The following is a 53,405-nucleotide window of genomic DNA, read 5'->3' as shown; positions in this document are numbered from 1 at the left end:
AGTATATTATGAATAAAAAAGAGGATAAAACGTTATATATTAAACATTCCATCCTGTAATTATTATAGTATAGTTAAGAAAACTCCAACAGGGATCTTGCTTCTATAATGGTACGTGCGATAGTCTGCTATTCCAACTCCAGCCGGCAAGGCCAAAAACAAAGAGGGGCCTTCCTGCCGCTCCCTGTCATGAAGAACATGATCAGGGGATTTTTATTGCCGGACACTCAGACAGCCGAGCAGCAGCCATCTGTGCAGCGGCCGGCTGCTGAAAAGCCAGCTGTGCAGCAAGCGCAATCCGGCCAGATCTTTAAACAGAAGGAATCCAGGGCCGATGCCGATATAGTAATGAATTACACCGTCCTCCTTCCGCGAACAGAAGAAACTGTACGTGAAGTCATGATAAACGGTGCATTGTTTATGAAGAATACGGGGAACTCCGCTCTCATTGATCCTGTAATATGTATTAAAATACCGCCGCAAAAAGGAATCTCATTACAAGGCCAGATCCTCCCTCCAAAGATGGTCGAAGGGTTGGCCGTCAAAGGGACAGGGGGGGATAAAGGCTGGAAATATGTTTATGACGATTGGCGGGATAGAGTGAAAGCAAAAGGCGAATATTGGATCACTTCCATCCCTCAGCTAGAAATTTTGCCTGGGGAAACAAATGCTTTCAACGCCCTAAACTTGTCTATTAAAGAGCCCGAAGAGAACTCTTCAATACTGATACAGGCGTTTGTCTATTTTAATGAAGGAAAATACAGATTCTCATCAAGCAACAGCATATCGCTCTCTTTTTAAAACCTGCCACCGGCCAGGTTTTGTTTTTTGTCACACCTGATGTGTGTCAGCATAAGATGGCAATACCATCACAGCCCAGAAAGAAGAGGTGGCATCAATGCTTCGATCAAGCGTGTATAGAGAAGATGATTACCGAATGCTTCAGCAGAAAATCATTCACCTCAACTCCGAACTTTCCCGATATAAAGCAAAAGTAAAAGAATATCAGGATGATTATCATTACAGCCAGTTAGAACAGCTGAAAGAAGAAAACCTGCGCCTCAGGAAGGAATTGGATGAATCAGCGGAGTGTCTCGAAAAAGAAAGAAATGCTTTTGCCCGCAAGCTTGAGGAACATACCAAAAATAACCTTTCCTCCATCAGTGATTTGGAGGAATATATTATAGAACTCGAAAAGGATAGCCGAGAAAGTGACAGGCAGATAAAAGAACTGGAAGAAACGCTTATTTTCCGTGACGAGGAGACAGATAGCCTGCAGGCAGAACTGGAAAAGCTAAGAGAAACTGCCAAACATGAACAGGCAGAATTGATTGACTTAAGAAATGAGCTGGGGGAATCAAAAAAGACTCTAGAAATTAACCAAAGTGAGCACCAAATTATGTTGGCTGAACAAAATAGATTGCTTGAAGAAAATTCTCAATTAGCGAACCAGCATCACTTTACCATGAATGAGCTTCTAAAACTTCAGATGCAACTTAAAGCAGCTAAACAAGATCCCATAGCAAATTCTGAGGCTTCCTCCCCTTCATTCGAGCGCTTAACTGAAGCTTCCAATAATGCAAACAGGCTAAAAGAACTCCAAACCCAGGTATACGAATACTCTGCCTCCATATCCCTATGCCTTCAGCAGATTGCAGAGCTGGAAGAACAAATGGACCTCCTTATGGCTTTAGTCACAAAGCTGGAATCCGGAAGAGCGAGAGCCTCACAAAGCTTTAAACACCACTAGAACACGTGCATCTTCCGGATGCTTTTTTCTCATAAAAAAAGATGACTCCAGGGCCATCTTTTCGACATAATCCTTGACACAGAGCTTCATCTTGACGCTGCTTCGAGCTTTCTTATATGTTCAGCAATTTTGGGCCTGTAGATTTCCTGAAGGGCGGCTATTTCCACGCTGGATACATCTGAACGCAGTTTGCTGCCCATTTTTTCGTGGACCCGATAATGTGTTAATGGGACATCGAGAAATCCGAATTCATAATGCAGAGCGATTCTCATCCACATTTCATAATCCTGTGTATTTTGCAGCTTCTCATTAAATGCCCCTATATTTCTCATTACACTCATATGGGCCATGACGGTTGATCCATTGACTGGGCAAAATTCCTTCAAGTCCCGGTAAAAGGTAAGCTGGTCAGTATATTTTTTATTGAGTGAAGCAGCGATCAGCCTTCCCTGGCTGTCAATCTTATTGAAATTGGTAAATGAAATCATGTACCCTCTTCTTTGCATAAAAGCGAGCTGAGCTCTGACTTTTGCGGGCTGCAATTCATCATCAGAACTCAGCCAGACAAAATAATTTCCCCTTGCATGCCTGATTCCCTCATTAAGGGCTGAAGCCGTTCCTCCATTGCTTTTCCTAATATATCTGATGCCCTTCATATATGGGGCCAGCTGTTCCATATACAGGGTAGAGCCATCATCCACTACAATGATTTCAATATTGGGATAGGTTTGCCTTTGTGCACTTGCGACAGCCCTCCCGACATATTGGCAGTTGTAATACGGTATTATAATTGAAACAAGTACCTTATCAGCAGCCTGATTGATCATAAGTCCCCCTCCCCTCCTGCTATAAGCATTGCAAAATTTGATCAATCCGGTTGATATCCTGGATGTACCTTTCAATGCCAGCTACCCGGAACCGATAGTTTAATAGGCCTTGCTTATAAAGTTCATCCAGGGATAGAAAACCTTTTTCCCTTGCAGCAACCATGAGATCCAGCCATTCACTGAACGCAGACGGACCAAGAACATTATTATTCTGGCTGGCATGAAGGCGGAACAAACTGAGCGGCTCCGGAATATATACAGCCTTGCCAGCTGAAAGAAGGTTTAGCCATGCAGCCATATCATTGAGAAGTGAATATTGTTTCCCGGCAAAAACACCAAACGGCACTTTTAAATCCTCCCTCTTAAACAAAACAGTCGTCGGCTCCCCTATGATATTTAAACATCGGGAAAGGGCCATATCTGCAAAAACTTTCCCATCCATCACCCTGGTTTCCTGGAACAGCCTTTCTGTTGCATACAAAGGAGCCAGCCAATTCCCGGACTCATCAATTGTCTGTCGATAGGAGGTGACTAGCTTTATATCCTGAAACTCCTGAAAAAAGTGCATCATCTTCTCTATCTTGTTCTTATCAAAAACATCATCATCCATCAGATAATTTATATATTCCCCTGAAGCCTTGTCAAACAGCTTATGCCAATTCTTCAAAAATAAGTTTTTCTCATTTCTATAATAGCGGATATTGTCCACACTGCTGAAACAGGATGACACCATCTCCTGAACCCTGCTGTCGGAGCTGTCATCACATATAATGATTTCTATACAGGGGTATGTCTGCTTAAGGGCACTCTCAACCGCTGTCTTCAGGGTATCCGGCCGATTATAGGCAGGAATGAGAATGCTCACAAGGGGCAAAGGCATAGAAAATCTCCTTCCGGTCGCTTATAGATTTCTCGATTTAATTATTCTATTCATAAGCCTCTCCCCATGTTCGGACCTCTGCCAGTATCTGCTGAAAATCCGCCCTTCCCCAGATTTTGCAACAAGGCTGAGGGCTTGCATATAGATAATAGAAGAGTACGCCACTTTATAGAATAGGAGATAACCTATGCAGGATAACATGACCCCTTTGCTGAAGGCTTATTTTTTTGTTGCAGAAGATGTGCCTTTGGACAAAATGAGTACCCTTCAAGCAAAATTGCACGAGGATCATATCTTTACCATTATGCGCGGCAGGGAAGATACTCCTAATGACATCCACACAAAATTGCCGAGAATTTATGTTTCAATCGGCAGCGACTGGAGACAATTTCCGGGACTAATTGCCATGCCAGAACACGAAAAGAAACGCTGGCTCCATTTTAAGTCCCCAGAAGAAATCGAACCTGGCAATCTTTTTTATTGCTGGCTCTCGTCAACGGATCCGCTTCCTGAAGACAAGACCGTGCCGCCGACAAAATTCACATCTGATAAACCGCTTGTATCTGTGTTTACAGCTGCCTACAGATCAAAAGAAAAAATTCAGCGGCCATTTAGATCACTGCTGGGACAGACCTATGATAACTGGGAATGGGTTATAGTCGATGATTCAGGTGATGATGAAGAAACCTATCGGGAATATTTAAGCAAGATGGATGATCCAAGAATCCGCAGATACAGGCAGGACAGCTATAATGGCTATATTGGATCAATCAAAAGATATGCAGCAGGCCTTTGCACCGGCGAAATTCTTGTAGAGGTCGACCATGATGATGAGCTTACTCCCGACTGCCTGGAAAAAATAGTACGTGCCTTCCAGGAGAATCCGGATTGCGGCTTTGTTTATGGAGACTGTTCAGAGGTGTTTGCAGAAAATCTTCATGCCCACTGGTATGGCTGGGACTGCGGGTTTGGCTACAGCGTCTATTACCGGATTTGGCTTCCCTCGATGAACCGCTGGCAAAATATCCTGCGCCATACAACTATTAATGGCAATACGATCCGCCATCTGGTAGGGCTGCCTAACCACCCCCGCGCCTGGACAAGAGAATGCTATCATCTTGTAGGGGGGCATAGGGAAGAGCTTCTTGTAAGCGATGATTATGACCTTTTAGTCAGGACGTTCTTATCTACTAAATACGCCTCTGTTCCTGACCTGCTTTACATTCAGTACAGAAACGAAGGCGGCAATAATTCTACCTTTACAAGGAACAGACAAATACAGATTCTGGTCAGGGAGCTGAAGAACTACTATCACGAACGAATCTATGAAAAGATTAAAAATCTGGATATGCCGGAGCAAGTGCCCTACAGCAGGATCTGGGAGACCGGAACAGACGACCCTGCCAGGAAAACGGCACATATTATTCATGAAGACGATTCGAAAAGATCAATCATATTCCCAATCCCCTATTCATCAGAAAAGAAAGAACATGCACAGCTGTACCAGACATTAAATAAAGGGTTGGATAATGGATTCAGCGATATGGAAGTAATAATCATCGGAGACGTACCTCCAGACATCAATCTCTTCGCCTCCAAAGCGCCTTCCGGCAGCATCCGCTGGTGGCCGATGGAACCAGCAGATCCGATTGAGTTTTATATTGAATACGGCAAGTATTGTGCATCGTGCAAAGAAAAAATCGTATTTATCAGCTAAATTTTCCCTTTTGGTCAGCCTTGATTTAGGCTGATTTCTTTTTTTTCTTCCTGAGGAGAAATCATTACGGAAACATATTAGCCCTGAACCATATATGGAATATCGACTTCTTGGCTTTCATGCAATTCTAAAGCCTTTTTAGCTTCTAAATATTTAAGTCAAAAGGCAGCCATTTTTAAGTGGCTGCCTTTATCATCTATTAAAATTTAATTAAATTCATAAACCTATTATCAGCTATGACAGAAGTTACATTAGTAGCAACTGTGTTAATTACTCTCAATTCATATGTTGAAGTAGTAGTATTTGGGGCTGTATCAATATATGTGTTAGCTACAATAAATCTCTGAATTCCTGCAGATGTTAAAGTTCTATTCAATCCCCTAGTGACTATCAAATCACCGTCCCTATATAATCTTATTAAAGTATTTAGTGTATTATTATTGTTTGCATTTGCTTCTATTGCCAAGGTATAATCGATTTTTACATTTTGGCCAGCTGTAACAGGAGTAGAAACTGAGATAACGGGTGTTTCAGTAGGAGGAGTGACAGGTACAGCGACTGAACCAAAGATATTATTAAAAGCAAGAGCAGACCCTATACCTTGAGGTCCCTGTGGCCCTTGTTCTCCTTGCGGACCTGTAGCTCCTTGAGCTCCAGTTGCTCCTTGTGGTCCTTGTTCTCCTTGCGGTCCGGTTGCACCTTCAGATCCAGTTGCTCCTTGTGGTCCCTGTTCTCCTTGCGAGCCTGTCGCTCCTTGAGCACCGGTTGCTCCTTGAGGGCCTTGTTCTCCCTGAGGACCAGTTACACCTTGGGCACCGGTTGCTCCTTGAGGGCCTTGTTCTCCCTGAGGACCGGTTGCTCCTTGGGCACCGGTTGCTCCCTGAGGGCCTTGTCCTCCCTGCGGACCTGTCGCTCCTTGGTCACCAGTTGCTCCCTGTGGTCCTTGTTCTCCTTGCGGTCCGGTTGCACCTTCAGATCCAGTGGCGCCTTGTGGTCCCTGTTCTCCTTGCGAACCTGTCGCTCCTTGTGGCCCTTGCTCTCCTTGAGGACCAGTTACACCCTGTTCCCCTGTTGCTCCTTGAGGGCCTTGTTCTCCCTGAGGACCATTGACACCTTGAGCTCCTGTTGCTCCTTGTGGTCCTTGTTCTCCCTGAGGTCCGGTGACACCTTGAGCTCCTGTTGCTCCCTGTGGCCCTTGTTCTCCTTGCGGACCTGTCGCTCCTTGGTCACCTGTTGCTCCTTGTGGTCCTTGCTCTCCTTGAGGACCAGTTACACCCTGTTCCCCTGTTGCTCCTTGTGGTCCTTGTTCTCCCTGAGGACCAGTGACACCTTGAGCACCGGTTGCTCCTTGTGGTCCTTGCTCTCCTTGCGGACCAGTTACACCTTGGGCACCGGTTGCTCCCTGTGGCCCTTGTTCTCCCTGAGGACCTGCCGCACCTTGAGCCCCTGTCACGCCTTGTGGGCCTTGTGCACCCGCTGCACCTGTGGTCCCTTGCGGCCCTTGAGCTCCCTGGGATCCAGTCACGCCTGTAGCCCCTTGTGGCCCTTGAGCTCCCTGAGTTCCAGTTGATCCTTGGGGCCCCTGAGCTCCTTGATTAGATCCATTAGATCCTAATAGTTCATCAGAGACAAGAGCGTGTGCAGCCACCAGCTGCCCCGAAACATCTCTGCCCCAGACAGATACTTGAGTGTTTGCTTCAGCCGGTCCACTTGTATTAAAGACGAGTTCAAACGCATTTAGGTTCGCAAAATATTCCCGTGTCACTACCTGATTTGGAGCAAGGATCACTTGTTCCCGAATATAAGCAATTCTCGAACCATTAAGGCTGTATCCTTGAATTAAAACCATAGAAGAATTTGCATTATCCCTATTATCAAGCTTGATTAAAACCGTCCTGGTAAGCCTCGCTCCTGCAACCGAAGGATTAGCTATTGGACCTGTGGAAAGTACCGCCAATGTCTTCCCTCCTTTTTCCTTATTAAAAACATGAATTGCCCATTGCAATTCATGTTTCTGTTAATGGCTTAAGATTTTTATAATTTGATAAGCTTTTAAAACTGGCCCAAAATTTCATCAGATACAAGCCGCTGTGTGAAAGTGATAGCACCCGATGCTGATTTGCCCCAAAGAGAAATCTGGGTGTTGGCTTCCGCTGGCCCGCTAGTCGTAAAGACAAATTCAAATGCTTCTACATTTCCAAAGTATGTTCGGGTAGCCACCTGATTTGCTGCAAGGTTCACCACTTCTGAAACATAAAGAGTTCTTGTCCCATTTAAAATGTAGCCCTGAATAAGGACTGAAGAAGCACTCGCGGAGCTTCTGTTATCAGCAATTACAGTAATTTGTGTAACCTGCCTAACACCGCCAACTGCTGGGTTTTCAATTGGTCCTGTTGAAATGACTGACATATACCAAACCTCCTTCTATCAAAATATTTCATTAACCGTCAGATCCATGTTCGTTATCAAGACATCTTCTTTGTAATAGATGGTAAATTTTATTTAAAAACCTTCTATATACTTGACTGGCAATATATCTTATTAACGAGAAAAAAATACTCTCATTTCTTCCTCACCCCATAGTATTCATTCTTTGGTTTATGTGAAGCACTATTAGCCTATTTTCTAAAAATAAGGCAACCCTTAGAAAGATATCAAGCCGGTGCAGCTTCCAATTAAAAAGGAAGTTGCACCGGCTTTCTTAAGGCCATTCCATATCACTCTATCAGCTTTCCCTTTGCTCTTAGAACCTTCAAGAAAATCGGGAGCCACTTGAATCAGTTTTTAAAAAGGGCTTATGTAATCATAAGTATGGTAACCACCAATATCCGAAGGATCTGTCGTTTCATCTCCAAACAAAGGAGCAGCTTCACCGAAAATGCCTCAGACCAGCTTGCCGTATTCCGGAATTCTGGCTGTTTATTGCACTGAAAAGTCCCACATCGACAAGCTAAAACGAAAAGGAGTCCCAAGAAAGACTAGAAAATTACTGCTTTCCAGTTCTTAAAGATTTCTGGTGCATCTCCTATACCCATTTCATGTATTATTCTAAAAAAAGTAAGGACCGCTCTGGTGAAGTTTAAGAGGACCTTTCTCTTAATAGATGATTTAATACACAATTTATGTAAGTATCCCCCTCCATATACGCAAATGCATCAAAAAAAGTGATGTGATGAACTTTTGCAGGGAAATCATCATAATATAATATGGTGAAAAAAGAGAGTAACCAGCCTCAGCTTCAATATCTCACCCTTTTACAAGTACCTTAATCCGCAGTGCTTCTATGGGAATTTAAGCGTCAATGAATGCAAGGCTCTCTTCCCTAAAAGCACCTAACCCATTGTTTTGTTGGATACTTCATGAAAAGGTCGTACATTTAACCCTGTATCCTTGTTGGAGTGGTCAATTTAGTGGCAGCTTACCTTCTTCAGTTCTTGACGGCGACTCTTCCCTTTCACATATCCAAGAAACGGAGATGGTCCGGATCCTTATGAAAAACATTCCGTTTTTACAGCCAAATCTTGTTAAACTGGAATCATATTCACATTATTTTGGACAAATTGAAAAAACAAGAAAGTACAGCAACTACGGCCCTTTAAACACCAGGTTCGAGGACAGGGTTCTGGCAGAGTATTTTGAAGGAAATGGCGGAGCACTTACAGTGAACAATGCTACCATCGGCCTTATGCTGGCAATAAGCGGCAGCATGCGCAAAGAAGGCCGCTATGCTATCATGCCAAGCTTTACCTTCTCAGCAACGCCCCTGGCGGCCATGTGGTGCGGACTGCAGCCTTTTTTCATTGATGTTGATGAAGACAGCTGGTGCATGAATGAGTCCCTGCTTGCAGAAGCACTGGACAATCTTGGGGACGAGACAGCGGTCGTTGTCCCATATGCGACCTTTGGCACTAATTTAAATTTAGATTACTATATTCAGCTTCATGATTCTGGCATTCCTGTAGTGATTGATGCAGCTCCCTGCTTCGGCTCCCTCGGCAAAAAAGGCGCATTTTCAAGAGACTTTCCGGGAGTAAGTGTATTCAGCTTCCATGCAACCAAGTCTTTTGGAATAGGCGAAGGCGGCCTGCTGTACAGCGGGAACAAAGGCGTTATACAGGAGCTCAGGAGGGCAGGCAATTTCGGCTTTTCTGCAGAGCGGGAATCCGTCCAGCTGGGAATAAACAGCAAGCTGTCAGAATATGCAGCAGCGATAGCCCTAGCTACATTGGATGCCTATCCGGCAAAGGTGCAGGAACGGCAGGAGATTTATAAATGGTATAAGGAAGCTTTTCTGTCACTGCCGTCCCTGAATAATTGGAAGCTGCAGCACACCGAAGGCACAATTGCCCATCAATTTATGCCCGCCCTTTGTCCTGAAAATGAAAATAGTGAGCTGTATATCAAGCTGCTGGCAGCAGACGGCATTGAAGCGCGCACCTACTTTTCCCCTGCCTGCCACCAGCAGAAGCTATTTTCTCCATTCAAAAGAACTGGAATGCCGGTAACCGATAGCCTTTCGGACAGGATCCTCAGTCTCCCCCTCTGGGAGGGAATGGAAAAAGAGGATGTCCGCAGGGTTGCTGGCGTTCTTTCGAAAGGACTCAGCCAATGAAAAAGCTGATCCTTTGGGGATGTGGCGGCCATGCCCGTGAAGTGCTCCATCTGTGCGGGCAGTTAGGCATAGAGGTAGAGGGTTTTCTGGATGAAAGGCCAGAAATGAAAGGGCATTTTGTCGATGATATCGAGGTGCTTGGAACATTGAATGATATCCTGCATTTAAAAGACCAAGCAAATATTCTGTGCTCCAGTGTAGGAAATCCTGCTCTTAAGAAAAGATTCTCAGAAATGACCCGAAGGGCAGGCTTCCAATTTGCCCCGCCGCTTATACATCCTGGTGTTTATATTTCCAAAAGGAATAAAATCGGCTCCGGTTCGATTATATGTGAAGGAACCATCATGACAACCAATGTCACGATCGGTGACCATGTCATCATCAACCGGGGTGCGAACATCAGCCATGATAATAAAATAGAAGATTATGCAACCATTGGCCCCGGAGCAAATATAGCCGGAAATGTCACGATAAAGGAAGGTGCCTATATCGGCATAGGCTCCTCGATCATAGAAAAAGCGGCAATCGGATCGTGGTCCATTATTGGCGGCGGTGCCTTCGTAAAGGATGATGTACCGGAAAAGTCTTTATATGCAGGCGTGCCTGCAGTCTTTAAAAAGAGGCTGGAAGAATAGCACTCTGGGGAGGTCTGCAATATGTAAAGGATGTGAACAGCATGAAAGGCATCATACTTGCCGGCGGCCATGGCACACGTCTCTATCCGCTGACAAAAGCAGTTTCCAAACAGCTCCTTCCTGTATATGACAAACCATTAATCTATTACCCCCTTTCCGTTCTGATGCTGGCAGGAATAAAAGAAATTCTTATTATTTCGACTAAGGAGGATATCCCGCGCTTTCAAAGCCTCCTTGGAGATGGTTCAAAGCTTGGCATCAGCCTGAGCTACATCATCCAGGCGGAACCTGAAGGAATCGCTCAGGCATTTGTCATCGGCGAAAGTTTCATCGGAAAAGATTCTGTTTCTTTGATTCTCGGAGACAATATTTTTTACGGCCATAATTTTACCAGAATCCTTGAACAGGCCGTGAGCAGTAACAAAGGAGCGACGATATTCGGGTACCAGGTAAAAGACCCCGAGCGTTTTGGCGTGGTAGAGTTCGACAAAGACCAGAATGTCGTGTCACTTGAGGAGAAGCCGCTGAAGCCGAAATCACAGTATGCCATAACCGGACTGTATTTCTATGACAACCAGGTGGTCGACTTTGCAAAAAGCATTGAAAAGTCGGCCAGGGGGGAATACGAAATCACCTCGGTTAATGAGCTATATCTAAAGCAGGGTACCCTCAGGGCTGAGCTGCTTGGCCGGGGTTTCAGCTGGCTGGACACCGGCACCCATAAATCACTGATGGAGGCCTCTTCTTTTATCGAAACGATCCAGAGCAGACAGAATATCCGTATATCATGCATTGAAGAAATCGCCTACAGAAAAGGATTTATCACCGCAGACCAGCTGCTTGATCTTGCTAAGCCTTTAAAGAAGAACGACTACGGCCAATATCTTGAAAGGCTCATTAAATCTGATTCTACTCAGGAAAGGAGTTAGCCATGGAACTTCTAGTAACAGGTGCTGCGGGATTCATCGGACTTAATTTCGTCCATCTTGCCCTGAAAGATCCTTCCGTCAGCGTTACGGTCATTGACGCACTTACCTACGCCAGCCATCCGGAAGAAATGAAGAAACTTTACAGTCATCCCCGCTTCCGTTTCATTAAAGGCAATATTGCCAATGAACAGGAACTTGAAATGGCCTTTGACCGGCACTATGACAGCATCATCCACTTTGCTGCAGAATCGCATGTCGACAACAGCATCCAGAATGCCAGCCTGTTCATTGAGACCAACATAAGCGGCACCTATCAGCTTCTATTAAATATGCTTAAAGGCCGTGCGGCAAAAATGATTCATATATCTACGGATGAAGTGTACGGGACCCTTGAAGCAGGCCAGTCCGCTTTTACAGAGAATTCCCCCCTTATGCCGAACAATCCTTATTCTGCAACCAAGGCAAGCTCCGACCTCCTTGTCCGTTCATTCCGGGAAACCTACAAGCTTCCTGTCATCACCACTAGATGCAGCAATAATTACGGACCCTACCAGCATAGCGAAAAATTCATACCGACCATTGTGCGCAAAGCGCTCAATAATGAAAAAATCCCGGTATACGGGGATGGTCTGCAAATCAGGGATTGGCTTTATGTAGATGATCACTGCAGAGCCATTCGGCTGATTCTTGAAAAAGGCAGACTGGGCGAAGTCTACAATATCGGCGGAGGCAATGAAAAGACAAATATCGAGGTTGTGAAGCATATCCTGGACCTCCTCGGGAAGCCTGACAGCCTGATAGAATATGTGGAGGACCGGAAAGGCCATGACCGCAGATATGCCATTGATTCTTCCAAGCTCCAGTCTGAACTGGGATGGAAGCAGGAAGCTCCGCTTGAACAGGCACTTGAAAGAACCGTTGATTGGTATAAGAGCCGGCTGAAAGGATATGCAGGATGAAAGTTGCGATTACAGGAGCTGGCGGCCAGCTGGGAAGGGAGCTGACTTCCTCACTTGCCCGGCTTGGATGCAGCGTATTACCATTTTCACGGGACGAGTGGGATATTACAGATGCATATTCCACAGCTGAGCGGATGAAGGAAGTGGCGCCGGAAGTGCTGATCAATGCGGCAGCATTTACGGCTGTCGACCTCTGTGAAACCCAAAGAGAGGAAGCATTCCTTATCAATGCTATTGCTCCTTTTTATTTGGCGCGGGAAGCGAAAAGGCTGCAGGCCAGGTTCATTCATATCAGCACAGACTATGTTTTCTCCGGTGATCAATCCGTCCCGTGGGAAGAACAGGATCCTCCTTTCCCCCTTAATGCTTATGGAGAAAGCAAACGGGCCGGTGAAACACTGGCCATGGCTGCCAATCCGGATACCCTGATTATCAGGACTTCGTGGCTTTACGGACATGGCGGCAAGAATTTTGTCAACACCATCGCCCGGCTGCTGCAAACCGAAAGCAAACTGGAGGTCGTAAGAGACCAGATGGGCTCTCCTACCTACACAAAAGATCTGGCCGAAGCCGTTTATTTTCTTTTAGAGCAGGCTCCCGGCATTTACCATGTTTCCAACGGGGGAAGCTGCAGCTGGTTTGAGTTTGCAAAGGAAATTGCGGCATTTTTAAAAAGCGGTGCAGAAATAGAACCCGTTTCGACAGAGGCTTATGGCCTTCCTGCCCGCAGGCCGCCATATTCGGTGCTTGGCAATAAGAAATTGAATAGCTGCGGGTTTTTTATGAGGAACTGGAAGGATGCCTTGTACGACTATTTGGCAAAGGAGGCTGAAAGTGATGCAAATTGAGGGTGTCATAACGAAAAAGCTAATCAAGCATTGTGATGACCGCGGATTTTTTGCAGAAGTGGTGCGCGATGATGAAAACCTTTTGTCCCATTTCGGCCAGCTTTCCTGGTCGACCTCCTATCCAGGAGTGATCAAGGCCTTCCATTATCATGAAGAGCAGGATGACCTTTGGTTCTTTCCATCAGGCAATGCGCAGGTTGTCCTGTATGATCTGAGGGAAAACTCGAGATCATTCGGTGAAACCAATGTGTATTATATGGGTGAAAATAATCCCATGATTCTCCTGATTCCCAAAGGAGTAGCCCATGGCTACAGGGTGCTAGGCAAGAATCCTGCTACGGTCGTGTATTGTACGACAAAATCCTATAACCCTGCTGCACCAGATGAAAAAAGGATCCCGTGGGATGATCCCTCCATCGGATTTGACTGGGAGACCAGAAATAGATAGCAAAAAGAAGCTGGCCCTTTCATATAAAGGCCAGCTCTTTTTTATAGATGCTTTAACGCGATTGCTTTGTTGAACATGGAAAGAATGTTAGTAACCAAAGAATCATAGCTCCATTTTGCTTTTGCCCAATGAAGGGCACTCACACCCATCATAAGCCGTTTTTTATCATGCTGCAGGAGACTTCTGAGCTGCATAAACAGCACTTCGCTGTTTCCTGCAGGGAAGATCATGCCATTCACCTGGTGCTGGACCATCTCGGGCAAACCGGCAGCATCACTGACAATAACCGGCAGGCCGGCAAGCTGTGCTTCCATGACAGAATGGGGCTGTGTATCCTGTAGCCCAGGCAGGACGAAGATGTCTGCACTATTCAAGTAGGGCAGAACATTTTCGACTGTGCCGAAGAATCTGACAGAACCATCAATCCCAAACTTTCGGCATGCCTGTTCTAATTCTGCTCTTATACTTCCCTCGCCAAGAATCCAGCATTCCCAGTCCTGCCTCTCCCTAGAGAGTTTGCCAAGCGCTGGTATTAAAGAGTGCAGACCTTTTAAAGTGACAAGCCTGCCCGTAAATAGAATGACTTTCTTTCCCCTTTTGTTTAGTTTTCCGCTTCCTTGAATAGCCCGAATAAAGCTGTCAGTTTCCATCCCGTACGGAAACTGCATGACCTTCTCAGCAGGCACCTGTGAGCCATCAATGATTAACCTGTTCATCCATTCGGATTGTGAATGGATTAAGTCACTGGAGTTATAGCCCAGCCTTTCCAGATTATGAAAGAAATTATACACATCAGTCTGGAGAAGTTCCTGATCTGGCGCACCTGGCCGCAGGCTCTTCAGATAGTGAAAGATTTCGCCTGATAAATATCCATGGGCACTCATGACTAGCGGTACTCCTCTTGGCTTAATCCTGCTGATGACGCCTGCTGACATAGCGTCCTGCGCATAAATCACATCATAGCCATCCAGCCCGTAATGCAGTGCAGCCAGCTCCAAGAAGCCCCTGGATATTTCTGTCTGGAAAATATAACTCCCCGTATTCTGTTGTGGGTAAGCCCTTTTTACCTTTTCATATAAACCTGCTGACACCTGCTGTTCTGTCAGCTCCTCTGGCTGTCCGAGAATCCTGTAGTTCAGGGTGTCCTGATTCAGGCTTAGAATGGTAATGCTGTGCCCCATACTTTCCAGGCGTTCCTTAAGCTTTGAAACAAATGTCCAGATCCCACCCGGATACGGGAGGGGATAGAAGGAGGTAATCAAGATTTTCATGTGACAGCCCACCAGGCAGTATACTTTCTCATTCTAAACATCCTTTCTCTTTTCCGTCTATGCCCCGCCGGCCGGAAGCTAAGGCGGCGCATACCCTTCGATTCTCTGGCGTATATATAAAACAGTCTATTGTTAATTTATGTTAGGGGGCACTTACAATGACACAGCCTAAAGTGAGCATTATCATTCCTTTTTATAATGATGAATATATAGCCCAGTCCATTTCGAGTGCTGTTAATCAAACTTATCCAAACAAAGAAGTTATCGTTGTCAATGACGGTTCAGACAGGCATATTGAAAAAATAGCTCCTTTCCGTGACAGGATCATCTACCTGGAAAAGGAAAATGGCGGAACAGCGAGTGCGGTCAATTTGGGCATCCGGCATTCGACCGGGGAATATTTTTCATGGCTCAGTTCAGATGATCTTTTTGATTTGCGTAAAACAGAACTGCAGATGGCATATATGAAAAAGATAAATGCCAGTGCCTCTTATACAAACTTCCATATTATCAATAATCAATCAGTCATTATACAGCAATCTGCCGGAAAGACCATCTTTGATAAAAAGGCCTTTTATTCTTTTTTAAGAACATCCTGCCATATTAACGGCTGCACTGTGATCATGAAGTCCAGTCTGTTTAAAAAAACTGGGTTATTTAATGAAAATCTTTTGTACACCCAGGATTATGACATGTGGCTCCGCGTGCTTCATCATACAGATTTTCAATTCCTGAATGCTCCGCTGGTCCATCACAGGCATCACGAAAACATGGGCACCATAAAGCATCTTAATGAGTTATGGGCAGAATTTGCAGAAGTCAGTAAGAAATATGACACTTTTCTTTTAAGCAAACTGCATTAAGACATCCCCTTCTGTTCCTTGGAGCTCAGCCTGCCTTCATTGATTAGAATGTCACGTTGATAGTGTAATAGATCCTCAAAGGTTTGCTCTCTGCTTATTTCCGGATTCCATCCCAGCTTCTGCAGTTTTCCTGGATCCAGTGAATACCTTTCAGAATCCGGATCAGCGGATTTGCTGTCTACTTCAAAATCTGTTTTAGCACACGCTTTTAAATAGCCGGCCACATCCCCTAAAGTAAGGGAGGATCCGGATGAGACATCATATATTCCTCCCCGCTCCCCTTTTTCCAATATGAATCCATATGCCCGAACTGCATCCCGAACATCCAGGAAATCCCGGCTCGATTGCAGGCTGTTTACGTAAAGCACTTTTTCCTCAAGCCCTGACTCCATCCTGGCAATCCTGCTTGCAAATAAAGAGCAAACTCCATTTGAATTCCCAGGGCCGATCAGATTGCAGGGCTTAGCAATCATCACATCCATTTTGAAAAGAGACTCCCATGCCCGGGCCAGTGATGTCTGCATCGACTTTGTAAGGCTGTAGGGATGCGGATGATCTTCAGAGCAGCTCTGCAGCGCAGAACCTGTGACCAGCACCCTGGCTTCAGGCTTTAACCTGCGGAGTGCTTCCAGCAGATATAGTGTTGAAAGCACATTCGCTTCAAAGGAAGAAGAAGGATCCTCCCAGGATTTCCCTACATGGTTTTGGGCTGCCAAATGAAGGACATACCCGGGATCGGTTTTTTTGACAAGCTGATCCAGAGAATTTTTATCAAGCAGATTGCAGATTTCTATCTGATCTGCCTCGCTTTCCTGCAAATTTCCGCGATGCACAGAAGCTGCTGTAAAAAAACCCTTTTTCCTGAAATAAGAACAGGCATGCCTGCCTGTGAAACCTGAAGCTCCTGTAATAAGGATTCTCTTTGCGTCTTTCAATGTCTGTCCATCCAATCTTTCAGCTCAAGGATCATCTCGTCATAGCCAGGGACATGATAGTCAAAATCTGTTCTTGTGTTCACAATGGTCCTGTCCAGCACAAAACCGCTGTCCGGAACGATATCTACTCCGTCCTTATTAAATATCGCCTTGAACAATACAAGCAGATCATGCTTTGATATTTTCCTTTCGCCGCCCAGATGGCACAGGCCGCTAAGTCCAGTTTCAATCATGCCGCGCACTGCTTTGGCCAATTCCAGTGTTGTGACGCCGTTCCATAAGGCTTCCGTATACCCATTGATCCTGCCTTGCTGCTTCATGAACCATAAGAACAGCCCGATTCCGTCATCCTTCAGCTCAGGTCCGATAATGCTGGTCCTGACTGTCAGGTGCCTGCTGTCCACAATTTCCCCTAGCTGCTTGGACTGGGCATAAATCGATGTCCCATCAGGTGTATCTTCTTCCTTATAGCTGCCTATCCCGCCGGAAAACACGCAATCTGTACTGATATGGATGAGCCTTCCCCCATAGCGTTCTGCAAACCTTGCAATCTGGTGGGGCAAAAGGCCGTTCAGCTGAAAAGCGAGCTTGGGATTCTCAGCTGCCTGGCCATTCAACAGGCCGATGCAGTTGATGATGATATCAGGCCTATGCTGATCTATTACTTTTTCCAGCATGGGTGAATCCGCTGCATCCAGATAAAAGCCTTCCCTATCAGCACGGTCCCTTGTGGTAAAAAAAACCTGGTAATCAGTGTTTTCCCTAAGATAGGCAACCATCATATGGCCTGCCATGCCCCTTCCCCCAAGGATCAGTATCTTCACTGAATAAAACCGCCCTTCTTCAGGATTTCTTTGATTTCTTTCCGGCCCATGAGTCCTTTGCTGGAATTATAGGTTTCCAGCTCAGCAGGCTTACAGTCTGAATAGGCTTCTTTCAGCCCCGGAATATGGATGGGCGGCAGAATAACAAAGTATTCCTCGTCAAAAATGACCGTTGTGCTTGCTTCATACTCAGAAAGAAGGAGCTCATGGATCTTTTCACCCGGCCGTGTCCCGAGCACTTCGATCTCGATATCCTGCTTCCCGGCTTCATCTGCCAGCACATAAGCCAGGTCCAGTATTTTACAGGCAGGCATCTTCATAACAAAGATTTCACCGCCCGCACTTTCTTTTGTCGCCTTGAAAACAAGCTTGATTGCGTCCTCGAGAGTCAGAAAGAACCTTGTCATCTCCAGATCTGTAATGCCGATTTTCCCTTTTGACCGAATCTGCTTTTTGAATACATGAATGACGCTTCCGTTCGTTCCAAGCACATTCCCGCCGCGTATGCATACGAACTTTGTGTTAGTGGGAAGCGTATTGGCATGAATGATAAGCCGTTCGCCCATCGCTTTTGAGAGCCCATAGAAATTAGAAGGATTGGAGGCTTTGTCCGTTGAGATATAGATAACGCTCTCGACATTATTATGAATGGCCGCGTCAATGACATTTTGAGTGCCGTGTACATTCGTTTTCAAGGCTTCAAGTGGCTGATCCTCACAAACAGGGACATGCTTAAGCGCCGCCAGATGGAACACAAAATCCACCCCGCAGCAGGCCTCAGTCAGTTCATCCTTTTCTTTGATGTCGCCAATAATAAAATGAAGGCGGGGATTATTGTCAAACTCCTGCTTCATGGTGAATTGATTGGATTCATTCCTTGAAAAAATCCTGATTTCCTGCGGGCTTTCTTCAAGAAGCTGCCGGACAAGCTCATATCCCCATGAACCAGTGCCCCCGGTCACCAAAATGGTTTTATCCTTAAACATTTTTCATTCCTCCCAATAGAACTTTAATGACTTTATCAGATACAAAAGGCTGTTCATATCCGACCGGAAAACTCCAATTCCTGTCAGAAGCAGCCATGACCTCCACACACCTCAGGATGTCTTCAGCTTTCAGGCCTGAAACCATATTACTTCCGCATTCAATCGTTTCCGGCCGCTCCGTTGTTTTTCTAATGGTTACTGCAGGCACATGGAAAAGGCAGCATTCTTCCTGGACAGTGCCGCTGTCGGTAAGTGCACCAAAAGCATTTTTCTCCAGCTTCACGAAATCAAAGAAACCAAATGGATCATGAAATTCTACCAGGGGATGCATATCAAGTGATTCTAATTGCGACAGCTTCGACCTGGTCCGCGGATGGATGCTGCATATCATGCGGAGCTGGAATTTCTGCGCCGTAAGATTCAGTCCTTTCATGATTTCCTTAAGCCGATCTGCCCGGTCAACATTTTCAGCTCTGTGGATAGTCGCCAGGAAATAGCTTTTTGGTTCCAGTTTTAATTCCTCTAGTATCGGACTTTGATTAATTTCGCTTTTATAATGCTGAAGCACTTCATATATTGGATTTCCTGACACGATGATTCTGCTGGAAGGAATTCCTTCCCTCAGCAGGTTTTCTCTGCTTTGAGGCGTATAGGGGAGATTATAAGTAGAGATTGCATCAATCACTTTGCGGTTTTTTTCTTCAGGCACTTCAAGATCAAAGCAGCGGTTGCCTGCTTCCATATGAATGACAGGGACTCCCATCCTCTCAGCTATAATGGCTCCAAGGCCGCTGTTTGTATCCCCAAGCACAAGGACACGGTCAGGGCGCTCGGCAAGGATGAGTTTCTCAAGTCCCGAGAATATCGCTGACAGCTGTTCCCCGAGAGAATGCTGCTTATCCAGGAGAATAACATCAGGCGTTCTCACCTTCATTTCCCGAAAAAACACATCACTCAGATTGCCTGTAAAATTCTGTCCGGTATGCACAAGGATATGCCTGCTGCATAACTGATCCAGCTTGTTGATGATAAGGCTCAGCCGGATGATCTCCGGTCTTGTACCCAAGATGGTCATTACTTTCATGGTTTTATTCCACTCCCTGTCCTGCATTCCCGAAAAACACAGTTATATAGTTATTAAAATATGCTTGTATAGTTTGTTGGTTCTAGGCATCTCTATCAATTTGATTCAGGGGGCATACGCCCTCCATGACTAAGGCAATGAACATGACTGCAGAAGAAGATGCTCCTGCTAGGTTCCTGCCATGTACAATCCTGATATACTCTCATAAAATATTAAAACTCATGATTTCAAGGAGAATTGCCGATGCCCTTTTCCGCTGCTGTTCTTTGTGTATTGCTGGCCATCATGTTCTTTGTCCTTGTCAAAGAATGGCTGCCTGCTGAAATGACCGTTTTTTCAACCCTCGCCCTCTTGATTGTCAGCGGCATCCTGCCCGCCGGTGAGGCTTTATCCGGCTTTTCCAACACAAGCGTCCATACCGTAGCCCTCTTATTTATAGCAGGAGCTGCCGTCTCAAAAAGCGGGCTGATACAGGATGCTGCCGGCAGATTTCTCAGCAGGAGCAGGACTGTACCCGGAGCATTGTTTCGTATCATGGTGCCGGTAAGCACTGCCTCGGCTTTCATTAATAACACTCCATTGGTGACTCTTTTTCTTCCTTTTCTGCAAAAGTGGGCAATTGAGAACAGGATCCAGCCTTCAAAGGTGCTGATCCCACTTTCATATGCTTCCATTCTCGGAGGGACCATTACACTGATAGGCACTTCTACAAACTTATTGGTTAACGGGCTCATGATTGAGAGAGGCGGGGAAGGATTCCATTTGTTTTCTTTTTCCGTCATCGGGGTTCCTATAGCTGCAGCTGGCATTCTCTATATGATTGTCTTCGGACACCGCCTTCTTCCCGACAGGTCGCATAACATCCAATTGTTTGAAGAAGAAGAGCATCTTCATATTCATTATTATGAAGTGCTTAAAGACTCCCCTCTGGCCGGAAAAACGGTGACAGAAGCTTTACTGCGGAATCTAAACCATTTATTCCTGATTGAGATCATCCGAGGTGACACAGTTAAAACTCCAGCCGCCAATGATGAAGTGGTTCAGGCTGGGGATCTTCTGGTGTTTTCAGGAGATCCCCAAAAAGCGCTCCCTTCCGTTCATCTTCTAGGGCTTAAGCCCTGGCCGGCCGGACCCTCTTCCCACTCTGAACGGAAAGGGAGCGGATTATTTGAAGTGGGAATTCCCCCTGGTTCCTTTCTCGTCAATAAAAGAATCAAGGATATCCATTTCCGTTCAAGGTACCAGGCTGTCATTGTGGGTGTGAAAAGAAAGGGAGAACTCATCTCCAGCGGCTTTGGCAGCCTGACAGCTGCCCCGGGAGATACCTTCATCCTCCTGGCAAGGCAGGGTTTTGGCGAAATATGGGCGGGCAGCGACGATTTTTATTTTATCTCCTCCTCAGCTGCAGCTAAAAACAGCCGGAGGCAGAAGCTCTCAGTATCGCTGATCCTTGCAGGCTTTATCATATGCTCGCTTATTCAGGCTGCACCCATTTATCATCTGGCTCTCCTTGCAGCCGCGCTTATCATTGCAACAGGTACACTGTCTTTTTCAGAGGCACTGAAAGCAGTGAATTGGCGGATCATTATCTTGATGGGAAGCTCCATCGGCCTCGGAAAAGCAATTGAATCAACCGGCCTTGCATCACAGGCCGCTTCATTTCTCCTTAAATGGCAGGATGAGCTGAGCTTGCTTGGCATTATTTGCATCTATTATTTGCTTACAATGCTCATGACCGAAATCCTGAATAATTTGGCTACAGCGTCCCTGATGTTCCCGATCGGCTACACGATGGCAGAAAGCCTGCAGATAGATCCGGCTATGTTTGCCATGCTTACTGCCGTTGCCGCTTCATGCAGTTTTTTAACCCCTATCGGCTATCAGACCAATCTTCTTGTATACGGTCCCGGCGGATACAGATTTACGGATTATATGAGAGTCGGACTGCCTTTAAGCTTCATTTCAATGGCAGCCGCCATTACCATGCTTTATATTAGATGGCTTTAGAAAGGAGTGTTCCTTTGAAAGAGAAACATATTACCTGGCACTGCTCAGCCATAACCAAAAGTCTCCGGCAAAAGCAAAATGAGCATAAAAGTGCTGTCCTTTGGTTTACCGGGCTGTCAGGATCAGGAAAATCAACGATTGCAAACGCGGTCCAGGCAATGCTTTTCAAACGGGGAATCCAGGCCTATTTGCTGGATGGAGATAATCTGCGCCACGGCATCAATGGAAATTTATCGTTCAGCCAGGAAGACCGGAAGGAGAATATCAGGAGGACTGCCGAAATGGCAAAACTCTTCTCAGATGCAGGCTTTGTCGTGCTTGCATCGCTCATCTCTCCCTATAAAGCAGACAGAAAGATGGCCAGGGAACTGATGGATGAAGGGGAATTCATTGAGATTTATATTGACTGCCCTGTAGAAGAATGCGAAAAGAGGGATCCTAAAGGACTGTACAAAAAAGTCAGAAATGGCGAAATCAAAGGATTTACCGGCATCGACGATCCCTATGAAAAGCCCGAGAAGCCTGAGATCATTTTGCATACAGGAAAGCATTCTTTGGAAGAATGCGTTCAATCCGTAATGAAGTATTTAGATGATGTTTATGAACTGAAGACTTTTAAAGAGGAGTGAAAAGAATGCCCTGCAGCATACCTCACGGTGGAACACTGATCAACAAAGTCGATTTGAAGAGAAGCTGGGAGGAAATTGAAAAGGAAGCAGAATTGGATGAGGCAGCTTTATCCGACCTTGTTTTGATCGCTACTGGAGCGTATAGCCCGCTGAATGGCTTTATGACTAAAGTAGACTATTGCTCTGTTCTTGAAAAGATGAGATTGGCCGACGGTACAGTCTGGAGCCTTCCCATCACTTTAACGATTCATGAAGCAATGGCTTCCTCTCTTTCCCCAGGAGATTTTCTACGGCTTACATTTAAGGGAAGCACCTATGGTCTTATAGAGCTCAGTGAAATCTACCGGCCTGATAAACGAGAGGAAGCAATAAAAGTATTCCAGACTGATGACCGGCATCATCCGGGGGTTCAGAAGCTTTTTGAGCGAGGTGATGTCTATTTGGCCGGCCAGGTTACCCTTGTAAAATTCCCACCTGCTGATCCGGAATGGGCAGAGTACCTATTCACCCCTGCAGAATTGAGAGAAAAGATACACAGTAAAGGCTGGAACTCAACAGCCGGCTTCCAGACCCGGAACCCTGTTCACCGGGCGCACGAACACATCCAGAAAACAGCCATGGAAATGACTGATGGACTGCTGCTGCACCCCCTTGTCGGAGAAACGAAAAAAGATGATATCCCAGCAGATGTGCGGATGAAAAGCTACAAAGTCCTTCTTGACAACTATTATCCTTCAGACAGGGCTATACTCGCCGTATTTCCGGCGAGCATGAGATATGCGGGGCCGCGGGAGGCCATTTTTCATGCAATAGTCCGTAAAAACTATGGCTGCACACATTTTATTGTAGGAAGGGATCATGCCGGTGTCGGCAATTATTATGGGACTTATGATGCTCAAAATATCTTCCTGCAGTTTACCGAAGAAGAGCTGGGAATCATCATCATGCCGTTTGAACACAGCTTTTACTGCAAAACCTGCGATCAGATGGCTTCAGCCAAAACCTGTCCGCACGGCCCAGAGCATCATCTCCACCTTTCAGGGACAAAGGTGAGGGAAATGCTGAGGAAAGGTCAGCCCCTTCCTTCCAAGTTCAGCCGTCCGGAGGTTTTTGCCATACTCTCGGAGGGTATGAGGAAATGAAGCTGGCGTATATGCCTTCAGCTGCTGAAGAAGCCCCCTTCCTTTTATTTTTCAGGGGGCTTTGCTAAAATACTTTAGATACGGGCCTTTCTTTATTACATAATCCATCAGCGTTCGAAAACAATATACATATGCTCGACTGATGAAGAAGGCCTGTTATCTGTGAAAGAAGGGAGAATAAATTTTGAAGCAAAAACTCGCGGTATTCTACATATCCGTACTATTATTACTTGTACTTGTACTTGTTGGCATTTTTGCACCAAATCAGCTTGAAAGTGTGACTGCCGGACTCCAGGACTTCATCAGCAACGCTTTCGGATGGTATTATCTTATTCTGGTTACACTGCTGGTCATTGTCTGCCTCTACTTCCTGATCAGCCCGATCGGCAGGCTGAAGCTTGGAAAACCTGAGGACAAGCCTGAGTTTTCAAGGGTTACCTGGCTTGCCATGCTGTTCAGCGCAGGGATGGGTATCGGATTGGTATTCTGGGGAGCGGCCGAACCTCTTTCCCATTATGCTGTCAGCTCGCCAACCGGAGAGACCGGCACTGCGGAAGCATTGAAAGATTCTATGAGGTTTACCTACTTCCATTGGGGAATCCACGCCTGGGCTATTTATGGGATTGTCGCACTTGTACTTGCCTATTTTAACTTCAGGCATGGCGAACCCGGACTGATCAGCGCAACCCTGAAGCCTATCTTCGGCGATGCCGTTAAAGGACCGCTGGGCAAGGTCATCGATGTTATTGCTGTCCTTGCTACCGTGATTGGTGTAGCCACCACCCTTGGCTTTGGAGCTGTCCAGATAAACGGAGGCCTGTCCTTCCTTTTTGACATCCCTTCCAATTTCGTTGTGCAGCTGATCATCATATCCATCGTGACAGTGCTTTTCATGATTTCCGCCTGGTCGGGACTTGGAAAAGGCATCAAGATCCTCAGCAATGCCAACATGGGACTGGCCCTGGTCTTATTCGTTCTCATGTTTTTCATTGGCCCTACCCTGTTCATCCTGAACTTGTTCACCAATACAATCGGGACCTATCTGCAGTCTCTCCTTCAGATGAGCTTCCGGATTGCTCCATTGGATCCTGACTCACGTGAGTGGATTAATGGATGGACAATCTTTTATTGGGCCTGGTGGATTGCCTGGTCGCCTTTCGTCGGCATATTCATTGCCCGCGTCTCCAAGGGACGCAGTATTAGGGAGTTTGTGTTTGGCGTCCTTCTCGTGCCGACTGTCATCGGGTTTCTGTGGTTTTCCACATTCGGCGGCTCGGCCATGTATCTTGAGCATGTGAAGAATATTTCAATTTCAGGACTGGCAACCGAGGAAACCCTTTTCGCTGTATTCTCAAACTTTCCGCTTGGAATGGTTCTTTCCATCATTGCCATCATTCTTGTCAGTACATTTTTCATTACGTCAGCTGACTCCGGCACCTATGTCCTTGGCATGATGACAACAAACGGGTCCCATACGCCCGGCAACAGAATTAAACTTACGTGGGGCATCCTGCTTGCCGTCATTTCTCTTGTACTCCTGTACAGCGGCGGGCTGCAGGCACTTCAGAATACCATGATTGTCGCCGCTCTCCCGTTCTCTGTCATCATGGCTCTCATGACCATATCTCTTATCAAAGCATTGTATAAGGAATCAAAGGAACTGGGGATCGGTCAGATAAAAAGACGGAAGCAGTAGAAAAGCGGAAGCGGCTTGCTCAGAATTAAGGAACGCAGGCTAAAGGCGCCACGTCCTGTGGCAACGCCTGCATGACCCGCGTCCACGGGCCCAGCATAAGATACCTTGTGGGGGGCATGAAGAGACCTCTCTTTATGAAAACTAATCTTTACTATTAAAAGCAACATTCTTTACGAGATAGAGCCAAAAAAAGAGACCTTCACGGGTCTCTTTTTTTCATTCAAGTATATAAGGATGATCCAAAACGTCATAATCATCTTCCCTGCTCCCAATTTCATTGCCGTCTTTAAAAACGGATTCGAAAAACCGGGAGGCGGGTTCCGCCAGTTCTTTATAATAATCACTGAAGAGCGAAGCAGCATGGGCCCCGAGCCACTGAACCGGAAGAAGCTCCGCGGGAAGGCCCGGATCGACGAAAAGAAATTTCCTATATTCATGGACCAGCCCCGTCCTCTCTACAAAACAGTCGGCATCTGTCATAAGCCCTTTCTGGATCCTGCTTTTGGCGATAATATATTTCTCGCTGTATTCACTAATGAAGCTCTGGTATTTCCCATTGATTTCGTCCAGGTCCCAGCTTTTCGCCACAATCCTGCTGTTCTCATGGGGGCCTTCATATTCAGCGATAAAGAAATCAACATAATCTTCAATTTTATATTTATCAATCAAGTCGGAAACCTGCTTTTCCAGATTGTTTGCAGAAATCCAGCAGCTGCTGGAAAAAGAGCCGAATCCGCTCCAGACCAGCTCTTTTCTCAGTTCATCCCTGACAGATCTGATCTCTTCCGGTATCGTATACATAAGCATGCGCCATTTGCCGTCCCATTCTTCAGGCTTAAGCTTGAAGATCCGCTTTCCCGCTTCTTCTATTCTTTTCTGGCCCCGATCGGTCAAAGAATAATAGCTCTTATTGCCAGCCTTTTCGGCTTGCACCCATCCTTGCTTATTCATTCTGGAAATTGCAGCCCTCACCGACTGGTCATTATGGCCGAATTCACTTAAAAGCCTGATCAGGCTGCCTATCCAGATTTTGCTTCCGTAGTGTGAGATATAATCTCCATACAATGTAAAAATCATCGATCTTGTATTCAAAGCTCTTCATCCTTTTCTTTCCCTCTGCCATATGCTGTCCCTTGCTGTAGAGACGGATGGCCCGGCCTCTTTTGTGCAATATCTATATATTACATGAAAATTCTTATTTTTAAAACAGCTGGTTCTTATTCTTCCCACCGCTCCAGAATGGCTGCGATTCCCTGCCCGACACCAACGCACATCGCCGCCATGGCATAACGGCTGTTTCTTCTTTTCATTTCATGGACCAATGAAGTCAATATCCTTGCCCCGCTTGCACCAAGGGGATGGCCAAAGGCGATGGCCCCTCCATTCACATTAACGCGGGCAGGATCAAGGCCAAGCTGGTCAATGCAGGCAATCGACTGGGCCGCGAAAGCTTCGTTCAATTCAATAAGGTCTATCTCTTCAATTGAAATGCCGGCCCGTTCAATAGCCTTTCTAACTGCCGGCACAGGGCCGATTCCCATGATAGAAGGTTCAACACCTGCAACCGCTGAAGCTGAGTATTTGGCAAGCGGGCTAAGACCAAGATCAGCCGCTTTTTCCGCACTCATCAGCAAAAGGACAGAGGCCCCATCATTGATGCCGGATGAATTTCCTGCCGTTATCGTGCCTCCGGAAAACAGGGGCTTCAGCTGGCTCAGCTTTTCAAAGGTGGTAGTCGGGCGCGGATGCTCATCAATCGAGAAGGTTTTGGATTCACCTTTGTTTATTAATTCAACGGGGATGATTTCATCGGTCAGCCTTCCCTCCTCCTTCGCTGCCTTCGCCTTCATCTGGCTTTCAAATGAAAAAAGGTCCTGCCTTTCTCTGGTTAACCCGAATTTCTTTGCTACATTTTCAGCCGTTTCCGGCATCGACTCTGCTCCATACATTTCCATCAATGCCGGGTTTGTAAAACGCCAGCCGATCGTTGTGTCGTAAAGCAGCCTGTTCCCCCTCTGGAATTCCTTTTCCGGCTTGGCCATGACAAAGGGAGCCCTTGTCATGCTTTCTGTCCCCCCTGCAATAAATATATCTCCTTCACCGGCCAATATCGCTCTTGCTGCATAATTGACCGCATCAAGTCCTGAACCGCAGAGCCGGTTAACCGTCGTACCTGCTGTTTCGACCGGCAGCCCTGCCAGGAGGGCTGCCATCCTGGCGACATTCCGGTTATCTTCGCCAGCCTGATTGGCATTTCCCAATACAACTTCCTCAATGTCTGCGGGCAGGACCCGGGGATTCCTTGCCAGCATTCCTTTTATGGCCACAGCTGCAAGATCATCCGGCCGGACATCTTTCAGGCTTCCTTTATACCTGCCGATCGGAGTGCGAACAGCATCAATGATGACAGCTTCCCTCATCACCTCATCTCCTTTCCCCATAGTCATATACGCCGCGGCCGGACTTCCTTCCAAGACGGCCTGCTTTAACATACTGCTCCAGAAGAGGTGCAGGCCTGTATTTTTCACCAAGCTTTTCATGAAGATATGTCAAATTGTTCAGCCTTGTATCCAGGCCTACCAAATCCCCCAGTTCAAATGGCCCCATAGGATAATGAAGCCCCAATTTTATTGCTTTATCGATTTCCTCAGCAGTCCCTACCCCTTCCTGCAGCATATAGAAGGCTTCATTGCCGACGAGGGCGCTGATGCGGCTGGTAACAAACCCGGGAAATTCATTGATGATGACGGTTTCTTTGCCCATCTCTTCGGCAGTCTGGCGTATAAATCCCACAGATTCATCGCTCGTCTCAAGCCCTTTGACAATCTCTACAAGAGGCATTTTATGGACCGGGTTGAAAAAATGCATGGCCAGCACTTTGTCCGGCCTCCCGGTAAAAGAGCCGATTTCCGTCGGGCTCATTGTCGATGTATTTGAAGCAAAAATGCAGTCTTCTGAAGCATGCTGATCGATTACTTCAAATATGTTCCTCTTAATATCAAGCCTTTCAGGGACAGCTTCAATGATGAGATCGGCCTCGGCAGCATTGCTTGCCAGGCTTACTGAAAAATGCAGCTTCTCCCAAGTGTTTGAAACCTCATTTTCTGTCATCTTCCCCCTCTGCACACCTTTTTGCATGATAGATGAGATTTCTTTTTCAGCATCCTTTAGCTGGGCATCGCTGATATCAACCAAGACAGTCTGGAAACCGCTGGCTGCACTAACATAGGCAATGCCCCTGCCCATGACCCCGGAGCCGATGACCACTATCTTTTTCATCCTTATCCCCCCGTAAGTGAATTGAAAAGAAAAAGCACCCCAGAGCGAGTGCCAAAATGGTAAGCCTGTGCTACATGCCTATAAAAGCTGCCTTCCTTTTCTCGAGAAAAGCCTGAACACCTTCCTGATGGTCTCTCGTCAGCCCGGCCATCCGCTGACCTTTGGCGTCTTCTTCCAGGTAGTCATTTAGATTCAGTTCCCAGCAATCCTTAAGCTGTTTTTTAATCAATCCTGCGGCTGCAGTCGGGAGGGCGGCTGCTCTATCAGCGAACAATCTTACACCTTCCTCCCAGCTTTCGTGAGGGATAACCCTTGTCGCCAGTCCCAGCCGCAAAGCTTCTTCAGCGGTCACTTTTTCCCCCAGCAAGGCAAGCTCCAAAGCTTTTGCCTGGCCAATCAGCCTGGGCAGGAAAAACATATTGCCTGCATCAGGAATAAGGCCGACATGTATAAAAGACTGAATGAAGCTTGCTTTATCCGAGACAAGCCGGAAATCGCAGGCGAGCGCCAGGCTCATCCCGGCCCCTGCGGCAACACCATTTACTGCTGCAATGACAGGCTTTTCACAATGATACAGCTCCATGACCATCGGGTTGTACCTTTTCCGCAGAATTTCCCCATGATCTGTGTTTTCGCTGACACTGCCCAGATCCTCCCCTGAACAGAAAGCCCTGCCTTCACCGGTTATGACAATTGCTCTTATCCTGGGGTCAGACCCCGCCTCCCGCAAAGCCTGCCCGATTTCACTGTTGAGATCTGCCGTAAAAGCGTTCAGCTTTTCCGGCCTGTTGAGCCTGATCCAGGCAATCTTACCTTCAGCTTCATAAATGATAGTCTGATACATGGGACGCGCCCCCTTATTCTTCTGTTTCTTCGCCGATCATCAGGGTGATGATATCGCCTGCAAATGACATGGCATCTTTTCCGGAGGCTTTTCCTTCGTCCGTTTTCATGGCAGCTTTGAGTGCTTCATGACTGTCATAAAACATTTCGCACATAAGGTAATACTTGCCTTCTCCACCCATGGGACTGCCGGTGATTCTGGTAACCTTCATTTCCCTAAGCCCTGGTATCTTGGCTGTAAGTGGCGCATGCGTCTTAAAATAATGCTCATCGAAGGCTTCCTTATTTTCGGGGTGTTTGTAAAGCGCGATCAGTTTTACCATTTTCTATCATCCTTTCAATCTATAAGTTTATTATTGCCTATAAAAGGCTGGATACCGGCTTCATGGCTTCAAAAGGATTCCTGCATGCACGGCAGTACAGCAGGCTCCTGCAGGCAGTCGGCCCGAATATATTTTCAAGGGAGGTGTAAGGAGAGCCGCAGTAAGGGCAATCCACCTTCCACACTCCGGTTTCTTCCACTCTTTCCGGGGCCGGCGCGATGCCGAATTCTTTCAGATGCGTTCTGCCCTTTTCAGAAATCCTGTCAGAAGTCCAGGGAGGATCATAGATGAAACGCACTTCAGCAGACTGTTCGAGATCCAAATACCTTAGTTGTTCTTCAACGCTGCTTTGAATCATTTCAAGGGCTGGGCAGCCCAGAAAGGTAGGCAGGAGTTCAATCAATATTCTTTCTTCCTCCACCTGCACTCTTTCGACCATTCCAAGTTCAATAATGGAGACAGCCGGGATTTCCGGGTCTTTGACTACATTCAGTGCTCTAAGAATAGATTGCTCGAGCTCGTTTCCGGCGTTGTCCATATCTACACTTCCTTTTTCACCAGCAGGCTGCCGGGTCGCTTCTGTACACTTCAGAAAGTGTATCCAGAGCTTCTGTTAAGTCTTTTGTATGCTGGCCTTCTCTTCCATTCCCCAAATCAAGCCCGAATTGGCGGGGGAAAAGAGAGCCGGCTGCTTCAAATACGGAGGACAGATTTGCTTCCAGGCTTATTAACAGCTGCTCTTCCCCGGCTATCAGACCCTCGGCCTGCATTTCTTCTGCAAGCGGACCCAGATGTAAGAGATCCCCCATCATGGTATAGATGCCAGATGCCGCTTCCTCCATGCGCCTCCTCGCCTCCCCGCCGGCCTGCATCAGCTGCAGGAACCAGGTTTTCCAATGAAGAAGATGGTAGTGAAGCTCCATGCTTATTTTTACGGCAGCTGTCCGGAGCGGAAGAAAGGAGGAAGTTTTCAGCGATTCCATTTTCACTTTCTTTGCGTATACATAGAAAAAGTTACGGACAACAGCAAAAGCCCAATCATACTGGGGATTCTGCAGATAATGGCCCGGCCCATTCGCCCTTTCGGCAAGGATGCTGTTCCTTCTTTCTTCAGCCTTCCTTAAATGGGCGAGATTATCTGAACTTCCCTCCCCCATTTCCTCCAGAATCTGATAAAACATACTGGCATGCCCCATGGTGTCCTGGCTGATAGAGGAAAAAGCAACATCCTCTTCGATGTGCGGAGCAAGGCCGAGCCACTCTGAACCGCGGTATGAAAGGATGAAATCATCATCCGCGAGCTGGTATAATAGTTCAATGGCAGCCCTGGAAGCTTTATTTCCAGGCTGCTCAGCCTTCAGTTCGCCTGTCAATGTTCCCATTCCCTCCCCAAGAAAGAATTTCTTTTTCATCCAGCATATTCTGTTCGTACTGGCGCCATTTCTTCTTTAAATATCCGTATCCTTTTGCAGTCCTGTAATCCTTGTTATCGAGCCGCTGAAGGGTGAGCCTCTCCTCCGGATCCATCTTGCGTATCTGTGAACGCTTGACGACCCAGATGTCAGCAACCGGCTCTCTTCTCATGAAATTTTCCTGTGCAAAAACAAGGGCAAGCTCTTCATTTGGCGCCATCAGCGAAAATTGATGCTGCATTGGTGACGTATCCGTTTTTTTGCTGAACACTTCGTATTCACTGTAAAATTCAGAAGCAGGCACATGCTCCCTCCTTTCTTAATTAGCCTGTACACTCAGTGCATCCCGGACCCATTGGGAGGACTGATAGGCATCCCGGCGCAGACTCAGCCTTTCAGCCGATTTCGGGCCGCTGTTGCTGATAATTTCTTTAAAGCGGCTCCAGTCAGGCTGTTTATATGTCCATCCTGTTTCTTCACTGTATCCCAGGGTCGGATCCGGTATGGTCAGTCCGAGTGAAAGGATCCTTGGCACATACTTCGAAAAGAAATCCTGCCGCAGCTCTTCATTTGTTTTCGTCCTGATCTTATACTTAATCGTAATATCCTGCTTGGACGTACCGGTCGCCCGGGCATCTGCCGGGCCGAAAAACATCAATAATGCTTCCCACCAGCGATTGACAGCATCCTGAACCATTTCTCTCTGCTTTTCTGTCCCCTCGGCCAATGCCATGATGATCGCCTCACCATGCTGGGCATGGAAAACCTCTTCAGCGCAGATTCGTTTTAATGCTCTTGCATAAGGTCCGTAAGATGAACCAAGCATATTCGTTTGGGTGATGATCGCTGCACCGTCGACCAGCCAGCCTATAAGCCCGGCGTCCCCCCATGTAGGAGCCTCCATATGAAAGACATTGTGGAATTTGAGCTTCCCTGTAAAAAGATCTTCCATTATATGTTCCCTGCTTTTGCTAAGCGGCAGCATCAGATCCTCTGCAACCCGAAGCAAAAGCTGTCCGTGGCCCATTTCATCCTGGACCTTGGCCATGATGCCAAGCTTCCTTTTTAGAGTCGGCGCTTTAGGGACCCATTCCTTTTCAGGCAGGGCACCCATGATTTCGCTTATTCCGTGCATGCTGATCAGCTTGATGAGTGTAAGCCTGTAATCATCGGGCATCCAGTCATCCGCTTCTATTTTTTCCCCATTAGAAATCCTTTCCATAAAGTTTCCCAGCTTCTCCTCTTCGGTTAAAGAAGAATACAGCTGTCCTGCCATATTGTCAGCCTCCTTCTATTAAATCCCGCTTATAGCTTCAGGGGCATTTTTGTTATTAATTATTCTCACAGCTTTCCCCTCGGACCGGGGAATGCTTTTCGGCGGATGAAGATCAACGGAAATGGAAATATAGCATTGAGATTGTAAATGGTTTTTAAGCCTCATTCGGATAGCTTCCGCATAATCGGACTGTAAATCGCCGCCCATCTTTGAATAGGACCTTTCCTCCAATTCAAGATGCAGGACAAGTGATTTGAGAGCCTTGCCGGAATGAAGTGCAATCTGATAGTGGGGGGAGATATCTTCCTGGCCAACCAGACAGCTTTCTATCTGGGAAGGAAAAACATTCACGCCATTAATGTTCAGCATATCGTCGATCCTGCCCCTTATTCTCGACATCCTGGCAGTGGTCCTTCCGCACTTGCACGTTTCCTTTGACAGGCTGGCAATGTCACCGGTCCGGTAGCGGATAACAGGAAAGGCTTCTTTTGAAATGCTTGTGAAGACCAGCTCCCCTCCACTCCCAAAAGGAAGCGCTTCCAAAGTTTCCGGATCGATCACCTCCGCAATGAAATGATCCTCGGCGATATGCAGCCCATCCTGTGCCTCATGGCATTCCATGCTGATGCCAGGACCCATAACCTCGCTTAAGCCGTAAATGTCGCAGGCTTTAATGGCGAGCTTCATCTCCAGAACTTTACGCATTTCTTCCGACCAGGCCTCTGCTCCGAATATGCCGTATTTCAGCGAAGTACTTGCAGGATCGATACCCATTTCCTCCATCTTTTCAGCAAGACTTAATATATAAGAAGGAGTCCCGCATATAACGGAAGGTTTAAAATCCTGAATGAGCATGATCTGCCGTTCCGTGTTGCCGCCTGAGACAGGTACAGTGGCCATTCCGAGATGTTCGCTGCCATAATGCAATCCAAGGCCCCCCGTAAAAAGGCCGTATCCATATGCATTATGCAGCCGTTCGCCAGGTCTTCCGCCACCCAGCGCAATGGCACGGGCGACCAGCTCTGTCCAAATCTCAATATCCTTCTTTGTATAGCCGACAACCGTCGGCTTTCCGCTCGTGCCAGAAGAAGCATGCAGACGGACCACTTTATCCATCGGAGCAGCAAAAAGGCCGAACGGGTACTGGCTCCTTAAATCTGCTTTCTCTGTAAATGGCAGTTTTTTTAGATCTTCTAGCGTCTGAATATCCTGTGGCACCAGGTTAGCTTCAGAAAATCTTTGCCTGTAAAATGGCACTTCGTGAAAAACTCTTGCTGCTGTAATCTTAAGCCCTTCCAATTGAACGGCTTCAATCACATCTCTGCCCGATTTTTCAATGCTATGAAGAATCAAAGGGCACCCTCCTATTCCCTTTCCGTCATATAACGTAAAAAAATCGTCTCGTTTAATATCTGTTATACCATTAAGATAACCTGAAAAAAATCCGTTGTCAAATTATTTTTCAGAAAATTCAATCCTCGTTAAATATTATGCCAGATGGAGGATTCTTTTTTTCTCAGTCTTCAGTCACTCATTCGAAGCTTCCTTATAGAATCTAAAAGCCGGCAGGAGAATTTGATCTCCTGCCGGCTATATGATTGAACTCACTATTCCCCGCATTGGCCTTGGGTTGTACATAATTCCTGCAGAGAAAAGTCCCCTTCAGGCAGTGAAATAAAGGTAAACCCATCCTCACTGTATAATTCCCATCCCTCAAAATGGCAGCTGTCATGAAATAAGTCAAGAACTATTGAGCCGGAAAAAGCGATGCGCAGCATTTTAACTTCCTCCATAAAAATCACTTCAATTACCTGACAGCCGATGAGAGACTCTTTCAGCTGAACATTGGCAGGAACCTCACGGGAATCACTGCTTCCAGCCATGATTTTATTTTCGCGCTGGAGCCTCCATGGACACTCAGCGACAAGGCCGCCTGCTGTCAGCTCCAGTTCAAGCAGAGAATTTGAGCCAATAATAACATTGACAATGGATTGCTTTTCAAAATGCGAAAAATCGATACCGCTTAATTTGCTCATATAGTTGTATTCTCCCAGCTTTATATACTTCTTTTAAAACATCGCAGCACTGGTCTGTAAGCACCTTCCATTTTTTTAAAAGTAATGTAATCATTTTTGTATGTATGTTATCAGGATTATATGGTTTCAATAAAAAGCAGCCTGTTTGGATGGAAGCTTTTTGTATTTTTTAGCAGAAGGGGGTGAGTTTGACCGTTGGAGGACCTCTGATTTAATTATTTCAGTTTAGAGGGTTCCATTCCGCTCTTTTGAGGCCCTCTGATTTGATTTTTTCGGTTTAGAAGGTTCCATTTCGCTCGTTTGAGACCCTCTGATTTGATTATTTCAGTTTAGAGGGTTCCATTTCGCTCTTTTGAGGCCCTCTGATTTGATTATTTCAGTTTAGAGGGTTCCATTCCGCTCGTTTGAGGCCCTCTGATTTGATTTTTTCGGTTTAGAGGGTCCTATTCCGCTCCGTTAAGACCCTCTATACCTCTTTTTCCTGCTTAGGGGGTTCTAGTCTGCTCCTCTAAGACCTCTGTACGGCTTTTTCCTTGTTCAGAATGTTCCAGTTCCCTTTTGGCTAAAAATTATCTTTCATCCCTTTATGTTTCTTTTATTATATCCTTGAAAAAAATCCATGCCAAATCATTAACCCCTGTTTTCGGCAGATACGGTGTATCTGTTGAGCCACAAAGAAAACGGAAAACTACTTGTCCTGCACCCTTCACATAAAAAAAAGCCAACTCCTAAGAGTCAGCTTTCGTCTTCGACATATGGATCATGTTCATAGGCAGGAAGGTCGCCGAAGGTTGTCATGATGCCTTCTTCATCAAGGGCCTCTTCATACCTTTCATGCTGTGCACTTGGGTATACTGTGATGTTCTTGCCTTCAATATCGGTACCGATGAAGTTTTCATAATCCTCAACATAACCGATATTTTCCTCTGCTTCTATATTGGTATCGTTATAATGGTCATGCGGAACAATAAAGTCGGAAGGCGTTTCGGAGTTCCCCCAGCTTTCGACTTCCTGCCATGCGTCCTCTGCATCGAATGAAACATTTTCATCCTGTTCGTCCATATCGAATTTACCGAAAGGAGGCATCAGCACACCTTCTTCGATCGGCCTTTCATGGGAAGTAACCTGGTCAGGGCTGTGCTCCTTGCAGTACGTTGTGTTCGGCAGAGCTTCCAGGCGTTCTTTTGGAATTTCTTTATGGCATACTTCACAAATGCCATAGGTCCCCTGGTCAATCGCCTGCAGCGCTTTGAGTATATTGCTCAGTTCAAGCTTATAGTGCTCATTCAGCGCCAGGTCTTTCTCGCGTTCGTATAGCTCAGTTCCTTCGTCGCCAGGATGGTTATCGTAGCTGGACAGCTCCCCGACGGATTCATGGGGATGGTCCCTTGTCAGGTCGAAATTGTCATTGGACTGAAATCTTTCTTCGAGATCTTTTTTTTCATGCAATAGCTGGGAACGGAACGCTGCTATTTCGTCTTTAGTAAGCAAGATTCCATCTCTCCCTTCTGTTTTGTTCTACCTATATTTTGGGATGTACGGTGCAATCTCATGAGTGTTAAATAGTGTTAAATGAACAAAAAAGGAAAGGCCGCTGGGCCCTCCCTTTCTTTATTTCCATTTTTTCAGACCCTGGATGATCCTTTTTCGGAAACGTTCCAGTACGCCAGTCTCACCTTTTGCCACTTTCTGCTTATTCCATTCATAATAGCTTGCAGCTGCAATCAAAAGGCTTCCGGCGATCAGAAGGTACGCCCACCATGGCAGATTGCCCCAAAACGGCCTGGATTGCATCAATACATTAAGTAAAAGAACGGCAAAGCCTGTGAAGAAATATGATTTGATCTTCCAGATCAGCCCGCCAAAAATGGACAGCAGCGATAAAATTCCAATGATCAGGGCATCCTGAATGGTTGAGCCTGCAAGAGCGTCCTCCACTAGAAGAACGGCTGACACAGCAAGCACTGCCCATTGAAGCTTGCTGATGAAGTCCGGGAAACGCCCCTTCAGGATCAGTCTTATCAGTATGCTAACTGCAATGAAAGGAAGCACATATGCCTCCCTGCTGAGCACTTGAGGGATCGGCAAATATTCTACAAGGGCAAAGTATGGCTGAAGCAAAAACATTGCACCGGCAGCGGGAGGAATCCAGCCCCATTCCTGCGGCATCCGCCTGCCTTGAGACCATAATGCCAAAGAAATGAGAATGCCCGGCAGCATTTCCGTAAGAATTCCGCCTTCCGCCGGATACATTCCTGCCAGGAAAAGCAGGCCGGCGGGTGTATAGCTGTCAAACCTCAAACTCCGTTCCGTTATTTCATAAAGCTGTTTGTAAAGAAATTGGCCGATAAAGATCAACACAGCCCCCATTCCGCCCATAACCAGCATCCAGGGTACAGATCCCATACCAGATGCTGTAACATACATCATAGATGCAAACCAGATGAGGACCAGCGGAACACCATTCAGGAGCTCCCACCTTCTGCTGTGGATATAATATAAGATAGCAGCACCATATATCACAGATAAGGAGAAATCCGCCAGTCCAAAAGGATACACCAGCACCGAGAATGCAAGGCCGATTAAGGAGAATGGGACAAGATAATAAGGCAGCCTCTTTTGATCTTCCTCTGACATTAGGCGTGAAAGCCCATAGGTCACAAAGCTTGAGAGCAGAAAAACATACTGCCTGCTGCTTCCCTCAAAAATCAAAAGGTCAAGCGAATAGAAAAACAAAAACAGCGATAAACAAGCACTATATAAGAAGGCTTTCGTTTGCCACTCATGATAGGATTGCCGGGAACTGATCCAATATACCGCACCTGCAGCAGCCAAACTGATGAAAGCATGCTCACTATGTAGCAGCCAGGTCAAAACCAATGCAAACGGAAGATAAATATGGGCTGACCATGCAAAAGAACGAAATAGCATTTGTTCTTTATTCCTTAAGAAAGCCGAAATTCCGGCAAGGACAATGCCCGGCATGACAATCTCTGTCCATCGGACTATTTCAGGCAAGAGCACAGCCTTGCTGACGGCAGTTAAAAGAGCAAAATATGCTGCAAACACGATTGCCGGCATCAGATAAGATGACAGCCTATTTTTCACTGCTTTATGAAGTCTGAAATAAATCCCTATTCCGCAAACCAATACCGCTGCTCTGGCCCACTCATTCAGCGGGAGGAAGATCGCAGATAGAACGGCTGCCGAATAAAAGGCCTGTGAAATAAAAAACATATATTTACTCATTGCCGGCTCAATTTTCCTATTCAGCAGCATGCCTGTCGCCAAACTGGCTGCAGCCAGGAATGCATTCATCGCAAATCCGAGTGTCTCTCTGTAAAATGGCCAGCTGGTCCGCAGCCATTCCCCCCAGGAGAAGAAGGCAAGTGCAAAGGACAAAGGAACTGCCCATGACAAAGCTTCGTTGAACTCCTGCCTTTTTTCAGCGGTTCGGGACATCCAGAACAGGAAGCTGAGAAGCAACAGCATAACGCCTAGCCTGCCCCAGCAGGCAAAGCTTGCTGACAGCAGCATGCAGATGCCCATTACACCCAGTCCGATATCACGCGAACTTTGGCTGATAACACGAAGAAATACCGGTGTTTTAAGGATGCCGAATATAACATATATAACAGCGCCCGATAGAAAAACAGGCAATAGAAAATTTTTGAATGAGAAAAATCTATCAGCCAATAACAGGAGCTCCCATGATGCCGCGAATAGAAAAACAGGGCTAAAATAAGCAAAAAAACCATTTTTTCCTTCAGCCAAAAACAAAAACTGGCCGGAAAGAATCAGGTAAGCGAGGAGCATGCTAATGGACGGTTCATTCAATCCTGCCAGCGCTGCCTCTGCACTTATCAATAAGAAGACAAAAAGAGACACAGCTGCACTCGTCCAGTTGAATATCTTCTTCCAGCCTTCATCTTCCCTGAGCAGTTTTGGCAGGAACATAAACCCTGCACCGGCAGCAGCATAAATTGCCGGGCTAAGAAGCTCCAGCAGGGAATTTTCCGTCAGCTGGTATATCCCCATAACAATCAGCAGTGTGAACGCATAATGATATTCCTTCCTGCCGGAAACATACACACTCGCCATAAAGAGAACAGCTGCAAGAAGCAGATTGATGCCAACACTAAAAGTATTCTGATAAAAAGCCAGCATCATAACAGTAGACAAAATCAGGCTTGCCTGGACGATATAAGCCAGCTCCCTAAAGAACAGGGGAGAAATACTCTTTTTCCGCCCCTTCAGGAACAGGGCAATCAGTCCCGCATTATAAATCATCATGCCTAAATAAAAGGTATCCTGCCTTGCCCCCAGTGCAAGCAGCAGGAAGCCGGCAGCCGATGTTAATGCTGAGAAAGCAAACCAGACGAAAAGCCTTGAACCCATTTGCCGGGCAAGGAAACCATAAAACGGAGCCAGGATTAAAGCTCCTGCAGCAGCATAAAAATAGCTCCCCTCACCATAAAAAGATAAATACTCGCCCATGAGACCGAACCAGCTTACCGACAGCAGAAAGATGGGCAGAAACAAGCTCCCCAGCACATTGAAGGCAAGAGCAGTCTTTTGTATTCCAAGAAGCTTCCCGGCTGCAAGGGAGATCCCGAAGAACAGCAATGAAACAAGTGCGATGGAACCGCTCTTCATCCAGTCGCTCATTTCATCCCAATTGCTGGTTGCGACAAAAAGCCCTCCAACCAGGAGCAGCACAACACCGAGATTCAGCGTCATTGATATATTCCGTTCCCGCACTTCCTCGGGGCTCCGTGTTTTTTCTTCAGCAGAAGGCTTTTCAGGTACAGATACAGGCGCAGGTGCATTGATCACCTTCTCTTCCTTTTTCGGCTGCTCAGCCGTTTTCAATTCCACTGCATCCAATTCCAGTGACTGATAGTAGGAAAGATGGGCTTCAAGCACCCGGCTGTAATCGTCCGGACCAATGAATTCCTGCTTTTTCAGTTTATACAGTTCTTTTTGGAAAATTTGCTTTTCATGCTCTTTGGTAAGAGAACCCAAGGATATGCCCCCTTCTGTGGATTAAAATTCCATTATATTCATTTGGTGTAATATTACACCAAATGAATCCTTTTTAAAACTATTTTTTAAAAAATTGACAGAATTTTTGCAAGAGGGAGGTTTTCTTAACCGCTATGGAGAATATAAAGTATTTATTTGCGAAGGCTCTGCCGGCTGCGGGAATATACCCAGCCCGTACAGAGAAATAGGAGGCTGCTATGCTAAACAATGTATTCGATTATTTGAAAAAAGAACGCGACACCCACCTGCAGGAGCTGACGGAGTTTTTATCGATTCCAAGCATCAGCGCCCTGCCTGATCATAAGGAAGATGTCAGAAAGGCAGCAGAATGGACGGCGAAAGCGCTTGAAAAAGCTGGTGCTGAGAATGTCAATATCTATGATACTTCCGGCCATCCGGTTGTATACGGAGACTATATAAGGGATGAAAGCAGACCGACTGTCCTGATATATGGCCATTATGATGTCCAGCCGGCCGATCCGCTTGAGCTCTGGGAAAGTGCGCCTTTCGATCCCGAAATCAGGGATGAGAAAATCTTTGCCAGGGGAGCGAGCGATGATAAAGGACAGGTCTTCATGCATATAAAAGCTTTTGAAGCACTGTTGAAGGTGACTGGAAATGCACCTGTCAATTTTAAGTTTTGCATAGAAGGTGAAGAGGAAATCGGGAGTCCGAATCTGCCAAAATTCGCTGAGGAGCATAGAGAGCTCCTTTCTGCAGATGCAGCGGTGATTTCGGATACCAGCATGATGGAAAAAGGCAGGCCCTCCATATGCTATGGACTAAGGGGGCTCTGCGGGCTGCAGATTGACTTGAAAGGAGCAAATGCTGATCTGCATTCAGGTTTATATGGAGGAGCGGTGCAAAATCCGATACATGCCTTGGCTAAAATTGTGTCTTCCTTTCATGATTTTGACGGTAAAATATTGGTCGACGGCTTCTATGATCAGGTGGAAACATTGACCGAGCAGGAAAAAGAGGCTTATGATGCACTTGGCTTAGAGGATGACAGCTTTAAATCACAAGCCGGCGTAAAGGAGCTGTTTGGGGAATCGGGGTACTCAACTGTTGAGAGGCTTTGGGTCAGGCCGACTTTGGAAGTGAATGGAATCGGCGGAGGCTTCCAGGGTGAAGGGATCAAAACGGTCATCCCTTCCCGGGCATCAGCCAAAATCACCTGCCGCCTTGTCCCCAACCAGGACCCAGATGAAATCGCCCGCCTGCTCGAGGAACATATCAAAAAGCATACTCCTCCTGGTGTAGAACTGAGCGTTACCTTATTTGACAAAGGAGCGCCTTATGTTACTCCGTTTGACCACCCGGCCATCCAGACTGCCGGAAAAGCTTATGAAAAAGTATACGGTGTGCCGGCGGCTTTCACCCGCGGAGGGGGATCGATCCCGATCGTTTCCGTTTTCGACCAGCTGCTGGGTCTGCCCGTCGTCCTGATGGGCTTCGGTCTGCCGGAAGAAAATTTCCATGCTCCCAATGAGCACTTCCATCTTGAGAACTTTGATAAAGGCATGCAGACCCTCTGCCATTACTGGGCTGACCTGGCGGAGGAAAGGTTTTGAGACCATAGGAAAAAGGCGCTTCTCAGCGCCTTTTCTTTATTTCCTGATAGAAACCAATTTTACATCATCAAAGCTGAAACGGTGGTAATTTTCCTCTTTGTCGGTAAACTCAATAAATCCTTCAAGGTCCTTGATCCTTCCAATAACTTCAGAACGGCTTTCGGCCTCAATCTCCTCAATGACCTCCAGGCCTTTCTCAAATGTGTAAACAATTTTAAAATTTTCCATTGCTAACATCTCCTCTTTTATTCTATATGATTGCCTTCACCGGAAGGAAGGTCTCCAAACCGCGATAGATCAGTTTGTTTTTAAGAGTACAAGCAGCCCATCTTCTGCATACCCCAGGACTTCCCGGGCGTCCACGTCTGACAGGCCAAGGTCTGAAAGTCTCCCAAGAACACTGGAAAGAGCCGGTTCTTCTCCATCCGGTTCGAACGCTGTAGCAAGATTCCGGAAGACCGGACCATCATTTGAAGGTGAATGTTTAACCATTTCAACCTGCAATCCTGTTTTCTCTTTCAGCTTGTCACCCTCTTCACTATCCCTGCACACCACTATATAGCTTTCTGCGGATGAAGCATCCGCTGCTTTCCCGATGATTTCATCTGCAGAAGAAAATACGCCTGCCACTTTTGATTCAGCCATTATGTATCTTCACTCTCCTTCCGGCATCTCTTTCGCATTTTTCCCTAATGGAAACGTCCAAAACCTCTTTTTAATCTGCAAAACATGGAAAAAGGCATTGAGTCTGTGCTCAACGCCTTCAAGAAATTACTTAGTCGTATATAATTTCGGGTCCACTTCAAGGATAAAATCATTTTTCCTGCCTGTATATAGAATATCAAGCTCATGCATGGCCCTCGTGCAGGCAGTATAAAAAATGGTCCGGTCACTTTCATGATCATAGGCAGAAGCATCATAAATAATGACAGTGTCAAACTCGATGCCTTTTGCCAAATAAGCCGGAATGATGGTGACGCCTTTTTCATAGGAGAGGGTTCCCTTTTTGATCAGCCGCACATCCGGCAGCAGTTCCTTCAAGCCTTCAAACGCTTCCTTGCTCTCTTTTGCCGTCCTGCAGATAATGCTGATTGATTTATGAGCCTCTTTCAGCTGCCTTTCCACTGTTTCAGCAATCTTAGCATGAAGAGCTTCCCTGTCTTCTTCAAATATTACAGCAGGAAGCCTTCCTTCCCGATTGAATGGCTCAACAAGATCCCCGCCGCTGATAAAAGATCTTGTAAATTCTACAATTGGCCTTGAAGAGCGGTAGCTTTTTGTCAGCACGATGGTCTTCGCTTCTTCCTCATGGCCATGGTACAGCGTCGTAGCACCGATGGAATGAGTATACACCGCCTGGTTCACATCACCCAAAAGAGTGAGCCTGCTGTAGGGAAACAGCTCTTTGATATAAGCAAACTGGAAAGGAGAATAATCCTGTGCTTCATCAATGAACACATGCCTGATGCCTGTATCCTGCTTTCTCCCCTCCAGGAGATGCTGCAAATATAAATATGGAGTGGCATCTTCATAAGGGATTTTTTCCTTGCTCAGATTTGCTGCAGTAATCTTGCATACAGCATCCCAGTTTTCCGGATAGAGGGAATCACCCAATACATGATCTTTACAGAAGAGCTGCTCATAAGTGGCAAATACATCAAGGAACTTTAAGTTCTTCACCCTGCTTTTCGGCCCTTTGAACCTTTTGTTGACAACCATGTTCTCGAGGAACTTCTGCTCTTGCTCAAACTCATCGAAATTCTCTCCGTTTTTATTTTGCTTCTGCTGTGCTTTTTTAAAGGCTTCCAGATAATCCATTTTATCGAGAAGCTGAATTTCCTCTTCCACCCATTCTTTTTTTCGCTCTGCTTTTTGGATTTTCCGGAGCTCCTGCAGCAGCCAGTCCTTAGTCAGCTGCATCCGGTTTGGGATGGAGATGGATTTATCCAGTAAGTAAAAATACTGGCTGATCTCTTCATGGGAAAAAAGAGTCTCGCCGCGGAAGCGCAGGTCTTCAAATTGCAGCCCTTCCTCCGAGAGCTTCCCGGCATATGCATTAATCATTTCAACAAATCCGGTATCAGACTTGAACCTGATTGCCTTCTTCCTCATCTCTTTTTCAGGAGACTCTTCTTCTGAAAGGATAGATTCCAGCTGATCAAAAGGATCTTCTACACCAAGCTCCCTGCCCAGGCTTCGCGTTATATACTCCTGATAGGTTGCCTGTGACATATTTTCCTCGCCAAGTTCAGGAAGGACGGTGGAAACATAGCTGTTAAAAAGAGAATTGGGAGAAAACAGCATAATATTGTCCGCCTGAAGGGTGCCTCTGTGCCTGTAAAGCAGATAGGCCACACGCTGGAGCGCAGCCGATGTTTTCCCGCTTCCGGCGACTCCCTGGACAATCAGCACCTTGCTGTTTTCATTGCGGATAATTTCATTCTGTTCTTTCTGAATGGTCGCTACAATCGACTTCATCTGGGTGCTCGCCTTATTGCCGAGAACTTCCTGAAGAAGCTGGTCCCCAATCGTCAGCCCTGTATCAAACATTCCCTCAATCTTTCCGCCTTTGATGATAAACTGCCGCTTCAGCAGCATTTCTCCTTCAATAGTTCCTTCCGGGGTATTATAATGGGCAGGACCGGGAGCATAATCATAATACATGCTTGAAATCGGAGCCCGCCAATCATAGACGAGAAAATTTTCATCCTCTTCATCCATAAGAGAGGATATTCCGAGATAGATCACATCTTCCTCTTTTTCTCCTTCCTCATGGAAATCAATCCTTCCGAAATAAGGAGAATTCTTGATTTTTGCCAATGTACTCAGCTGCCGGTCAAGCTGGCTTTTGGTCCTTTCCCTTTCAGATAAAAGTTCAGCCTGCTGCTTGATGCTCGTAAATGTCTCAATCACATCATCCGGCTCATCCAGATTAACTGTAACATCTTCCCAGAATGTTTTTTTGAGTTCAAGCACATCTGAGCCTGCTACAGACCCTTTACCCAAAAGCTTGTGCATCTTGCTGTCCGCAATCCCGATGATCTCTTTAACCCGATGCTGTTCCATTTCTTTGCTATCGCCTGGTTTGCTCATAAAAAAAAACACTCCCCGGAAAAAATTACGGCCGTTTTTAGTTGACACCACTTGTGTTTCTGTGTTACTATTTAATTAGATAATAATATATATTTTCAAATGGCTTTTTTAGACCGCTCTTCATTGTAACACTAATACATATATTAAACAAGACCGCTGTTTTTAGCCGGTCTTGTTTTTTTGTATTTTTCTGCTCTATTCAGTTCACTTTTTCAATAAAAACTAATGCCAGGGCTCCTGCAGAACAGCAGGAGCCCTATTTTCACTATCTATAAAGGCTTAGGATCATAGCTGGATCCTGTAAGATCAGTCAGCTTGCAGACAGCATCCCAGGCAAGCGGATAAAATTCATGCCTGGCACCGCGCTCCAGGGCCTGGGCTGGAATGCCCTTCAGGCTTTTCGTCCGCAGGCCGATCATCCTTTTGACCAGCTGGATGTGAGAATGGCGGAAAGTCTGGAAATACTCGTCAAATGTCAGCAGAGTCTTCAGAAGCCGATAAAGCGTCCGATTGCCGTCAGGTGTTTCTAAAAGCTGGAGCAGAGTCCTGTTTTCCTTCTTTAACAGCCTTTCGAACGGTTCCCAAAGCTTAGGTCCTTCTTTTAAAATAGCATTAAATCCCGGCGAGTCCTGGCCGCTGCCCCTTCCAAGGAACAGCCTGATCGTATGATAATCGGCAGGTGTGATGGCTTTTACGAGATCGAAAACAGGCGGAAGCTGGCGCAAATGCTCATTGATCCGGTCAAGCATAAGACTTGCCCCTTCGGCATCTCCTTTTTGCATGCTCTTGCATGACCGGTCCAGATATTGAAGGATCAGTTTGAAGTGCAGCTCCGCAATCTGGTGGACTGTCTGAAAAGTAAGCTCATCCTCGCAGCAGAGCTCTTCTTCTTCCTTCTGAAGGCTGAGCAGTTCTTGTGTGCGGATGTATTTTTCATAGTCAGACAGCTGTTTGCTTTCCTCTTTCACAGTATCACTCCCATTTCAATCAGGATATTTTCTGAGGACTGCGCGCACCGGGCTTCCATCGGCATATTCAATCGGAAGGGGAAGTGCGATCAATTCGTAGACCCCCGGCTCTGCTTCACTTAAATCCAGCCCCTCGAGTATATGGATCCCGCATCGCTGGAGCTCATGATGGGCGGGAAGCTCCTTACTGTCCAGCCTATCAACCGAAGGCACATCCATGCCAATAAGCTTGACGCCTTTTTCAGCCAAAAATGGTGCAATATCAGGATTTAAAAAAGTGATTTCTTCCGGAAATACGGAGGCATCCTTCCATGACCCTGTCCTTAATAGAAGCCTCTCAGCGCCGTGAAGATCAATTCCTTCAAGCTCTTTTTTCCCAATGCTGGCTGCGCCTGCAAGATCGGCAACTAACGCTTTTCCTATATATACTTCAAGCGGTATATCGGTCATCCGATTCCCTTCTGAGTCAAAATGGAAAGGGGAATCCACATGAGTACCTGTGTGTATGCTCATGGTCAGCTTCCCGACATTCACAGAGCCGCTCTCTTCCTTTGGCCAGCTGACTTCATAGGCAAACGCTGTGTCTCCCGGCCAGACAGGCATCCCCTTGTGAAGCTTCCTTGAAATATCAATGATCATCTTTTATGACTCCTTATGCGATGATTTCTCGCTTGTTTTCATATTTTTCGTATAATCTGTTCTCCATGATGTCCTTTAGAATCGACACAGCCCTCCAGATATCATTGTACGAAGTATAAAAGGCTACCGGTGCGAGCCTGATGATATTAGGAGAACGGAAGTCCGGTACCACACCTTTTTCTTTTAAGGCTTTGCAGATCCTTGCGGCATCCGGGTGCTCAAGAGCAACATGCCCTCCACGCCGCATATCTTCTCTCGGCGTTCCGATTGTAAGCCCATAACCGGACAGATAAGTTTCTGCCAATTCTATCAGGTAGCCGGTAGCTTTCAAGGATTTCTCTCTGATTCTATCGATGCCGGCTTCCTCAAACATATCGAGCGAGCCTAATAGCGGAGCTGCACTTAAAATATGGGGCGTCCCAATTTGAAAAGCGCCTGCATCATGAGCTGGTGTGAAAGTATGCTCCATATCGAACTGCCGGCTTTTATCCGATCCGAACCAGCCGGATAAGCCCGGCATTTTGCCAAAATGCTTTTTATTCACATAAAGGCCTCCGATTCCCCCAGGCCCGCTGTTCATATATTTATAGCTGCACCAATAAGCAAAATCTGTGCCCCATTCTGAAAAATGGTGCGGAACCGCCCCAGCAGAGTGACACGCATCAAAGCCGATAAGGATGCCCCTCTTGTGGGCTTCCTTTGTCAGCCGTTCTATATCCAGAAGCTGTCCGCTTCTATATAAAACAGTAGGAAGGATGATCAGGCAGATTTCATCCGTCATCGCCTCTATGATATCTTCCTCAGTGATTGTTCTCCCATCCCTGCTCTTTACCTGGACGAGATGCTCTTCAGGCGGCAGACCCTTCAATTGGAGCTGCGACTGCAAAGCATAAATATCTGATGGAAAATTCAATTCGTCGGCCAATATTTTGGTCCGCTTGCCTTCCGGTTTGAAAAAGGTTGCGGCAAGCTGGTGCAAATTCGTTGTAGTGGAAGCGGTTGCAATCACTTCTTCAGGCTCTCCTCCAACCAACGCTGCTGACCTATGTCCCAATCTTTCGGATACATAGTACCAAGGATTCTCCCCGCTCAACCATCCGTCTATGCCTAAGTTTTTCCATGAATCAAGCATGTCGAAGAGTGTTTTTTCTGCCCTTGATGATAAAAGCCCGAGTGAATTGCCATCCAGATAAATCATATTTTCTTTTATGTAAAATTCTTCTGCAAATTTGCGGAGCGGATCCTGGCTATCCAAATAATCTGCTCTCTCTTTTAATTGTTCCAAGTGATTCCCTCCCTGCTCTTCTTAAAAGGTAAGCCAGAATAAGGGTATTGTCAATATTCTGAATTAACCCGGTAAATGGAAAAAGAACCTGGCTCAGCCAGGTCCCCATCTTTTTATTTATTCGCTTTTTGCAGGCTCGGGTGCCTTTGTATCTGCTGCACTCCTGAGAGGAATTTCCTTCAGGAAGAAGGTCAGAATGACTGCCACCAGCATCGTGATGGTGACAAATAAGAACACGCCCGACAATGCATAGCTGAGCGCCTCCCTGAGCATTGAAATGATATGTTCGAACAGGGAAGCAGCTTCTGCCGGCAGCGAAGACTTAACCTGGGCCAGTTTCTCATGATCCAGGAGAAGCTGAGGGTTCTTCAATGACTCCAGTTTCCCCGCAAGCTCAGGAGAAGCAGCCATATTATTGGTATTCTGATTCTGTGACATGGTGGTCATTTTGTCTTCCATGCGGTTATTCAAAAGTGTTCCCATTATAGCAACACCTACAGTTCCGCCGACTGAGCGGAAAAGCTGGGATGTCGCGGTGGCAACCCCCAGGAATTTCTGCTCAACCGCATTCTGGACAGTCAGCGTGAATACCGTCATGCCGATCCCGATACCAAATCCTACAAGAATCAGAAATCCAACAAGTGCATATTGGGAAGTATCTGCATCCATCCGTGATAATAAGTACAATCCTACTGCAGAGATGCATAACCCAATGATTGCCTGCAGCTTATATTTGCCTGTCTTAGAAATGATCTGGCCGCCAAGAGCACTGGCGAAAACCAGCCCCAGAGTCATGGCCATCGTCAGGAAGCTTGAGTGTGTGGCTGAATATCCAAGAACACCCTGGATGAAATAAGGCACATACATGACGCCTCCAAACATGGATACCCCGATGACGAAGCCAATGATATTCGAGATCGTAAAGATACCGTTCTTAAATAAATATAGCGGCAGAATCGGTGTTTTGACTTTTCTTTCGATTATGATGAACAAGATGAGTGCAATCACAGCGCCGCCGAACAGCATGATAATCTGTGATGAACCCCAGTCATATTTTGTTCCTGCCCAGGAGAATCCCAATAAAGTGAGAACGATGGTGGCTGTCAAAAATACTGCCCCAACATAATCGACGCTTTCCCCTTTTTTCTTTTCCTGTGACGGGAACAGCTTCCAAATCAATGCAAGTGCGACAATGCCTAGCGGCAGGAATACCCAGAATACCCATTTCCACTCCAGGTTATCAACTATATAACCGCCGAGCGTCGGCCCGAAAACACTTGATATACCGAACACGGCGCTCATCGCCCCCTGCCACTTCCCTCTCTCGCGGGGCGCAAAAAGGTCCCCTACGGCAGTAAAGGCAGTAGACATGATCATACCGGCCCCAAAGCCCTGGATGCCGCGGTATGTAATCAGGTCAAAGATATCAGAGGACGTTCCCGATAAAAAGGCGCCGATAGAAAAGATAATAATTCCAATTAAAATAAATGGCTTCCGTCCATAAATATCAGACAGTTTCCCGACAAGTATGGTTGTAATGGCGCTGGTCAGCATATAAATCGTGAAAACCCAGCTGTAATAATCCAGTCCGCCCAAGTCAGATATGATTTTTGGAAGGGCGTTGCCTACGATTGTCTGATTGACTGCGGCAAAGAACATTGCGGCAATGATGGCGATCATAATCGTAATTTTTTCTTTTTGGCTCAAATGTTCCATTATTTGCTTCACCTCTTATGATGTCTCTTTTTAGTGGACCCTGCCCAGCAGGCTGCTTGTCAGAGCAAGCTCTTCATCCGATAAATCACGGAGCTTTTCTTCAAAATAATCTTTGGATACACGCTCCAGCTCTGCTGCCATCTTTCTTCCCTCATCTGTCAGGGACAAGCATACAATTCTTCTGTCGTGTTCGCTTCCGCCCCGCACGATCAGTCCTTTGCTAAGCAGCTTTTCGCTGACTGCTGTTATATGGCTGCTTGAGACCCCGAGCTCACCCGCCAGCTGGGAGACCTTACTTTCCCCTTTTTCTGCAAGCTTCCTGAGAACAAGGAATTCATTAAAAGGAATATACCCGTCAAACAGGCCATGAAAATCTGCTTTTGATTTCTTCACAGTTCCTCTCACTGTTGCAATCAGGTCGTAAATCAATCTATCCCTGCTAATTGGTATCCCCCCTGCTTCCATTTACCAGATAAATAATTAACTTTGTGAACTATTAACTTAAGCAACTATAATCCTATGCTTTCTTTTTGTCAACATAAAAAAACCAAAAGCTTTTCAAGCTTTTGGTTTTGGTTATTTTAAAAAATATTTCTGGCTAGTTTTAATGAATGTCCCTTTGATTTCCTTAAATAGACGAATAGGCACAAGAAGAATATCGCACCTGCTCCTCTCAGGACTGAAGAAACTGTCATAGCAGCATTCATGCCGGCCGCTTCAAGAAGGAATACACCAAACTGCGGCGCAATGAAGGCGACGAGGGCCAGCAGAATATTATAGTTCGAAATACAGATGCTGCGTGTTTCCTCTTCAGTTACCTCCAGCAGCTGGTTGAAGAGCAGCAGCACGGTGCCTGAAACAAACAGACCGGAAAAGAAATTGACGATAACCAGATACACCATATTCGGCGAGAGGATTGTCAGCACAGGTGCCGATGCCATACCCAAAGATACAAGAATCATCATTTTCGCATTAGTGTGTTTATCAGCCATCCTTCCCCACCATTTAAAGCTCACAATCTGGGCAAGCTGATTCGCAACAGTGAAAAGGCTGATCCAAAGTGCCGTGGCGCCGGCAATTTTGATCTGATAGATGCTGAAAAGCGACCAGGCCATCTGCCACCCGAAATTAAAGAAAAGACTGCAGATGATAAAATACAAGAAAGGCTTGTGCCTGAAAACATGAAGGCCGATGCTTAGTTTTTTCTCCGCTTTCCTGCTGGACTTTGGCTCTTCATGCTTGAACAAATAGTACACTTCCGCCAGTCCGATCAAAAACGCGGCTAAAAATAAAACCTGGAAAGGCAGAGAATTGGACTGGTCAAACTGCTGCAGAAGTATGCCGATGGCGAAAGTTGAAAGCATGCCGACAATGGTCATTACTTTGTTCCGCTCGGAGAAGAAACCGCTCCGGCGGCTGTCAGGTATCAGATCGCCGATGAAGGACTGCCAGCTCAAATTGGCAATTGAACCTGGAAAATTCATCAGGCCGACAAGGAGGACAAATATCCACCCTCTCATCTCCTCAGGCAGATACACAAGCAAAAACATCGCTAAAAGGAAAAAACGCGCGGCCAGGAAGGAGTATGCGGTAAGCCGCTTCTTTTCTTCCATCCTGCCTATAAGCAGGGAGCCGATCACCATGGCAAAAATTCCTATAAACTGAGGCAGGGAGCTGATCAATCCAACCTGGTAGTTCGAAACGCCAAGTACACTGATCGCAAACAGAGGAAAATAATTGGTGCTGATGTTCAAAATGACAGTAGTAGCAATCCCATTGCGGATGCTGAGCTTCTCATTTGCATCGACAGCCGAAGCTGATCGGGCCATATATACATCTTCTTTCATTGTAGAATTTTTCATAAACAATAATTTCCTTAGCTATCATAGTCTCTCAGCAAAACCGTTGCAAGTGCTTTTTATACATTTTTTGTGAATTTTTCAGATGAATTGTAAACAAGGCTTCCATCCTTTACACTGTTAGGGAATGAAAGGAGCCATACTTGTGGAAAAAATAATGGATCATATTGGAATAGCCGTACGAGATATAAACAGCACCCTCAAATTTTACACAAACATATTGGATGCTGAACTGATTGACAGATATGTAAGTGAAGCAGCAGGAGTCGAAAGCGAAGTCTGCATACTAGAGGTTAATGGCGACCGGATCGAACTCCTGGCACCTACCAATAATACAACCTCCCCCATCGCCCGGTTCATCAAGCAAAAAGGGAAAGGCGTCCACCATATCGCCTACCGGGTGCCTGATTTAATGGAGGCAATCGCTGACCTGAAAAACAGCGGAATCCGGATTCTTGAGGATTCCCTCAGGACAAACAAGCATGGCAGGAGGCTTGTGTATCTGAATCCTGCTGATACAGAAGGAACCATCATTGAGTACTGTGATTATCCAGGGATCGCAAATGAATAAGCAAAACCGCCTTCTCAGTTAAAAAGGAGGCGGTTTTTTCTTTTTCATCCTTTAAATGACAAAAGTCCTTTCCTGTCTCATAGGTCTTCAAGTATACTTTATATGATTAATAATCTATCAAAAGATTTATACTACTGGAGTATATAACATGACCAATGAATTGATTTTATATAAATCGCTAGTCGCTCTTTCAGGAGTTTTGAGCTTATGTTTATGCCTATTTGCCTTCTATAAGCTAAAAGGCGCTCCAGGTGTTAAGCCATACATCATCGCGACCATCTTATCGTCGCTCTTTTCCTTTTTCTATGTATTTGAACTGTCCAGTTCCACACTGAAGGGCATCAAACTATGGTTAAGTATGGAATATCTTGTCATGCCCTTTATTCCTGCCTTTATCTTCTTAATGTGTGCTGAATATGCCGGGCAAAAGCTGAAGCCCTGGGTCATTTATATTCTTTTCCTTTTTCCCAGTGCAACCATCTTCATGCATGCCACAAATGGCCTTCACCATCTGTACTATAAGGCTGTTGAGCTGAGAAATGATGCCCCCTTCCCGATTGCCGATCTGGAATATGGCCCTTTCTTTTATGTTCACGCTTTTTATATGTTCATCTGTCTGACGGTCAGTGTCCTGACATTGCTTCTTCGGCTAAAAGGTGCATCCCTCCTGTTCAGAATCCAGTTAATGGCCATGGCTGCCGGTCTGGTATTCCCGATTCTTGCAAATTATTTTTACTTAAACGACCTGAGCCCCTATGGCATTGATCTTGGACCCGTTTCCATGAGCTTATCTTATCTTTTCCACTGGGTCGCTTTGATGTCTTTCAAAATGTTCGATGTTACCCCGATATTAAGAGATACGGTTTTTGACAGAATGAAAGAAGGGGTGATTGTTCTGAACCGGAAGGGAGCCATCCTTGATTACAACTCAGCGATGGTTCCTATCATGCCCTTCCTCAAGCCTTCTGTGATCGGCAAGCCATTTAAAGAGGCATTTTCCGGATTCCGCATACTTGAGGAAATTATAGAAAATGGGATGGACTGCGATTATGAGTGGATTCGGGATGGAAAAAAAATCCACCACCAGGTTCAAATGTCAGATGTCGAGGATAAAAACGGCCATCAAATTGGGCGGATTATTTCATTTGTTAACATTACTGAAAAAATCCTGATACAGGAACAACTGAAGGAACTCGCTTCCATTGACGGCCTGACACAAGTTTACAACCGGACTTATTTTATGAAGCAATCGCTGGAATCACTGGGGGGCATCAGTCCCAATGGGGGGGATGTCTCCTTAATCATGTTTGACATCGACCATTTTAAAAAAATTAATGATGAATATGGCCATGAGACTGGGGATTTGGTACTCTCCCATGTTGCGAGGGTTGCCAAAGAGAGCATTCGCGCTGCGGATGTGATAGGCAGATACGGAGGGGAAGAATTTATCATTCTGCTGCCGGATACTTCCTTTGACGAAGCCTGTGATTTAGCTGAAGCGATACGACTCAATGTTTCAGAACAGTACACCAAGTTGGGCCAGGTTTATGTGCATGCAACGCTTAGTTTAGGAGTTTCACATTTGTTTCTTTTTCCGCAGGTTTTGGACGATCCTATTCAATTTCTGATGAGAGAAGCAGACCAGGCTTTGTATGCTGCCAAAAGGAACGGAAGAAATAATGTTCAGCGGTTTGTGAGGGAAACAGAGTTGACAGAAGTATAGGCGGGAACAGGCTTTTATTTGCACCTGTTCTTTTTAATTATGTTAAAATATGGCAAAAGGAGTGATGATGATTGATTGTAAAAACCCGGACAGAACCTCGTGAGTTGAATCTTTTCAGGGCATTGAATTCCCGTATGGATTTGTCAACTAAGGATGAGACTTACTATTCTAATTTAGAGAAAGGCTACCAGGGCGAACTTCAATTTGATGAATGGCTGCTCTCTGCAGCAGAAGGAGGCCTGATTTTAAACGATTTGCTGCTGGAAATGAACAACACCTTATTTCAAATCGACTCAGTCCTGATCACCGCATACATCGTTTATCTATTCGAAGTCAAAAACTTCGAAGGCGATTTTGTGGCCGAAGGAGACCTATGGTTCACCGCCTCAAAAACCGAAATCAAAAACCCCCTCCTGCAGCTCAAAAGAAACGAGCAGCTGTTCCGCCGGCTCCTCCAGGAACTAGGCTGCAAAATCAAAATCCAATCCCACCTCATCTTCATCAACCCGGAATTCCAGCTCTATCAAGCTCCTCTCAACCTCCCTGCCGTATTCCACCCGCAGCTCAACCGCTTTGCCGCTCCTCTAAAGAAGGATACCTCACTGAAACTGTCATCAGCACATACCAAACTCGCAGACAGACTGGCCGCTGCCCACCTTGATAAATCACCTTTTTCATCTGTGCCAGAGTATGGGTGGGAGGGGTTGAGGAAGGGGATTGG

The 53,405-nt window shown here is 46.1% G+C and carries 48 protein-coding genes and 1 pseudogene; 18 read left to right on the top strand and 31 right to left on the bottom strand.

Going from position 1 to position 53,405, the window contains the following annotated elements; all coding sequences use genetic code 11:
* The first annotated feature begins 107 nt into the window (after positions 1-107).
* Both RBB45_RS24085 and RBB45_RS24080 read left to right on the top strand, forming a co-directional pair.
* On the top strand, positions 108-800 hold the full coding sequence (locus RBB45_RS24085) for a hypothetical protein (protein WP_306010478.1): 693 nt from the start codon (positions 108-110) through the stop codon (positions 798-800).
* A gap of 97 nt (positions 801-897) precedes the next feature.
* Positions 898-1,749 carry a coiled-coil domain-containing protein gene (locus RBB45_RS24080; RefSeq protein ID WP_306010477.1) on the top strand — a complete coding sequence of 284 codons (852 nt, stop codon included), beginning with the start codon at positions 898-900 and terminating at the stop codon, positions 1,747-1,749.
* 86 nt (positions 1,750-1,835) lie between these two features.
* Here RBB45_RS24080 and RBB45_RS24075 read toward each other — a convergent pair whose 3' ends face one another.
* Complete coding sequence (locus RBB45_RS24075; protein WP_306010476.1) at positions 1,836-2,576, bottom strand: glycosyltransferase family 2 protein; 741 nt, start codon at positions 2,574-2,576, stop codon at positions 1,836-1,838.
* A 19-nt stretch (positions 2,577-2,595) separates the two neighbouring features.
* On the bottom strand, positions 2,596-3,456 hold the full coding sequence (locus RBB45_RS24070) for a glycosyltransferase family 2 protein (RefSeq protein ID WP_306010475.1): 861 nt from the start codon (positions 3,454-3,456) through the stop codon (positions 2,596-2,598).
* 187 nt (positions 3,457-3,643) lie between these two features.
* On the opposite strand from RBB45_RS24070, the gene RBB45_RS24065 reads away from it, so the two are divergent.
* Positions 3,644-5,173 carry a glycosyltransferase gene (locus tag RBB45_RS24065; RefSeq protein WP_306010474.1) on the top strand — a complete coding sequence of 510 codons (1,530 nt, stop codon included), beginning with the start codon at positions 3,644-3,646 and terminating at the stop codon, positions 5,171-5,173.
* 595 nt (positions 5,174-5,768) lie between these two features.
* Here RBB45_RS24065 and RBB45_RS24060 read toward each other — a convergent pair.
* A pseudogene (locus tag RBB45_RS24060) lies at positions 5,769-7,022 on the bottom strand (collagen-like domain-containing protein); the annotation flags it as partial.
* Between the two features lie 203 nt (positions 7,023-7,225).
* Positions 7,226-7,582, bottom strand: coding sequence for a hypothetical protein (locus RBB45_RS24055; protein WP_224951889.1), 357 nt, complete (start codon positions 7,580-7,582; stop codon positions 7,226-7,228).
* 1,081 nt (positions 7,583-8,663) lie between these two features.
* Here RBB45_RS24055 and RBB45_RS24050 point away from each other — a divergent pair.
* Genes RBB45_RS24050 through RBB45_RS24025 form a run of 6 tightly spaced genes read left to right on the top strand, consistent with a single transcriptional unit; the run spans position 8,664 to position 13,604 of the window.
* Entirely contained in the window at positions 8,664-9,785 is a 1,122-nt protein-coding gene (locus RBB45_RS24050; protein WP_224951888.1) for a DegT/DnrJ/EryC1/StrS family aminotransferase, read from the top strand.
* A complete protein-coding gene (locus RBB45_RS24045; protein ID WP_224951886.1) occupies positions 9,782-10,420 on the top strand; it encodes an acetyltransferase in 639 nt (212 codons plus the stop codon). Before RBB45_RS24050 ends, RBB45_RS24045 begins: the two co-directional genes overlap by 4 nt.
* Before the next feature lie 41 nt (positions 10,421-10,461).
* Positions 10,462-11,349: a glucose-1-phosphate thymidylyltransferase RfbA gene (gene rfbA, locus RBB45_RS24040; RefSeq protein WP_224951885.1), complete on the top strand. Its 888-nt coding sequence runs from the start codon at positions 10,462-10,464 to the stop codon at positions 11,347-11,349.
* 2 nt (positions 11,350-11,351) lie between these two features.
* Complete coding sequence (rfbB, locus tag RBB45_RS24035; protein ID WP_148949544.1) at positions 11,352-12,308, top strand: dTDP-glucose 4,6-dehydratase; 957 nt, start codon at positions 11,352-11,354, stop codon at positions 12,306-12,308.
* Entirely contained in the window at positions 12,305-13,156 is an 852-nt protein-coding gene (gene rfbD / locus RBB45_RS24030) for a dTDP-4-dehydrorhamnose reductase (protein WP_224951884.1), read from the top strand. The genes rfbB and rfbD overlap by 4 nt, the downstream gene beginning before the upstream one ends.
* Complete coding sequence (locus tag RBB45_RS24025; protein WP_009790843.1) at positions 13,146-13,604, top strand: dTDP-4-dehydrorhamnose 3,5-epimerase family protein; 459 nt, start codon at positions 13,146-13,148, stop codon at positions 13,602-13,604. Before rfbD ends, RBB45_RS24025 begins: the two co-directional genes overlap by 11 nt.
* Before the next feature lie 41 nt (positions 13,605-13,645).
* Here RBB45_RS24025 and RBB45_RS24020 read toward each other — a convergent pair whose 3' ends face one another.
* A complete protein-coding gene (locus tag RBB45_RS24020) occupies positions 13,646-14,875 on the bottom strand; it encodes a glycosyltransferase family 4 protein (RefSeq protein ID WP_306010473.1) in 1,230 nt (409 codons plus the stop codon).
* Positions 14,876-15,033: 158 nt separating this feature from the next.
* Between RBB45_RS24020 and RBB45_RS24015 the strand changes: the two genes are divergently transcribed.
* Positions 15,034-15,738 (top strand): glycosyltransferase, encoded by a 705-nt coding sequence (locus tag RBB45_RS24015; RefSeq protein WP_224951881.1) that lies wholly within the window; start codon positions 15,034-15,036, stop codon positions 15,736-15,738.
* Here the strand turns inward: RBB45_RS24015 and RBB45_RS24010 are convergent.
* From RBB45_RS24010 to wecB, 4 genes are read right to left on the bottom strand one after another with little or no spacing between them, the layout of a single operon-like run.
* Positions 15,735-16,673, bottom strand: coding sequence for an NAD-dependent epimerase/dehydratase family protein (locus tag RBB45_RS24010; protein ID WP_224951879.1), 939 nt, complete (start codon positions 16,671-16,673; stop codon positions 15,735-15,737). The genes RBB45_RS24015 and RBB45_RS24010 overlap by 4 nt on opposite strands.
* Positions 16,670-17,497 (bottom strand): dTDP-4-dehydrorhamnose reductase family protein, encoded by an 828-nt coding sequence (locus tag RBB45_RS24005; RefSeq protein ID WP_306010472.1) that lies wholly within the window; start codon positions 17,495-17,497, stop codon positions 16,670-16,672. Before RBB45_RS24005 ends, RBB45_RS24010 begins: the two co-directional genes overlap by 4 nt.
* The gene (locus RBB45_RS24000) at positions 17,494-18,483 is read right to left on the bottom strand and encodes a polysaccharide biosynthesis protein (RefSeq protein ID WP_009790838.1); all 990 of its coding nucleotides are present in this window, start codon (positions 18,481-18,483) and stop codon (positions 17,494-17,496) included. The genes RBB45_RS24005 and RBB45_RS24000 overlap by 4 nt, the downstream gene beginning before the upstream one ends.
* Entirely contained in the window at positions 18,476-19,567 is a 1,092-nt protein-coding gene (gene wecB / locus RBB45_RS23995; RefSeq protein ID WP_022543807.1) for a non-hydrolyzing UDP-N-acetylglucosamine 2-epimerase, read from the bottom strand. Before wecB ends, RBB45_RS24000 begins: the two co-directional genes overlap by 8 nt.
* A gap of 243 nt (positions 19,568-19,810) precedes the next feature.
* On the opposite strand from wecB, the gene RBB45_RS23990 reads away from it, so the two are divergent.
* The 4 genes from RBB45_RS23990 (at position 19,811) to RBB45_RS23975 (ending at position 25,041) form a co-directional block, all read left to right on the top strand.
* Positions 19,811-21,574, top strand: a complete 1,764-nt coding sequence (locus RBB45_RS23990) for an SLC13 family permease (RefSeq protein WP_224951877.1) — start codon at positions 19,811-19,813, stop codon at positions 21,572-21,574.
* Entirely contained in the window at positions 21,565-22,203 is a 639-nt protein-coding gene (gene cysC, locus RBB45_RS23985; protein WP_009790834.1) for an adenylyl-sulfate kinase, read from the top strand. Before RBB45_RS23990 ends, cysC begins: the two co-directional genes overlap by 10 nt.
* 5 nt (positions 22,204-22,208) lie before the next feature.
* Entirely contained in the window at positions 22,209-23,345 is a 1,137-nt protein-coding gene (sat, locus tag RBB45_RS23980) for a sulfate adenylyltransferase (protein WP_009790833.1), read from the top strand.
* A gap of 184 nt (positions 23,346-23,529) precedes the next feature.
* Positions 23,530-25,041: a glycine betaine uptake BCCT transporter gene (locus RBB45_RS23975; protein ID WP_224951875.1), complete on the top strand. Its 1,512-nt coding sequence runs from the start codon at positions 23,530-23,532 to the stop codon at positions 25,039-25,041.
* Positions 25,042-25,257: 216 nt separating this feature from the next.
* On the opposite strand, the gene paaX is transcribed toward RBB45_RS23975, so the two are convergent.
* The 13 genes from paaX to RBB45_RS23910 all read right to left on the bottom strand — a co-directional run bounded on the left by paaX (position 25,258) and on the right by RBB45_RS23910 (position 39,235).
* On the bottom strand, positions 25,258-26,133 hold the full coding sequence (paaX, locus tag RBB45_RS23970; RefSeq protein WP_306010471.1) for a phenylacetic acid degradation operon negative regulatory protein PaaX: 876 nt from the start codon (positions 26,131-26,133) through the stop codon (positions 25,258-25,260).
* 125 nt (positions 26,134-26,258) lie between these two features.
* Positions 26,259-27,461 carry a thiolase family protein gene (locus RBB45_RS23965; protein WP_306010470.1) on the bottom strand — a complete coding sequence of 401 codons (1,203 nt, stop codon included), beginning with the start codon at positions 27,459-27,461 and terminating at the stop codon, positions 26,259-26,261.
* A gap of 4 nt (positions 27,462-27,465) precedes the next feature.
* Positions 27,466-28,320: a 3-hydroxyacyl-CoA dehydrogenase gene (locus RBB45_RS23960; RefSeq protein WP_306010469.1), complete on the bottom strand. Its 855-nt coding sequence runs from the start codon at positions 28,318-28,320 to the stop codon at positions 27,466-27,468.
* Positions 28,321-28,390: 70 nt separating this feature from the next.
* A complete protein-coding gene (locus RBB45_RS23955) occupies positions 28,391-29,164 on the bottom strand; it encodes an enoyl-CoA hydratase/isomerase family protein (RefSeq protein ID WP_009790827.1) in 774 nt (257 codons plus the stop codon).
* Between the two features lie 13 nt (positions 29,165-29,177).
* Positions 29,178-29,486 (bottom strand): EthD family reductase, encoded by a 309-nt coding sequence (locus RBB45_RS23950; protein ID WP_009790826.1) that lies wholly within the window; start codon positions 29,484-29,486, stop codon positions 29,178-29,180.
* Between the two features lie 37 nt (positions 29,487-29,523).
* Positions 29,524-30,024: a 1,2-phenylacetyl-CoA epoxidase subunit PaaD gene (paaD, locus tag RBB45_RS23945; RefSeq protein ID WP_148949557.1), complete on the bottom strand. Its 501-nt coding sequence runs from the start codon at positions 30,022-30,024 to the stop codon at positions 29,524-29,526.
* Between the two features lie 16 nt (positions 30,025-30,040).
* Positions 30,041-30,868 carry a 1,2-phenylacetyl-CoA epoxidase subunit PaaC gene (paaC, locus tag RBB45_RS23940; RefSeq protein ID WP_187445382.1) on the bottom strand — a complete coding sequence of 276 codons (828 nt, stop codon included), beginning with the start codon at positions 30,866-30,868 and terminating at the stop codon, positions 30,041-30,043.
* The gene (paaB, locus tag RBB45_RS23935; RefSeq protein ID WP_094769850.1) at positions 30,837-31,202 is read right to left on the bottom strand and encodes a 1,2-phenylacetyl-CoA epoxidase subunit PaaB; all 366 of its coding nucleotides are present in this window, start codon (positions 31,200-31,202) and stop codon (positions 30,837-30,839) included. The genes paaC and paaB overlap by 32 nt, the downstream gene beginning before the upstream one ends.
* 15 nt (positions 31,203-31,217) lie before the next feature.
* Positions 31,218-32,174: a 1,2-phenylacetyl-CoA epoxidase subunit PaaA gene (paaA, locus tag RBB45_RS23930; protein ID WP_148949559.1), complete on the bottom strand. Its 957-nt coding sequence runs from the start codon at positions 32,172-32,174 to the stop codon at positions 31,218-31,220.
* Between the two features lie 18 nt (positions 32,175-32,192).
* Positions 32,193-33,527: a phenylacetate--CoA ligase family protein gene (locus RBB45_RS23925; protein ID WP_306010468.1), complete on the bottom strand. Its 1,335-nt coding sequence runs from the start codon at positions 33,525-33,527 to the stop codon at positions 32,193-32,195.
* Positions 33,528-33,781: 254 nt separating this feature from the next.
* The gene (locus tag RBB45_RS23920) at positions 33,782-34,210 is read right to left on the bottom strand and encodes a hypothetical protein (RefSeq protein WP_009790820.1); all 429 of its coding nucleotides are present in this window, start codon (positions 34,208-34,210) and stop codon (positions 33,782-33,784) included.
* A 735-nt stretch (positions 34,211-34,945) separates the two neighbouring features.
* Positions 34,946-35,701 carry a TraR/DksA C4-type zinc finger protein gene (locus tag RBB45_RS23915; RefSeq protein ID WP_101547648.1) on the bottom strand — a complete coding sequence of 252 codons (756 nt, stop codon included), beginning with the start codon at positions 35,699-35,701 and terminating at the stop codon, positions 34,946-34,948.
* Positions 35,702-35,821: 120 nt separating this feature from the next.
* On the bottom strand, positions 35,822-39,235 hold the full coding sequence (locus tag RBB45_RS23910) for a hypothetical protein (RefSeq protein ID WP_306010467.1): 3,414 nt from the start codon (positions 39,233-39,235) through the stop codon (positions 35,822-35,824).
* A gap of 218 nt (positions 39,236-39,453) precedes the next feature.
* Here RBB45_RS23910 and RBB45_RS23905 point away from each other — a divergent pair, with 218 nt between their 5' ends.
* The gene (locus RBB45_RS23905) at positions 39,454-40,830 is read left to right on the top strand and encodes a dipeptidase (protein WP_306010466.1); all 1,377 of its coding nucleotides are present in this window, start codon (positions 39,454-39,456) and stop codon (positions 40,828-40,830) included.
* A 36-nt stretch (positions 40,831-40,866) separates the two neighbouring features.
* On the opposite strand, the gene RBB45_RS23900 is transcribed toward RBB45_RS23905, so the two are convergent.
* The 9 genes from RBB45_RS23900 to RBB45_RS23860 all read right to left on the bottom strand — a co-directional run bounded on the left by RBB45_RS23900 (position 40,867) and on the right by RBB45_RS23860 (position 50,393).
* Entirely contained in the window at positions 40,867-41,058 is a 192-nt protein-coding gene (locus RBB45_RS23900; RefSeq protein ID WP_009790816.1) for a hypothetical protein, read from the bottom strand.
* Positions 41,059-41,127: 69 nt separating this feature from the next.
* Complete coding sequence (locus RBB45_RS23895; RefSeq protein ID WP_101547645.1) at positions 41,128-41,475, bottom strand: hypothetical protein; 348 nt, start codon at positions 41,473-41,475, stop codon at positions 41,128-41,130.
* Between the two features lie 126 nt (positions 41,476-41,601).
* Entirely contained in the window at positions 41,602-43,923 is a 2,322-nt protein-coding gene (gene helD, locus RBB45_RS23890) for an RNA polymerase recycling motor HelD (RefSeq protein WP_306010465.1), read from the bottom strand.
* A gap of 269 nt (positions 43,924-44,192) precedes the next feature.
* Positions 44,193-44,891, bottom strand: coding sequence for a tryptophan 2,3-dioxygenase family protein (locus RBB45_RS23885; protein ID WP_306010464.1), 699 nt, complete (start codon positions 44,889-44,891; stop codon positions 44,193-44,195).
* Positions 44,892-44,906: 15 nt separating this feature from the next.
* Complete coding sequence (kynB, locus tag RBB45_RS23880) at positions 44,907-45,530, bottom strand: arylformamidase (RefSeq protein ID WP_306010463.1); 624 nt, start codon at positions 45,528-45,530, stop codon at positions 44,907-44,909.
* A 13-nt stretch (positions 45,531-45,543) separates the two neighbouring features.
* Positions 45,544-46,815 (bottom strand): kynureninase, encoded by a 1,272-nt coding sequence (gene kynU, locus RBB45_RS23875; protein ID WP_306010462.1) that lies wholly within the window; start codon positions 46,813-46,815, stop codon positions 45,544-45,546.
* A 117-nt stretch (positions 46,816-46,932) separates the two neighbouring features.
* Positions 46,933-48,531 carry an MDR family MFS transporter gene (locus RBB45_RS23870; RefSeq protein WP_306010461.1) on the bottom strand — a complete coding sequence of 533 codons (1,599 nt, stop codon included), beginning with the start codon at positions 48,529-48,531 and terminating at the stop codon, positions 46,933-46,935.
* Between the two features lie 30 nt (positions 48,532-48,561).
* Complete coding sequence (locus tag RBB45_RS23865) at positions 48,562-48,960, bottom strand: MarR family winged helix-turn-helix transcriptional regulator (RefSeq protein ID WP_187445383.1); 399 nt, start codon at positions 48,958-48,960, stop codon at positions 48,562-48,564.
* 152 nt (positions 48,961-49,112) lie between these two features.
* Positions 49,113-50,393 carry an MFS transporter gene (locus tag RBB45_RS23860; protein ID WP_094767276.1) on the bottom strand — a complete coding sequence of 427 codons (1,281 nt, stop codon included), beginning with the start codon at positions 50,391-50,393 and terminating at the stop codon, positions 49,113-49,115.
* 142 nt (positions 50,394-50,535) lie between these two features.
* Between RBB45_RS23860 and RBB45_RS23855 the strand changes: the two genes are divergently transcribed.
* The 3 genes from RBB45_RS23855 to RBB45_RS23845 form a co-directional block, all read left to right on the top strand.
* Positions 50,536-50,961 (top strand): VOC family protein, encoded by a 426-nt coding sequence (locus RBB45_RS23855; protein ID WP_148949570.1) that lies wholly within the window; start codon positions 50,536-50,538, stop codon positions 50,959-50,961.
* 148 nt (positions 50,962-51,109) lie between these two features.
* Positions 51,110-52,684: a histidine kinase N-terminal 7TM domain-containing diguanylate cyclase gene (locus tag RBB45_RS23850; protein WP_306010460.1), complete on the top strand. Its 1,575-nt coding sequence runs from the start codon at positions 51,110-51,112 to the stop codon at positions 52,682-52,684.
* A 71-nt stretch (positions 52,685-52,755) separates the two neighbouring features.
* On the top strand, positions 52,756-53,405 hold a 650-nt coding region (locus RBB45_RS23845), incomplete at its 3' end, for a nuclease-related domain-containing protein (protein ID WP_306010459.1).

Source organism: Bacillus sp. MMSF_3328, from assembly GCF_030733525.1.
In the GTDB taxonomy this organism is placed as follows: domain Bacteria; phylum Bacillota; class Bacilli; order Bacillales; family Cytobacillaceae; genus Bacillus_AB; species Bacillus_AB infantis.
The sequence above is the reverse complement of the archived record's forward strand: the minus strand, read 5'-3'. Positions and strand labels throughout refer to the sequence as shown.

Coding starts and splice junctions, on each gene's coding strand:
- RBB45_RS24020 (WP_306010473.1), bottom strand. CDS start 14,875: ATGAAAATCTTGATTACCTCCTTCTATCCCCTCCCGTATCCGGGTGGG.
- RBB45_RS24045 (WP_224951886.1), top strand. CDS start 9,782: ATGAAAAAGCTGATCCTTTGGGGATGTGGCGGCCATGCCCGTGAAGTG.
- RBB45_RS24085 (WP_306010478.1), top strand. CDS start 108: ATGGTACGTGCGATAGTCTGCTATTCCAACTCCAGCCGGCAAGGCCAA.
- RBB45_RS24075 (WP_306010476.1), bottom strand. CDS start 2,576: ATGATCAATCAGGCTGCTGATAAGGTACTTGTTTCAATTATAATACCG.
- wecB (WP_022543807.1), bottom strand. CDS start 19,567: ATGAAAGTAATGACCATCTTGGGTACAAGACCGGAGATCATCCGGCTG.
- cysC (WP_009790834.1), top strand. CDS start 21,565: ATGGCTTTAGAAAGGAGTGTTCCTTTGAAAGAGAAACATATTACCTGG.
- RBB45_RS24015 (WP_224951881.1), top strand. CDS start 15,034: ATGACACAGCCTAAAGTGAGCATTATCATTCCTTTTTATAATGATGAA.
- rfbD (WP_224951884.1), top strand. CDS start 12,305: ATGAAAGTTGCGATTACAGGAGCTGGCGGCCAGCTGGGAAGGGAGCTG.
- kynB (WP_306010463.1), bottom strand. CDS start 45,530: ATGATCATTGATATTTCAAGGAAGCTTCACAAGGGGATGCCTGTCTGG.
- paaA (WP_148949559.1), bottom strand. CDS start 32,174: ATGGCAGGACAGCTGTATTCTTCTTTAACCGAAGAGGAGAAGCTGGGA.
- RBB45_RS23860 (WP_094767276.1), bottom strand. CDS start 50,393: ATGAAAAATTCTACAATGAAAGAAGATGTATATATGGCCCGATCAGCT.
- RBB45_RS24000 (WP_009790838.1), bottom strand. CDS start 18,483: ATGTTTAAGGATAAAACCATTTTGGTGACCGGGGGCACTGGTTCATGG.
- RBB45_RS24055 (WP_224951889.1), bottom strand. CDS start 7,582: ATGTCAGTCATTTCAACAGGACCAATTGAAAACCCAGCAGTTGGCGGT.
- RBB45_RS23960 (WP_306010469.1), bottom strand. CDS start 28,320: ATGAAAAAGATAGTGGTCATCGGCTCCGGGGTCATGGGCAGGGGCATT.
- RBB45_RS24080 (WP_306010477.1), top strand. CDS start 898: ATGCTTCGATCAAGCGTGTATAGAGAAGATGATTACCGAATGCTTCAG.
- RBB45_RS24070 (WP_306010475.1), bottom strand. CDS start 3,456: ATGCCTTTGCCCCTTGTGAGCATTCTCATTCCTGCCTATAATCGGCCG.
- RBB45_RS23850 (WP_306010460.1), top strand. CDS start 51,110: ATGACCAATGAATTGATTTTATATAAATCGCTAGTCGCTCTTTCAGGA.
- RBB45_RS23965 (WP_306010470.1), bottom strand. CDS start 27,461: ATGAGGGAAGCTGTCATCATTGATGCTGTTCGCACTCCGATCGGCAGG.
- RBB45_RS23990 (WP_224951877.1), top strand. CDS start 19,811: ATGCCCTTTTCCGCTGCTGTTCTTTGTGTATTGCTGGCCATCATGTTC.
- RBB45_RS23900 (WP_009790816.1), bottom strand. CDS start 41,058: ATGGAAAATTTTAAAATTGTTTACACATTTGAGAAAGGCCTGGAGGTC.
- RBB45_RS23905 (WP_306010466.1), top strand. CDS start 39,454: ATGCTAAACAATGTATTCGATTATTTGAAAAAAGAACGCGACACCCAC.
- RBB45_RS24050 (WP_224951888.1), top strand. CDS start 8,664: ATGAAAAACATTCCGTTTTTACAGCCAAATCTTGTTAAACTGGAATCA.
- RBB45_RS24065 (WP_306010474.1), top strand. CDS start 3,644: ATGCAGGATAACATGACCCCTTTGCTGAAGGCTTATTTTTTTGTTGCA.
- RBB45_RS23895 (WP_101547645.1), bottom strand. CDS start 41,475: ATGGCTGAATCAAAAGTGGCAGGCGTATTTTCTTCTGCAGATGAAATC.
- rfbB (WP_148949544.1), top strand. CDS start 11,352: ATGGAACTTCTAGTAACAGGTGCTGCGGGATTCATCGGACTTAATTTC.
- RBB45_RS23955 (WP_009790827.1), bottom strand. CDS start 29,164: ATGTATCAGACTATCATTTATGAAGCTGAAGGTAAGATTGCCTGGATC.
- rfbA (WP_224951885.1), top strand. CDS start 10,462: ATGAAAGGCATCATACTTGCCGGCGGCCATGGCACACGTCTCTATCCG.
- RBB45_RS24025 (WP_009790843.1), top strand. CDS start 13,146: ATGCAAATTGAGGGTGTCATAACGAAAAAGCTAATCAAGCATTGTGAT.
- paaC (WP_187445382.1), bottom strand. CDS start 30,868: ATGGGAACATTGACAGGCGAACTGAAGGCTGAGCAGCCTGGAAATAAA.
- sat (WP_009790833.1), top strand. CDS start 22,209: ATGCCCTGCAGCATACCTCACGGTGGAACACTGATCAACAAAGTCGAT.
- RBB45_RS23920 (WP_009790820.1), bottom strand. CDS start 34,210: ATGAGCAAATTAAGCGGTATCGATTTTTCGCATTTTGAAAAGCAATCC.
- RBB45_RS23950 (WP_009790826.1), bottom strand. CDS start 29,486: ATGGTAAAACTGATCGCGCTTTACAAACACCCCGAAAATAAGGAAGCC.
- paaD (WP_148949557.1), bottom strand. CDS start 30,024: ATGGACAACGCCGGAAACGAGCTCGAGCAATCTATTCTTAGAGCACTG.
- helD (WP_306010465.1), bottom strand. CDS start 43,923: ATGAGCAAACCAGGCGATAGCAAAGAAATGGAACAGCATCGGGTTAAA.
- RBB45_RS23870 (WP_306010461.1), bottom strand. CDS start 48,531: ATGGAACATTTGAGCCAAAAAGAAAAAATTACGATTATGATCGCCATC.